Below are 57671 nucleotides of genomic sequence, written 5' to 3'. Positions count from 1 at the left end.
GCGCGCCAAAAAACACCGTGGGCTGGTGGTCCACCCAGCGCTTGAAGGTGGCATCGGGCGTGGGCCGCTCGGCCATCAGCACCACAGTGGCGCCCACGGACAGCGGGAAGGTGAGCGCATTGCCCAGGCCGTAGGCGAAGTACAGCTTTGCGGCTGAGAAACAGACGTCCTGCTGGGTGAGGCCGAGCACCGGCTTGCCATACAGCTCGGCCGTCCACCACAGGTTGCCGTGGGTGTGCACCGTGCCCTTGGGCTTGCCCGTAGAGCCCGACGAATAAAGCCAGAAGCCCGGGTCGTCCGCGCCGGTGGGCGCTGGTGCGGCCAACGGAGACGCACTGTTCAAGGCCGCCTCCAGATCGCGGGCGCCCGCATGCAGCTTGCCCACCGGCAGCGATACCAGCAGCGTGCCCGCTTCATGAGGACCGCGCGCCATGGCCTCGGACAATACCGGCAGCAAGGCCCCCGATACCAGCGCCGCCTGCGCCCGGCTGTGCGCCAGCATGTAGGCATAGTCGTCTGCGGTCAGCAGGGTGTTGACCGCCACCGGCACCACCCCTGCATACAGGCAGCCCAGAAAGCACACGGGCCAGTCGCTGGTGTCGTGCATCAGCAGCAGCACCCGCTCTTCGCGCCGCACCCCCGCCTCAGCCAGCACGCTGGCCAGCCGCCGGGCGCGGTCTTCCAGATCGCCATAGCTCAGGCGCCCCCGGTCGTCGATGTAGGCCGTGCGCTCGGCATGCGCCCGGTTCAGGTCGAACAGATGTTCGGCGAAATTGAATCGCTCTGGCAGGCTGGTCATGGGGATGTCTCCGTATTGTTCTGGGCAATTCACAGGCCTTGGAAGGCCTCATAGACCGAGCGATGCCAACACACCTGGGCTGGCTTGAACCGCACTGCGCTGGTGGTAAAAGTCGAGCGCACGCAAGCCGCCCAGCTCTGCACCACCACCAGCGCGCCCCGGCCCCCCGTGCTGCGACATGGGCATCACATTGCCGTGCCCTGTGTGAGCCTGCGCCACATCGGGTGTGACGACATGCACACGCCCGTGGCTCGCGGCCAGCTGCACGGCCGCAGCGGCCAAGGCTGCCTCGTCAGCACCAAACAGCGAGGTCACCAGCGATCCTTGGCCCCTGTGCGCCAGCGCCAGGGCATGGTCCAGGTCACGGTAGGGCAGTAACGTGGCGACAGGGCCGAATACTTCCATGTCATGCACCGCAGATGCTGCATCGGCATCGCGTGCACCCAGCAGCACCGGCCCCATGCAGGCCGCTACGGCAGGGTCGGCATCCACCAGCGGGCGTGCGCGGCCATCGTGCAGCAGGTCGGTGTGGGCGCTCAAAGCGGCCAGACCTTCGCGCACCGCGTGCAATTGCGCGGCGCTGACCAGGGAACCCATGCGCACGCTCTCGTTGCGCGGGTTGCCCACGCTGATGCCTGCGAGCTTGGCACCGATGGCCTCGGCCGCAGCGTCGTATACCGCAGCGGGCACCAAAATGCGGCGGATCGCCGTGCACTTCTGCCCGGACTTGACCGTCATCTCGCGCACCACTTCACGCACCAGCAGGTTGAAGGCATCGCTGCCCACGGTGGCATCGGGCAGCAGGATGGCAGAGTTCAGGCTGTCGGCCTCGATATTGGCCCGCACCGAGCGGTGCGCCACGGCCGGGTGCGACCGGATGACAGCCGCAGTTTCCGCCGAGCCCGTGAAGGAGACCACATCGAAAGGCTGCAGCTGGTCCATCAAACCCGCAGAGCTGCCCGCGATGACCGACAGCGCGCCCACGGGCAGCACACCCGCATCGATCACATCCTTCACCATGCGCTGCGTGAGCCAGGCCGTGGCGGTGGCGGGCTTGACGATCACCGGGACGCCAGACAGCAGCGCAGGCGCCGCCTTCTCCCACAGCCCCCAGGCGGGAAAGTTGAAGGCGTTGATGAACAGCGCCACACCCCGCGTGGGCACCTGCAGGTGCTGCGACAAAAAGACCGGCTCCTTGCCCAGCTTGACCGCGTCGCCATCGCGCAGCACCCGCACATCACCCAGCGCATCGCCCCACCGCGCATACTGGCCCAGGGTGAAGATGCCGCCGTCGATGTCCACCGCCGAATCGTTCTTCACCGTGCCAGAGTTGGCGGTTGCAATGTCGTAGTAACTCTCACGGTGTGCCTGCAGTACCTTCACCACCGCCGCCAGTAGCGCGGCCCGCTCACGGTAGGTCATGGCGCGCAAGGCGGCGCCGCCGCGATCCCGTGCAAAGGCAAAGGCTTCCGGCAGATCCAGCCCCGTGCAATCGACGCGCACCAGCGCGTCGCCCAACACCGGGTCGCTGAGCACGGTGCCCGGGCCGTTTCCGGTTTGCCAGCGTCCAGCGGCAAAGTTGGCCAGGAGTTCAGTCATGCAGGTCTTTCAAAAAAAGGGATCGGTATGGCGAGAAGCGCCAGAAAGGAGGGACCGCTTTAACGTGTGAACTGGATCTGCCCCTCCGGCAGCAGATAGAGCACCAGCGCACGCCCCTGGGCCACCGTGGGGCGGTGGGCGCTGGCCGGTGGATAGACGCACCACCCAGCGGGGTGCCCGTCGAAGGTGGCACCGGCCGTGAGCGGCAGGATCAAATCGATTTCCCCCAGAGGGTGGCTGTGGTGAGGGCCCGCAATGTCCTGCATGTCCACCACATCGACGGAAAAGCGGTGCAATGCATCGTCAGCCTTGAAGACGCGGCCGTAGCGGATGCCGCCACCTTCGCGGTCGCACAGCCACCCCTCTTCCACGCCCACCAGGCAGGCCGCTTTGAGCCCTGCATAGGCAGCGCTGTCAGGCCCATGGGTCTGGTTGAGCCAGTCCTGCAGTTCGGAATCCAGAGGTCGCCCGGCGATCTGCGCGGTCAGATCCACCAAGGCTTGATGAAATGCGGCTTTGTGGGGCATGGCTTCTCGGGGGCTAGGAAAATGGGGGCCCGCACACCTTTTTGATCTGTATCCTTGTGGATTTTTCAGATGTGCAGTATTTTGCTTGCACATGAACGATAGGTAATGCATGACCGAATGTCAAGCACTATAGTGCATAAATTGTTTTCTCCGACGGGGTGGAAACGCGCCGTGGTGAGGCGTCCCTGAGCGCGCTCGACCTGCCACTACCCACCAATACCCGCCAATGGGCTGTAAGAACCTGTTCCAAGAAAGATGGGCATGACCGAACAAGAAGACGCAGAAACCGCGCTCTCCACGCCTGCCGACAACATGCCGGGGGCTGCGGAAGAGGCCAAGAACCCCCTGCTGGTCGCGCTGGGCGAGCGCGTGCGCAACCTGCGCGCACAGCGCGGCCTCACGCGCAAGGCCGTGGCGGTGGCGGCCGACGTGTCCGAGCGGCATCTGGCCAACCTCGAATACGGCACCGGCAACGCGTCCATCCTGGTGCTTCAGCAAGTGGCAGGCGCCCTGCACTGCTCGCTGGCCGAGCTGGTGGGCGACTTCACCACACGCTCGCCGGAATGGCTGCTGATCCGGGAGCTACTGGAGCACCGCAGCGAGCCCGAGCTGCGCCGTGCGCGGCTGGCGCTGAACGAACTGTTGAGCGGCGGTGGCAGCGACACGGCACGCCACAGGCGCATCGCACTCATTGGCTTGCGGGGCGCGGGCAAATCCACCCTGGGCCCCCTGCTGGCGCGCGACCTGGACGTGCCCTTTATTGAGCTGAGCCGCGAGATCGAAACCCTGGCGGGCTGCAGCGTGCGGGAGATCCACGACCTGTACGGCACCACGGCCTACCGCCGCTACGAACGCCGCGCCCTCGAAGAAACCGTGCAGATCCACAGCGAAGTGGTTATCGCCACGCCCGGTGGCATCGTCTCGGACCCCGCCACCTTCAACGAGCTGCTCGCGCACTGCACCACCGTGTGGCTGCGCGCCGCACCCGAGGAACACATGGGCCGCGTGCTGGCCCAGGGCGATATGCGCCCCATGGCCGCCAGCAAGGAGGCCATGGACGACCTGCGCCGCATCCTGGAAGGGCGCGCGGCCTTCTATTCCAAAGCCGACCTCACCATCGACACCTCCGGGAGCAGCCTGGAAGACAGCCTGCAGCAACTGCGCACCGGAGTGCGCAAGCTGATGACCGCCCGGCCAGGCTGACCTCCTCCCCACCACCAGCCCACAGCCTCGAAGCTCTCTGGGGCTGCCGCCGCGTGGTTTCAGAAAAATCCGCAGAAAACAGCGACATGCATTGACTTGCCTATTGATATGCACGATGATGCACATCAACGATGCATTTAATGCACTATTATTCCTGTTAGCAGATGGATGGAGACCCCATGACCACACCCGCCCCCACCCGCGTGGACTACCGCACCGATCCCACCCAATACCGCCACTGGGCGCTGGCCGTAGACGGCCCGGTGGCGCGCCTGTCGCTCGACATCGCCGAAGACGGTGGCATCCGCCCCGGCTACAAGCTCAAGCTCAACAGCTATGACCTGGGTGTGGACATCGAGCTACACGACGCACTCAACCGCATCCGCTTCGAACACCCCACGGTGCGCACCGTCATCGTCACCAGCGCCAAGGACCGCATCTTTTGCTCGGGCGCCAACATCTTCATGCTGGGTGTCTCCAGCCACGCCTGGAAGGTGAACTTCTGCAAGTTCACGAATGAGACGCGCAACGGCATCGAGGATTCGTCCAAACACTCGGGCCTGAAGTTCGTCGCCGCCGTGAATGGCGCATGCGCGGGCGGTGGCTACGAGCTGGCCCTGGCCTGCGACGAGATCGTGCTGGTGGACGACCGCTCGTCGGCCGTGTCGCTGCCTGAAGTGCCGCTCCTGGGCGTGCTGCCCGGCACCGGCGGCCTGACCCGCGTGACCGACAAGCGCCATGTGCGCCACGACCTCGCCGACATCTTCTGCACCAGCGTGGAAGGTGTGCGCGGCCAACGCGCGGTGGACTGGCGCCTGGTGGATCGCATCGCCAAGCCCGCGCAATTTGCCGCCACCGTCGATGAAACCGCCGCACGCCTGGCCGAAGGCAGCCCCCGCCCCACCAGCGCGCAGGGCGTGGCCCTGACCCGCGTGGAGCGCGAAGAAAGCGCCGACAGCCTGCGCTACGCACACGTCAGCGTGGACATCGACCGCACCCGCCGCACCGCCACGCTCACGCTGAAGGCCCCCACCGGCGCGCAACCCACGGACATCGCTGGCATCGAAGCCGCAGGCGCCGCCTGGTGGCCGCTGGCCCTGGCGCGCCAGCTGGACGACGCCATCCTGAACCTGCGTACCAACGAGCTCGATATCGGCACCTGGCTGCTCAAGACCGAAGGTGATGCCCAGGCCGTGCTGGCCAGCGATGCCACGCTGATCGCGCACCAGGACCACTGGCTCGTGCGCGAAACCATTGGCGCACTGCGCCGCACCTTTGCACGGCTGGATGTGTCGTCGCGCAGCCTGTTTGCGCTGGTCGAATCCGGCTCGGCCTTTGCAGGCTCCTTGGCAGAACTGGCGTTTGCGGCCGACCGCACCTACATGCTCGCCCTGCCCGACGATGCCGAGCGCGCGCCCAAGATCACGCTCAACGAATTCAACTTCGGCCTGCTGCCGATGGTGAACGACCAGAGCCGCCTGCAACGCCGCTTTTACGAAGAAGCCACGCCCATGGAGGCAGCCCGCTCGGCCGCCGGCAAGCCACTGGACGCCGATGCCGCTCTGGCACTCGGCCTGGTCACCGCCGCCCCGGATGACATCGACTGGGACGACGAGATCCGCATCGCCATCGAAGAACGCGCGGCCATGTCGCCCGACTCGCTCACCGGGCTGGAGGCCAATCTGCGCTTTGCCAGCAAGGAGAACATGAACACACGCATCTTCGGCCGCCTGACCGCCTGGCAGAACTGGATCTTCAACCGCCCGAACGCCGTGGGCGACAAAGGCGCGCTCAAGGTCTATGGCACGGGCCAGAAAGCCGGTTTCGACTTGAATCGCGTCTAGCCCCAACCCCGACCGTTCGGTTTTCCATCCAACGAGGAGACATCCATGAGCACCATCAACTACAGCGAGAAGATCCCCAACAACGTCAACCTCGGCGAAGACCGCACGTTGCAGCGCGCGCTCGAAGGCTGGCAGCCCAACTTCATCAACTGGTGGGACGACGTGGGCCCCGAGGGCTCTACCAACCACGAGGTGTACCTGCGCACCGCCGTGAGCGTGGACCCCAACGGCTGGGCGCAGTTCGGCCACGTGAAGATGCGCGACTACCGCTGGGGCATCTTTTTGAACCCCGGTGACGCCAACCGCGAAATCCACTTTGGTGACCACAAGGGCGAAAAGGCCTGGCAGGACGTGCCCGGCGAGCACCGCGCCAACCTGCGCCGCATCATCGTGACGCAGGGCGACACCGAGCCCGCCTCGGTCGAGCAGCAGCGCCACCTGGGCCTGACGGCGCCCAGCATGTACGACCTGCGCAACCTGTTCCAGATCAATGTGGAAGAAGGCCGCCACCTGTGGGCCATGGTCTACCTGCTGCACAAGCACTTTGGCCGCGACGGCCGCGAAGAGGCCGAGGCACTGCTGCAGCGCACCTCGGGCGACGTGGACAACCCACGCATTCTGGGCGCGTTCAACGAGAAGACGCCCGACTGGCTGGCGTTCTTCATGTTCACCTACTTCACCGACCGTGACGGCAAGTTCCAGCTGGCAGCGCTGGCCGAGAGTGCCTTCGACCCGCTGGCGCGCACCACCAAGTTCATGCTGACCGAAGAGGCGCACCACATGTTTGTGGGCGAAAGTGGCATCTCGCGCGTGCTCAGCCGCACCGCGCAGGTAATGAACGACCTCAAGACCGACGACCCCGCCCGGGTGCGCGCGGCCGGTGCCATCGACCTGCCTACCATCCAGCGTTACCTGAACTTCCACTACAGCGTAACCATCGACCTGTTCGGTGCCGACCAGTCCAGCAACGCCGCCACGTTCTATAGCTCCGGCCTCAAGGGCCGCTACGAAGAGGGCAAGCGGAGTGACGACCACATCCTCAAGGGCCAGACCTACAAGGTGCTGGAAGTTGTCAACGGCCAGTTGCAGGAGAAGGAAGTGCCCATGCTCAACGCCTTGAACGAGGTGCTGCGCGACGATTTCATCAAGGACTCGATGGCGGGCGTAGGTCGCTGGAACAAGGTGCTGGAAAAGGCCGGCATCCCCACGCGCCTGGCCGTACCACACAAGGCCTTCAACCGCCAGATCGGGGCGCTGGCGGGCATCAAGATGTCACCCGACGGCCGCGTGGTGAGCGAAGCCGAATGGACAGCCCGCAAGGCCGAGTGGCTGCCCACGCCCGAGGACTTTGCCTTCGTTGCCTCGCTGATGGGGCGCGTGGTGGAGCCCGGCAAGTTTGCGGGCTGGATCGCGCCGCCGGTCATGGGCATCAACCGCCAGCCCGTCGATTTCGAATACGTGCGGTTTGGTTGATCCCCCTGAGCCGCTGCGCGTTTTCCCCCTGAAGGGGACACCTCCAGCGGCCCGGCAAAGCCGGTTCCGCGATGGCACTGGCATCAGGTCGCGCCACTGCTTACCGCTGCGCGCAATGGCGCAGGGACATGGCACCGGAACAACTGTTGGAAGAAGAATATGGGCATGACCACCACCACGCTGATCGACAACGGCATCCTGAAGCAGCACCTGATCGACCCCGAGATCTGCATCCGCTGCAACACCTGCGAGGCCACCTGCCCGGTGGGTGCCATCACACACGACGACAACAACTACGTGGTGCGCGCCGATGTTTGCAACGGCTGCATGGCCTGCATCTCGCCCTGCCCCACCGGCTCCATCGACAACTGGCGCACCATGCCGCTGGCGCGCGCCTACAGCATCGAAGAACAGCTCACCTGGGAAGAACTGCCGTCCGAACTCACGCCCGATGAACTGGCTGCCGAGGGTGTGGCAACGTCGACCGGCGATACAAAGCTGCCGTCCGCACCGGCTGCACCGACCACGCCCATGGAGCCGGGCACGCAGGCGTTCCGCTCGGCGCAGTACGGCGCCACGGTGCCGCCCTGGTCGGCCGCACACCCCTACACCAACCTGTTCCCCCCGAGGAGCCCCACCACCGCCACCGTGGTTGGCAACTTCAACTGCACCGAGGCGGGCTTTGAGAGCGAGACGCACCACGTGGTGCTCGACTTCGGCAGCATGCCGTTCCCGGTGCTGGAGGGGCAGTCCATCGGCATCATCCCGCCCGGCACCGACGCGCTGGGCAAGGCGCACCACGCGCGCCAGTACTCCATCGCCAGCCCGCGCAATGGCGAGCGGCCCGGCTATAACAACCTGGCGCTCACGGTAAAGCGCGTGACCACCGACCACGACGGCAACGCCGTGCGCGGCATCGCTTCCAACTTCGTGTGCGACCTGAAAGTGGGCGATAAGGTCCAGGTGGTGGGGCCGTTTGGAAGCTCCTTCCTGATGCCCAACCACCCGCGCTCGCACATCGTGATGATCTGCACCGGCACCGGCAGCGCCCCCATGCGCGCGATGACCGAATGGCGTCGGCGCCTGCGCAGCAGCGGCAAGTTTGAAGGCGGCAAGCTCATGCTGTTCTTCGGCGCACGCACGCAGCAGGAGCTGCCGTACTTTGGCCCGCTGCAAAACCTCCCCAAGGATTTCATCGACATCAACCTGGCGTTCTCCCGCACCGCCGGGCAGCCCAAGCGCTATGTGCAAGACCTGATGCGCGAGCGCGCCGCTGACCTGGCTGCGCTGCTGCGCGACGGCAACAGCCACTTCTATGTCTGTGGCCTGAAGAGCATGGAAGAAGGCGTGGTGATGGCCCTGCGCGACATCGCCAGCGAAGCCGGCCTGGAGTGGGACGCTGTGGGCGCCGCACTCCAGCGCGAAGGACGGTTGCACCTGGAGACCTACTGAGCTGCATCGCCGCCGGTCCGTAGGCCGGCGGCACGGGAAGCGCGCTGGTGGTGGTGCGCCTCCAGGTTGGTCGGATTGCGCATCAAATTTTGAGTGCAATAGGGCCCTAGCGCTTGATGAACAAGCGCAAACAGCTATTATTTTTATAGCATTTAAGCCATCCACCACGCTCGCAGCAGTTGCGCATAGTCAGGCGAGAAATGAACGGCTCACTTTAGCGCACGCGCCCCGCACTTCCCGCCAGCACAGCCAAAGCGCCACGCTGCACTATCCAGAAGAATCCCACGCACCTTTGCGCGCCTCGAAAGATGCAGAAACCTGGCGTGCGTTTGCTTACGGCAGATGGAAAAAGGACGACCCGCCTATAGGACAGGGACTACAGAAATTGCCCTGGTGCATTTTGAGAATGAATTCACACACGGCCCCCCGTGTGCAATTTTTCTTTTCTTTCACCAGGAGATATCAATGTCCAGCAACAACCCTCAAGGCCAGAACCAGCACACCGACAACAACGACTCCCAGCGCAAGAATCAGGGCAGCCGGCAGGCCGAGCAAAGCAACGATCCATCCGGCAACCGCCAGCAGGGGCAGAACGACCCTTCGGGCTCCAGCGGCAATCAGGGAAGCCGTGAGCAACATGGCGATTCTTCCCGCCGCACACCCCAGAACCAGCGCTGATCCGTCGAGCGGCGCCTTGCCGTGAGACTGATACAGGCCAAACGGGCGCACGCCAAGCCGCAAGCCGGCGGTGGGGCGTCCGCCTTGTGACCTCGGGCCGCGCTGCCTCCACCTCGGAAGCAGCGCGGCCTTACTTTTTGCCTCTGTTGCGGCCTTCATTCAGCGCGCCACACCACTGCGCTTCGTTTTTCTTTCATTCATTGAGCCAGCACCCTCTGCCATGAACACATCCAAAACGCCCCCTTCCGACACAGCGGTCCATGCAACGGTCCAGAAGCAGAGGCGGATCCAGACCGAGCAGGACCGCCACGACACACACCAGCCTCCAAAGAGCAAGGCACAACCCACGCAGGGCAAAGGCAGTCCAGCGGCACCGGGGCCGGGTCATGCGGAACCGGCACCTCCGCTGCCCGACCAGCACCTCACCAAACCGGGCCTGGAGGCGGACATGGAACTCAAGCCCCAGTTCGAGGCAGCCCACTACCGGGGCAGCGACAAACTCAAAGGGTTCTCTACCCTGGTCACTGGCGGTGACTCGGGCATTGGCCGCGCGGTGGCCGTGCTGTTTGCCCGCGAGGGCGCGGACGTTGCCATTGCGTACCTGGCGGAACATGAAGATGCCGAGCAGACTCGCCAGCTGGTGGAAGCCGAAGGCGGCCGGTGCATTCTGATCCCCGGCGACGTCAAAGACGCTGCGTACTGCGCCGATGCCGTGCGGCAGGTGGTCACCGCTTTTGGCAAGCTCAATGTGCTGGTCAACAACGCGGCATTCCAGGAGCATGCGGCATCCCTGGAAGAACTGACGGCCGAGCGTTTTGACGAAACGTTCCAGACCAATATCTACGGCTACTTCCACATGGCCAAGGCAGCCCTGCCCCACCTGCACCGGGGTGACTCGATCATCAACACCGGCTCCGTCACCGGGCTGCGCGGCAGCAAGGAACTGATCGACTACTCGGCCACCAAGGGGGCCATCCATGCGTTCACCAAGGCCCTGGCCCACAACCTTGCCGACCAAGGCATCCGAGTGAACGCTGTCGCCCCCGGGCCGGTATGGACCCCGCTCAACCCAGCGGACAAGGCGCCAGACGACATCGAAAAATTTGGTGCAAAGACCCACCTGGGCCGCCCGGCGCAGCCCGAGGAGATTTCACCCGCCTACGTATTTCTTGCAGCGCCGTGCTGCTCCAGCTACATCACCGGCACCGTGCTGCCGATCACGGGCAACGCCGGCGACGGCGCGTAAAGAGAGCACCGCCTCGCATCACGCCAGATCGCGGGCGACCAGCGGTTCAATCCCAGCCCATTCCTCGTCCGTGAACAGGCGCGAGCGGGTGTGGAAAGCCTTGCCGGTGCTGCCCTCCAGCGAAAACGTGCCGCCGTGCCCGTCAATCACATCCAGAATGAGCTGCGTGTGCTTCCAGTACTCGTACTGCGATTTTCCGATGTAGAACGGCGCGCCGCCCACATGCCCCAGCAAGACATCCCCCGCCCCAATGGTCAGATCGGTGGGCAGGTAGCAGTTGGCCGCACTGTTGTCGCAGCAGCCACCCGACTGGTGAAACATCACACTCCCATGCTGCACCTGCAGCTGCGCAATCAGCGCCAGGGCTGCGTCGGTGGCAATGACTCTCTCGACCATGGTGATCTCCTGATGGGCCAAAAAAATGCTGCTGTGCCCAAAGTGGTTTCACAGCAGCGTCACGGTGGTTCACAGAGCGCCGATGGCTAGGCGCGCCGTCGCAGACAGTAGCAGCGCTACGGCAAGACGGAGCAACGACGCCAGCGGCGTTCTGTGGACCACAACTCCCAATCAGAAAAAGCCCAGCTTGTTTTCAGAGTACGACACCAAGAGGTTCTTGGTTTGTTGGTAGTGGTCCAGCATCATCTTGTGCGTTTCGCGCCCAATGCCCGATTCCTTGTAGCCGCCAAACGCCGCGTGCGCCGGGTAGGCGTGGTAGCAGTTGGTCCACACACGCCCAGCCTTGATGGCGCGGCCCATGCGGTAGGCCACATTGCCGTTGCGGCTCCACACACCGGCGCCCAGGCCGTACAGCGTGTCGTTGGCAATGGCCAGCGCTTCGGCTTCGTCCTTGAAGGTGGTCACGGCCAGCACGGGACCGAAGATTTCTTCCTGGAAGATGCGCATCTTGTTGTGGCCCTTGAACAGCGTGGGCTGCACGTAGTAGCCGCCTTCCAGGTCGCCACCCAGGTGGGCTTGGCCACCACCGGCCAGGACTTCGGCGCCTTCGGCCTTGCCCAGTTCCAGGTACGACAGGATCTTGGTGAGCTGCTCCTTGGAAGCCTGCGCGCCCATCATGCTGTCGGAGTCCAGCGGGTTGGCATGTTTGATGGCCGTCACGCGCTTCAAGACACGCTCCATGAATTTGTCGTAGATGCTTTCCTGGATCAGCGCTCGGCTGGGGCAGGTGCAGACCTCGCCCTGGTTGAACGCGAACAGCACCAGGCCTTCCACACACTTGTCGAGGAAGGCATCGTCCTTGTCCATGATGTCGGCGAAGAACACGTTAGGGCTCTTGCCGCCCAGCTCCAGCGTGGCGGGAATCAGGTTGTTGGCGGCGGCCTGCGCAATCACGCGGCCTGTGCTGGTGGAACCGGTGAAGGCGATCTTGGCAATGCGCTTGCTGGTGGCCAGCGGCATGCCCGCCTCACGGCCATAGCCGTTGACGATGTTGAGCACGCCGGGCGGCAGCAGGTCGGCAATCAGCTCGGCCAGGATGAGTATGGAAATGGGGGTGGACTCTGCCGGCTTGAGCACCACGCAGTTGCCCGCGCCCAGGGCAGGCGCCAGTTTCCACGCCGCCATCAGGATGGGGAAGTTCCACGGAATGATCTGGCCCACCACGCCCAGTGGTTCCTGGATGTGGTACGCCACGGTGTTCTCGTCGATGTTGGAGAGGGCGCCTTCCTGCGCACGCACGCAACCCGCAAAGTAGCGGAAGTGGTCCACGGTGAGTGGGATGTCGGCGTTCAGCGTTTCGCGGATGGCCTTGCCGTTGTCCACGGTTTCCGCATAGGCCAGCAGCTCCAGGTTCTGCTCGATGCGGTCGGCAATCTTCAGCAGGATGTTGCTGCGCGTGGCGGCGTCGGTCTTGCCCCAGGCGTCGGCAGCGGCGTGGGCGGCGTCCAGCGCCAGCTCGATGTCTTCGGCGGTGGAGCGGGCGGCCTGGGTGTAGATCTTGCCGTTGACGGGCGAGATCACATCGAAGTATTGGCCCTTGACCGGGGGCACAAATTGGCCGCCGATGAAGTTGTTGTACTGGGGCTTGTAGGCGATCTTGGCGCCAGCGGCGCCGGGGGCTGCGTAAACGGTCATGTTGTCTGTCTCCGGTGGATTTGTGGACATCTGGTCGGCACACCGCGCCGCCAGATAGAGGACATGACTCAAAACCCGTGCCAACCTGTCCCACCTGCTAAGTGTTTGATTTTTATGGCTTTGTTTGCGCGTCCGCAAGAATGCACAACCCATCGGCCGTTAAGGTGTCCGCTCCAGAACGCGACACCTGTCACGAAATGGAACAGTTGAAGCGGCCCCTCAGCGCTTGCTATTGCCCTGGCCTCTGGCCGCCGCCATACTGGCTTTCAAACAGGGCGCATTGCATTGATGACGCCCGGGCAGGAGACAAACACCATGCGATCCACTTCCACATCTGTGGCACTGCGGCAAGCCCGCCAGCACCTGCTGGAATCAGGCCAATGCCCCATCGGCCTCGTGGACGAGCGCCTGGCACGGTCGTGGCAGCGCAGCCTGGACAGCGGCCTGCTGCCCACCGGGCGGCTGGGCAACCCCGACAACCTGGAGCACCAGGCCTTGCGGCAGTTGCGCGGCCACCACCAGGAGTTGCTGGCGCATTCGCGCCCCGTGATGGAGTACCTGTTTGAGCAGGTGCGCGACAGCCAGAGCGTGGTGGTGCTGGCCAGCCCCTGCGGCACGCTGGTGGACACCTGTGGTGACGCCTACTTTCTGGGCAAGGCCGAACGGGTGGCCCTGACCAGCGGCGCCTCGTGGCACGAAAAGCAGCGCGGCACCAACGCCATCGGCACCGCGCTGGCCGAAATGGCGCCCGTGGAAGTGCACGGCGCAGAACATTTTCTGGAGCGCAACGGCTTTCTGACCTGTGCCGCCGCCCCCATCCTGTCTGCCACCGGGCAGATACTGGGCATTCTGGACATCTCCAGCGAACACAGCCGGGGCAACCCCCACACGCTGGGGCTGGTAAGCACCGCCGCCCACATGATCGAAAACCGGCTGCTGGTGTCGGGCAGCCAGCGCCATGTCCGCCTGCACCTGCACACGCACCCTGAGGGCATTGGCACCGTGGCCGAAGGCATCGCGCTGGTCTCGGAAGACGGCTGGCTGGTGGGCGGCAACCGCAGTGCGCTGGCGCTGCTGCGCATTTCGGTGGCGCAGCTGGGCAGCATCTCGCTGGACCAGATCCTGAACGTGGACCTGCAAGAGCTTCTGGCGCGCCATCACCGCCGGCCCGACGCGCCGCTGTTCTTGCGGCGGCACGATGGCGCCCCGCTTTTTGGGCTGCCAGTGCCCGACAAGCGCACGGTGCGGACCCTGCCCCCATCTGCGCCCGCCCGCCCGCCAGAGGATGCGCTGGCCCAGCTGGACACCGGCGATGCCCGCTGGCGCGCAGCGGCCGCCAAAACACGGCGCATTCTGGGCAAGCCCATCGCCCTGCTCATTCAGGGCGAATCCGGGGTGGGCAAGGAGTGGTTTGCGCGCAGTGCACACCAAAGTGGCCCGCGCCGCGACGGCCCCTTCATTGCCATCAACTGCGCCGCAATGCCCGAGTCGCTCATCGAGTCCGAGCTGTTCGGCTACAGCCCCGGGGCGTTTACCGGCGGCCGTCGGGAGGGGCGCCTGGGCCTGCTGCGCGAAGCCCATGGCGGCACGCTGTTTCTGGATGAGATTGGCGACATGCCGCTGGCCCTCCAGACGCGGCTGCTGCGCGTGCTGCAGGAGCGGCAGGTGGTGCCGCTGGGCAGCGCGCAGCCGGTGGCCGTGGACTTTGCCCTCATCTGCGCCTCCAACCGCAAGCTGCGCGAAGAGGCGGAGCAGGGACGGTTTCGCACCGACCTGTACTACCGGATCAACGGTCTGGCGGTCGAGCTGCCCCCCCTGCGCGAGCGCACCGACTTCGAAGCGCTAAGCCATCGCATGCTCCAGGACATTGAACCCGCCCGCCCCCTGCGCCTGGACCCTTCGTTGACGGCAGCGCTGGAAAAATACCGTTGGCCGGGCAATCTGCGCCAATGCGCCAGCGTGCTGCGCACCGCCTGCGCCATGCTGGACGCGCACGAGGAGATGGTGGAATGGCACCACCTGTCGGATGACTTTCTGGAAGAACTGCAAAACGTGGATCGTTTTGCCACGCCAACCACCCCGGAGCGCCCTCCGCAAAACCTGGATGAACTGTCCCAATCGGCCATCCAGCAGGCGCTGGAGAGCTGCCGGGGCAACATGAGCCACGCAGCGCGCACCCTGGGCATCAGCCGCCAGACGCTGTACCGCAAGCTGGCCCTGCGCAAGGAGCGGCTCGCCGCCCCTGATGTGCAGCACTCCGCCCGAGGCTTGTTGTCAGGGCGCTGACGTTCAGGCCAGCATCAGGCGCTGGCCCGCATGCTGCCCCGATTCCAGTGGCTGGGCAACGCCGGAGAGCTTGAACGTTGCGACCGTTTCCACCAACTTCCTCGACTGGGTGCTCAGGCTGGAGGCTGCTGCTGCCATCTCCTCCACCAGCGCTGCGTTTTGCTGGGTGGCCTGGTCCATCTGGTTCACCGCCACATTGACCTGATTCACCCCTTCGCTTTGCTCGGTTCCGGCCGCGCTGATTTGCGCCACCGTCTCCGTCACCCGCTCAATGGACGAGACCACCTCTTTCATGGTCTGCCCGGCGGTGCCGACCAGCACGGTGCCAGCCTCAACCCGCTCGACACTCGTGGCAATGAGCGTTTTGATCTCCTTGGCGGCCTCCGCAGAGCGTGCCGCGAGGCTGCGCACCTCCGAGGCCACCACGGCAAAACCCCGTCCCTGCTCACCCGCCCTGGCAGCCTCCACGGCCGCATTCAGGGCCAGGATGTTGGTCTGGAACGCGATCCCGTCAATGACACCGATGATTTCGGAAATCTTCTTGGAGCTTTCGTTGATGCCGCTCATGGTGTCCACCACTTTCGACACCACATCGCCCCCTTGCTTGGCCACCGTGGATGCACTCTGGGCGAGGGCATTGGCCTGGCGTGCATTCTGCGCATTGTTTTGCACCGTGGAATTGAGTTCCTCCATGGCGGCAGCGGTCTGCTCCAGCGCACTGGCCTGGTTCTCCGTCCGGGTGGAAAGGTCGCTGTTGCCGATGGATATCTGCGCGCTGGCCGCCGCCACGGTTTCCGAACCACTGCGCACCTGGCTGACGATGCGGGTCAGCGAGTCCTGCATCACGGCCAGCGCTGCCAGCAGGGGGCTGAATTCATCCTGCGACGCATCCACCACCGCCGTGGTGAGGTCGCCATTGCGCACGCGGTCGGCCACGGCTTGTGACTCGGCAACCCGGCGCAGGAGGGTAGCGCCGATGTGCCACGAAAACAGCAGCAGCCCGATAGCCACCACCACGACGGAGCTCACCAGCGCACGCAAGGTCAGCTTGACGTCCCGCCCAATCTCGGCAAGGCTGGCATCGAGCAGCTTGGACTGGTGTTCCTTCTCCTTGGCAAGAACGGCCAGCACCACATTGCGCGTAGGTATCGTGGACGCGACCAGGAAGTCAAACGCTGGCTCCTTCTTTCCTTCCTTGATCAACTGCAGGTTCTGTTCGGCAACCCGCCAGAAAGCTTCCAGTCCTTGGGTCAATTCGGCACTCAGTGCCTTTTCCGATGCCGAATTTACTGCTTGCTGGAAGCCCGCAAGGTCTTTGTCAATCAGGCGCCTTTTCTCGCCGATATCTGCGAGCGTGGCGGCCAGGTCTTCGGGTGTGCGGACCAGGATGGCATGGCGAACCTGCAAGGAAACCCGCGTGACGTTCAACTCCATGGCACTGGCCTGAAGCTGGCGCGGCACCTCTTCCCGAGCCACCAGTTCGGTCTGGTGATTGACCTCACCCAGATAGATCCAGGCCAGTACGGCGATCCCGGCCAGTCCTGCAATCAGCAGGAAGGAAATGGCATGAAGACGTCTGGCAATGCTCATGGTGTCACCTCTGCAAGGAAGAAATCTGCGTTGCGGCGGCGCTCTAGCACTGCCCCCTGGGCTTCGTGCCGATTGCGACAATTTGCAACCAACCGGGCATCTTGGCGGATTGAACGCGCTTCTCGAATGCGGGTCAATGGGGCCGCCCCTGCATGGCGGCAAGCGGGTCTTCAGGGGTCACAGGGCGAGGGGCTATGCTTTACCCATGAGCCCCCGCAAGACCTTGTTGATCGTTTACCACTCGATGACGGATGGCACGCGCCAGATGGCAGATGCAGCACGGGCAGGCGCTTGCTCCGACAAGGATGGGGCCGTTCAAGTGCGACTGCTGCATGCCTCACAGGCTGGCGCCGCAGACGTGCTGGGCGCGGATGGGTTCATTTTTGCCACCCCGGAAAACCTTGCAGCCATCAGCGGACAACTCAAGGATTTTTTTGACCGCAGCTACTACGCCGTGCTCGACCACGTCAATGGCCGCCCCTATGCATGCCTGGTCTGCGCGGGCAGCGATGGGCACAACGCGGCCCGGCAGATGGAACGCATTGCGACCGGCTGGCGCCTGCGGGCCATCGCAGAGCCCCTCATTGTCTGCACCCACGCGCAGACGCCAGAAGCGATTCTGGCCAGGAAGAGCATCTGCAGCGATGAACTGGAACGCTGCCGATCCTTGGGCGAAGCGATGGCGCAGGGTTTGGCGCTGGGCGTTTTTTAGGGCGGGCCACTGCGCCCAGAAATCTGGTGGGTTAGTCCACTGAAACGGCTCAGCGCACCACCTGAAACGCAGCACGCGCCGCCGAGTCCCGCTCCAGCTGGCGTGCAATATTGCCGCAGACCAGATCACACAAGGCATCGACCGACTCATCGGTCAGCCGGTAGTACACGCTGGTCCCGCGCCCCTCCCGGGCCACAAGGCCGTGTTTGGTCATCAACGACAGATGCCTGGAGACATTGGCCGCCGTGTAGCCACATTGCTGCGCCAGGTCTCCCACGTTTTTCTCTCCGTCCCGCAGCAAATTGAGGATGCGCAGCCGCGTGGGTTCGGCAAGAACCTGGAAGTAGGCAGCGACCTGCTCAAGGGCTTCGGGGGGCATTTCTTTCATCGCGGGATCTCCGTGCATTGGGAACACATGATACATTATTGACTAATTAGCTGATTAGTTAAATAATCAATCTCACAAAGATTCCCTGGAGCCGCCATGAAGTCCCTGACCCTGTTGACCGCAGCGCTTTCCCTGGCCGTGTCCGGCGCCTGGGCGGCTGGCGACACCGCTGCGCAGCCGGTCGCCACCTTTACCGTCAAGCCCGCTGCCGCCCAGCTGGCGAGCAGTGTGGACGCCCAGGTCGAGGCCGTGCGGGACGCCACCCTCTCCGCCCAGGTACAGGGTGCGGTGATCAGCCTCTCTGCCAAGGCGGGCGACCGCGTTACGGCGGGCCAGGAGCTGGCACGCATTGATGCGCGCGCAGCGCAACAGAACGCCGCTGCCAGCGCGGCCCAGGTGGACGCCGCGCGCGCCGCCCAAAACGTCGCGACCAAGGAATACGAGCGCCAAAAGCAGCTGTTCCAGAAGCAGTACATCAGCCAGGCCGCGCTGGACCGGGCAGAGGCCCAGTGGCGCGCCAGCCAGTCGCAGGTGCAGGCCCTGCTGGCGCAGGCAGGTGCGGCCACCACGCAATCGGGCTTCTACGTCATCAAGGCGCCTTTTGCGGGCGTGGTGGGCCATGTGCCCGCCACCCTGGGCGACATGGCCATGCCGGGCAAACCCCTGCTGACCGTGTACGACTCGTCGCTGATGCGCGTTACAGCCCATGTCGGGCAGCAACAGGCCGCCATGCTGCGCGATGGAGGCACTGGCGAGCTGCAGGTCGAAATTCCGGGGGTCTCCGCTTCGCGCATCGCAGTCCCGGCATCCAAAGTGCAGGTGCTGCCCACCGTGGATGCACAAAGCCACACCGTGCAAGTGCGCGCAGAGCTGCCAACCAGTGTGGTGGGCGTGGCACCCGGCATGTTCGCCCGCTTGTGGCTGGACGCTGGCAAGGGCACTACCTCGCCGACAGCCGCTGCCGTGGGCCCGCTGCTGGTACCCGCCAGTGTGGTGGTGCGGCGGGCGGAAATGACGGGCGTCTACGTGCTGGACGGCCAGGGCCGGCCGCTGCTGCGGCAGGTGCGCCTGGGGCGGCCCGCTGGCGACATGGTGGAGGTGTTGAGCGGCGTGCGCGCAGGCGACCGCATTGCACTCAAGCCCCAAGCTGCTGCCAAGGTGCGCTGACATGAGCACCCCCAAAAATCCTTCTCCGCTCGGAATCTCCGGGCGCATCGCCGCCTTGTTTCAGGGCGCGCAAATCACACCCTTGCTGGCTGTGGTGGCGTTTTTGCTCGGCGTGTTTGCCGTGCTGGTCACCCCCCGCGAGGAAGAGCCCCAAATCGACGTCACCATGGCCAATGTCATCGTGCCGTTCCCCGGTGCCTCCGTGGCAGATGTGGAGCAAATGATTGCGACGCCCGCCGAACAGGTGCTGTCGCAGATGCAAGGCACGGAGCACGTGACCTCGGTGTCCCGGCCCGGCGTGGCGGTGATGACGGTGCAGTTCAAGGTGGGCGTGCCACGCACCGAGGCGCTGGTGCGCCTGCACGACACCTTGCGCAGCAATGCCGACTGGCTGCCCAAAGGGCTGGGGGCCATGGACCCGATCATCAAGCCCAAGGGCATCGACGACGTGCCCGTGGTAACGCTCACCCTGCACAGCCGCGACGAAACCTCCGGTGCCTTTGCGCTGGAGCGAGTGGCCCACAGCCTGGAGGCCGAGATCAAGCGCGTGCCCGGCACCCGCGAAGTGCAGACTCTGGGCGGCCCGGGCCGCGCCGTGCTGGTGCGCATGGACACCAACCGCATGGCAGCCACCGGCACCACAGTGGACGACCTGCGCCGCGCCTTGCAGTCGGCCAACATGGGGCTACCCGTAGGCGAGCTGCTGGGCGGCGACCGAACCATTCAGCTGGACAGCGGCCCCGTTCTGGCGCGCGCCGATGAGGTGGCCGACCTCATGGTGGGCGTGCGCTCGGGCAAGCCGGTGTTCCTGAAAGATGTGGCCGATGTTCAGGACGGTGCCTTGCCCGCCAGCCGCTACGTCTGGCATGGGGTTCCACGGCGCACCGCCAGCACCGCCAGTACCAGCGGCGAAGCCCCGCAGAGCGCCGTGGACGAATACCCGGCCGTGACCCTCACGGTGACCAAGAAGGCGGGAGAGAACGCCATCGACGTCGCCAATGCGGTGATGCAGCGGGTCGAACAACTGCACAACACCGTGATTCCCGACGGCGTGGAGGTGACGGAAACCCGCAACTACGGCGCCACCGCCAACGACAAGGCCCAAAAGCTCATCCAGAAGCTGCTGTTCGCAACAGCGTCGGTGGTGGCACTCGTCTTCCTGGCCCTGGGCCGCCGCGAGGCCGCCATCGTGGGCGTGGCCGTGGTGCTGACGCTCACGGTGACGTTGTTTGCGTCCTGGGCTTGGGGCTTCACCCTCAACCGGGTATCGCTGTTTGCGCTGATTTTCTCGATCGGCATCCTGGTGGACGACGCCATTGTGGTGGTGGAGAACATCCACCGCCACCAGCTGCTGCACCCCGGCCGCAGCCTCAAGGACATCATCCCGCACGCGGTGGACGAGGTGGGTGGCCCCACCATTTTGGCCACATTCACCGTGATTGCCGCCCTGCTGCCCATGGCGTTTGTGAGCGGCCTCATGGGCCCCTACATGAGCCCCATCCCCATCAACGCCAGCATGGGCATGCTGCTGTCGCTGGCCGTGGCGTTCGTCATCACCCCCTGGCTGGCCCGGCTGTGGATGAAGGAGCACACTGGCCATCCATCAGGGCATTCCAGCCCGGTGCACAGTGGGCTCAGCGCTCGCATCGCGCCCACCTTCGAGCGGGTTTTCAGCCCCTTGCTGGATGACACCCAAGGCCGGCGCAATCGCCGCTGGCTGGGGCTGGGCGTGGCGGCACTCATTGCCTTGTCGGTCGCTTTGCCGGTGCTCGGATGGGTGCAGCTCAAGATGCTGCCGTTCGACAACAAGTCCGAGTTCCAGGTGGTGGTGGACATGCCTGCGAGCACCCCGGTAGAGCGCACGGCCGCCGTGCTGCATGAGCTGGGCGCACACCTTGCGACCGTGCCCGAGGTGACCGACTACCAGGCCTACGCAGGCCTGTCTGGCCCCATCAACTTCAACGGCCTAGTGCGCCAGTACTACCTGCGCTCGGGGGGCGAGGTCGGTGACATCCAGGTCAATCTGGTGGACAAGCAACACCGCAAGGACCAAAGCCACGCCATTGCCATGCGGGTGCGCCCCGCCTTGCAAGAGATCGGCAAGCGCCATGGCGCCAATGTGAAGGTGGTGGAAGTGCCTCCCGGCCCGCCTGTGCTGTCGCCCATCGTGGCCGAGGTGTATGGCCCCGAGGCCGATGGCAGGCGCGAAGTGGCGCGTGCTGTGCGCGCCGCGCTGGCCGCTACCGAAGGCATTGTGGACGCCGACGACAGCAGCATTGCCGACGCCCCTCGCAAGCTGCTCATCGTGGACCGGCGCAAGGCGTCCCTGCTGGGCATTCCCCAGCAGGCCATCGTGAGCGCGCTGCATGCGGGGCTGAGCGGCGAAGCCACCACCTGGCTGCGCGACACCAGCAAATACCCGGCGCCCGTGCTTTTGCAATTGCCCGCAGAAAGCCACGGCGACCTGGAGGCACTGTTGCGCCTGACGGTCCGGGGTTCTCAAGGCCAGTTGGTCCCCATCCGCGAGCTGGTCACGGTGAGCGACACCCTGCGCGAACAGCCCGTGTATCACAAGGACCTGTTGCCGGTGAATTTTGTGGTGGCCGACATGGCGGGCCGTGTCGACAGCCCGCTGTACGGCATGTTCCAGGCGCGCAGCGCGATTGCCCGCATCGTGGCGCCCGATGGCGGATCGGTGCAGGAATACTTTGTGCGCCAGCCTGCGGATGCCCTGCGGGGCTACGCCATCAAATGGGATGGCGAATGGCAGATCACGTTTGAGACCTTCCGCGACATGGGCGCTGCCTACGCGGTGGGCCTGATCCTGATCTACCTGCTGGTGGTGGCGCAGTTTGGCTCCTACCTCACGCCACTCATCATCATGGCGCCCATCCCGCTGACCATCATCGGCGTGATGCCCGGCCATGCCTTGCTGGGCGCGCAGTACACGGCCACCAGCATGATCGGAATGATTGCCCTGGCGGGCATCATCGTGCGCAACTCCATCCTGCTGGTGGACTTCATCAACCTGCAGGTGCGCGAGGGCGTACCCCTGAAGACGGCCATCGTCCACTCGGCCATCACCCGTGCACAGCCCATTGTGCTGACGGGGCTGGCGGCCATGATCGGCGCGTTCTTCATCCTGGACGACCCGATTTTCAATGGCCTGGCCATTTCACTGATCTTCGGCATCTTTGTTTCCACCGTGCTCACGCTCGTGGTGATTCCCACCCTGTACTACGCAGCGTACCGGGACCGCAGCGCGGGCAGCAGCACCAACGGTGCCGGTCCCGCCAACCCACCTGACAACAGCCCCTCAGAGGCTTCCGTTCACCACGGAACGCAGTGAACAGCGCACCGAACGCACTGAACGAACGATCGGGCAACCATCCTTCAACCACAGGAGACAACCATGGCACATGTAGTGATTATTGGAGCGGGTATCGGGGGCATGCCGGCTGCGTACGAAATGCGCAGCAAGCTGCCACGCGAAGATCGGATCACAGTGATCAGCGCGGTGGACTACTTCCAGTTCGTGCCCTCCAACCCCTGGATCGCCGTGGGCTGGCGAAAGCGCGATGACATCGTCCTGCAGATCCGCCCCTTGCTGGAACGCAAGGGCATTGATTTCATCGCCCAACCGGTGAAATCCATCGATGCTCCGGGCAAAACCGTCATGCTGGAAGACGGAAGCACCGTGGCCTACGACTACCTCGTGATCACCACCGGCCCCCGGCTGGCCTTTGAGGAAGTGCCGGGCTCAGGCCCCGTCAACGGGCACACACATTCGGTGTGCTCCGTGGACCACGCGGAACACTTCTGGCGCGACTACCAGAAGTTTCTGGAAACCCCCGGCCCCATCGTCATTGGCGCCATGCCAGGCGCGAGCTGTTTTGGCCCGGCCTACGAGTTCGCATTCATCGTTGCAGCGGACCTGCGCAAGCGCAAGCTGCGCCACAAGGTGCCGATCACCTTTGTCACCAGCGAGCCCTACATCGGCCACCTGGGCCTGGGCGGCGTGGGCGACAGCAAGAGCATGCTGGAGAGCGAGCTGCGCAGCCAGGACATCAAGTGGATTCACAACGCGCGCACCACACGGGTTGAGGCGGGCAAGATGTTTGTCGAGCAGCTGGACGACAAGGGCCAGGTGCACCAGCAGCACGAGCTGGGCTTCAAGCTGTCAATGATGCTGCCTGCCTTCAAAGGGGTCGATGCCGTGGCGTCCGTACCCGGGCTGTGCAACCCGCGCGGGTTCGTGTTGATCGACGAGCACCAGCGCAGCAAGGCCTACCCCCACATCTTCTCGGCCGGGGTCTGCGTTGCGATTCCGCCCGTCGAGGTGACACCCGTGCCCACCGGCGCACCCAAGACGGGCTACATGATCGAGACCATGATCTCGGCCATCGTGCACAACATTGCCGCCGACATTGCGGGCCAGCCCGCCACTGCCACCGCCACATGGAACGCCATCTGCCTGGCCGACATGGGGGACACCGGCGCGGCGTTTGTCGCGCTGCCACAGATGCCGCCGCGCAACGTCAACTGGTTCAAGAAGGGCAAATGGGTGCACCTGGGCAAGATTGCTTTCGAGAAGTACTTCCTGAACAAGATGAAGTCGGGCAATTCCGAGCCCATCTACGAGAAGTACGTGCTCAAGCTCCTGGGCATCACCCGCTTGCACGAGCAAAAGCCCCATTGACCGGCGCGTGACCAAGCCCCCCCCAGTTTCTATCTTTTCTTAACAAGGAGTTCATCATGACAACCTGGCAAATCGTTCGTTTGGTCGCAGGCACCTTCATCCTGCTTTCTCTGGCGTTGGGCATTCCCGGCAGCCCTGTTTTTGCCAGCCAGTGGTGGCTGGCCTTCACGGCGTTTGTGGGCGCGAACCTGCTGCAGAGCGGGCTCACCAAGTGGTGCCTGATGGAGACCATCTTGCGCAAGCTGGGCGTGCGCCCAGGCTGCTGAGGAGGACCACGCCATGCGCAAACTCCTCCTGAGCGCTGCCTTGCTGGCCTGCGGCATGGGTGCAGCCCAGGCGGCAGATTTGCACGAGGCTTGGCTGGCCGCACGGCAGCAACACCCGGACATGGCAGCAGCAACGGCCACACGCGCCGCAGGCGAGGCCCGCCGCGTGCAGGCTAGCCGCTTGTGGAACCCCTCTGTGACGGCCCAGGCTGCGGCAGGCGCGATGGGCTCACAGACCTCCGCCCAGGGGGCCGCGTTTTCCATGCCAGGGACACCACAGACCTCTGGGGTGGGTTTTGACACCTCGGTCCGCAGCGGCCCGGGTACACGCTGGGGTGTGGAGGCGCGCATGCCGCTGTACAACCCCGAGCGCAGCGCACAGGGGCGCCAGCTGCTGCTGTCCGCCGATCTGGCAGAACTGCAGGCCGCCTCGGTGCAGCAACAGCTGATGCTGCGAACGGCCCAGCAATACTTCTCGGCCGTGCTGGCGCAGCAGCAGCGCGCGTTGCTACTGCGCCAGCAGGAGGCAACCGATCAGGCTCTCAAAGAGGCGCAGGACCGCTTTGCATTGGGGGACTCGCCGATCACGGATGTGCGCGAAGCCGAGGCGCGCGCGCAGGCCAACGCTGCACTGGTGCAAGCAGCCGATGTTGAGATGCAGATTGCGCGCCAGGCTCTGGCCCAGACCACAGGCTGGAGTCCTGCGCAACTGCCCCCCCTACACCTGCCAGCCTCGTCGGGCAACGAAACCACCGCCTTGCGCGATGGCAAACCCCTCGCGCCCCTGCCTCACTGGCTGAATCTCGCCGCGCAGGACAACCTTCAGGTGCGCACCCAGGCGCAGGCCCTCGCACTGGCCGAGCAAGAGGCAACCAAGGCGGCGCGTTTTGCCAGCACCAAGGTGGACCTGGTGGCCCAGGCCGGTGGCGACCACCTGTCAGGATCAGGCCGGTGGGGCTCGGCCAGCAACTCCGCACGCCAGTACATGGTGGGTGTGCAAATCCAGGTGCCGCTGTACACCGGTGGCCAACTTGATGCGCGCCAGCAGGAACTGCTGCGCCTTCAGGACAAGGCCCAGGCCGACCTCGACAGCGCCCGGCTTGCCGTCGCCCAGCAGGTACGCACCAGCTGGCTGCACCTGCAGGCTGGGGCCGCCCGGACCCAGGCCCTGGAGTCAGCGCTCAGGTCGGCCCAGGTTCGGCTGCAGGCGACCCAACTGGGTCGCCAGGTGGGCGACCGCACCACACTGGATTTGCTGCAGGCACACAATGACGCGATGCAGTCGCAATCCAACCTGCTGGGGCACCAGACCCGCATGGCGCAAGAGCGCCTGCAGTTGATGGCTTTGGCGGGCCAGCTCGACGAGGCCGCGTTGCAAGCGGCCACCGACACAGCGCACATGCTGGCCCCGCCCACACCGTGAACGCCTCCAACCATGCCCTCATCCCACACCCTCACCCCGCCAGCGCCATGAACCCCCACCCCGCCCCCACGCTTCCCCTGGTCGTCGATGTCCGTTCGCCCGGCGAATTCGCAGCAGGCCATGTGGCTGGCTCTATCAACCTGCCGCTGGACAGCCTGGCCCAGCAGGCCGCAGTAGCGCTGCCGCACCGCGACCAACCGATGGTGCTTTGCTGCCTTTCGGGCGCACGCTCGGGCATGGCAGTCCAGTGGTTGCGCACGCAAGGCTATAACCAAGTGTCCAATGGAGGCGGTGTGAGCAGCGTGGCCCTGCAGCTGGGCCGCCCCATCGAACGCGACTGATGGGATCACGCGCTTGCCACCGCCACACTCGGAGCATTGTGTCCATCGACGCCTGCAACAGGAGACCCCCGTGAAGCCCCAAATAGAAGCCTTCTTTGACGACGCGACCTGGACCGTGAGCTACGTGGTGTTTGACGAACCCGGGGGTCACTGCGCACTGGTGGATTCGGTACTGGACTACGACGCAAAATCAGGCCGCACCCGCACGCATTCGGCAGATCGTCTGGTAGCGTTCGTCCAGAGCAAGGGTTTGACCGTGCAATGGATTCTGGAAACCCATGCCCATGCCGACCACCTGTCCGCCGCGCACTACCTTCGCAGCAAGCTGGGAGGGAAAATAGCCATCGGAGCCGCCATCACCCAGGTGCAAGAGGTGTTCAAAGCCATCTTCCACCTGGAGCCAGAGTTCCACCCGGATGGCCGTCAGTTCGACCACCTGCTGCACGACGAAGAAGTGTTTTCTATTGGCCAGCTCGAAGCCAAGGCGCTGGCCGTGCCGGGCCACACCCCTGCGTGCATGGCGTACCAGATCGCAGACGCCGTGTTGGTGGGCGACACCCTGTTCATGCCCGACGTCGGCACCGCGCGCTGCGACTTCCCGGGTGGCAATGCGCACACGCTGTACCGGTCGGTGCGCAAGCTGCTCAGCCTGCCCGCACAGACCCGCCTTTTCATGTGCCACGACTACCCCCCCGCAGAGCGCGCCCCGGCCTGGCAGACCACGGTCGCCGATCAGCGCACCCACAACATCCATGTGCACGACGGCATGACCGAAGCGGCATTCGTCAAACTGCGCACCCGGCGCGATGCAACGCTGGACATGCCCGTTCTCATCCTGCCGTCGGTGCAGGTCAACATCAGGGCCGGGGCGATGCCCCCGGCAGAAGACAACGGCATGACCTATCTCAAGATTCCCGTGAACGCGCTGTGACACGCTATCCACGAGCCCCCTCAGAAGATCCCGGAGATTTCCATGAGCAACGAACAAGTCACCGTTGAGCTGGTCCAGCAAGAGGACTACCGCTTTGACATCCATTTTGGCGGCACCGTCCCCCACCTGATCGGCGATGAACCCGTCCCGTTGGGCTCGGGCAAGGGCCCATCGCCGGTGCAGCTGCTTTGCGCAGCGGTGGGCAACTGCCTGAGTGACTCCCTGTTGTTTGCGCTGCGCAAATTCAAACAGTCACCGGAGCCCTTGCGCGCCACCGTGGTGGCCCAGGTGGGCCGTAACCCAGAGGGACGCCAGCGTGTGCTGCGCATGGACGCCACCTTGCAACTGGGCGTACCCGCCGCACAACTGGAACACCTGGACCGCGTGCTGGGCCAGTTTGAAAGCTATTGCACGGTAACCCAGAGCGTGGGGCAGGGCATTCCCATCGTGCTGAAAGTGCTGGACGCCAACAACGCCGTCCTCAAATGACACCACGGCATATCCACCGTCACACTACTTGAGGAAACATCCGATGAAAACAGCCCACGATCTCGTGGCTGCGGCGAAAGCCCAGGTCCATGAAGTCCCCATCGACCAAGCCGATGAAGCCATCCGACTGGCCGATGTGCTCATCGACGTGCGTGAGGCCGATGAGTACCAGGCCGGACACATACCCGGTGCCATCCACGCCTCGCGCGGCGTTCTGGAGTTCAAGCTCAGCAGCACGCCTGCACTCACCTCGCGCGATCTGAAGGTGGTGGTGTACTGCAAGACCAGCGGGAGGGCCGCCTTGGCAGCCTGCGCCATGCGCGAGATGGGCTACCTGCAGGTGCAGTCCATCGCAGGCGGCTTTGACGCCTGGGCTGCGGCGGGCAAACCCGTGGCGTCTCCCGAGCCACCGTCTTTCGACTGATTCGGTGGTGCATCAGCCATGCGCCACCTCCTGTGCAAGAAAGGTCCCGCCCCCGGGGCCCATGCGTAACCCAAAGGAATTGTCATGAACGTCAACGTTGGAACCATCGATCGCGTGCTGCGCATCGTGGCAGGCTTGGTGCTGATTGCCTTGGCTGCCACCAACACTGTGGGATGGTGGGGCTGGTTGGGCGTCGTCCCCTTGGCCACCGGCCTGTTCCGCTTCTGCCCCGCCTACACACTGCTGGGCATCAACACCTGCCCCTTGAAAAAGTAGCCAGACGCGGCAAACGCTGCGCGTGCGGTGCAGGCATTTCCCGTACGTGCAGCACTGAACACGTGTCTACGATCTAGCCGGAGATCGTGAACAGACGCTTCGACAATTTGGCCCCACACATCTCAAGCCGGACCACCACCTGCGCACAACAGGCTGCCGAAGGGCTGACGCCCCGTGCAAGGTCACCTGCACCACCACCGGCGGGTGGTCTGCATCGCCCAGGCTCTGACTGACGCGGAGCAGTTCGACAGCTCCACGCTTTCCCGGCGTCGCAGGCCCGGGCACCAGAGTTTCTCCCCGTGAAACCTAGTGGGTGAAATACGCCCATGGGCCTCCAATCCCTGCATACCCCCTCCCTGCGAAGCGCTTCTTGGCGCAGCAGATCAATTGTTTCCAATACTGGAACAGTTAGTTTGCGACTGGATAGTTTTTCTCTGAACAGCACCGGCGTACAGTTCAATCCATCGATGAGCCGAACCCGCAAGGCGACTCACCGAACCCGGTTTGAAGTAGTTTTCAGCATCCGCTTTTGGCGCTTTGTTCCGGCTTTTTTTGAGACGCTTTTATCCAAGGATTTGCACCATGAACACGACTGCCCGTTTCCTCTCTATAGCCGCTATTGCTGCTTTCGCCTCTTTCGGCGCCCACGCAGATGAAGCCGATGGCTCGCAATTTGCGCTCCAATTCGACACCAACCGCACCCGTGCTGAAGTGCAAGCGGAAGCCGCCACGGTGGCCCAGACCCGCAGCCAAGAACCCGCTGGCTCGCGCGTGGTGACATACACCTCCACGGCTGACCGCGCTGCAGTACATGCCCAGGCAGCCGAAGCCCTGCGCACCGGCAAGATTCCCCACGGCGAATTCAGCGCCATGTAATTGACGCAGTTGCGGGCCTTCCCATGGCGGTGGCACTTCGCGGGTGCTGCTGCCATGGGGAGTGTTTTCCTCACTGTCAGGCAAGCAAACTGGGCTCCCACTGGGAGCCCTTTTTGTTGCTACACCTATGCCTCGGCAAGCAGCTGTCTATCCCTGCGCGTTTTGCGCATCCGGCGCGGGGACCGAGGATGAAGGCGGTTCCCACGGGGCTTCCTTCTTTGCTCTTGCCAGCATCTCCGAATCGCAACGCAATTATTCTGGGCAACTAAAGTCGTAACCCACTGCCAAGCATCCTTGCAGCCTAGCGCCCTGCTCAACCAAGTGGCTGTCAACCTAAAGTCGCAAGCCCTTCCAAGAGCGCTGCAGCAATCACTCAAATACGGGTTCGAGAAGTCAGCGCTTTCCGTTCGACAGTCTCAATTGTGGCCCACAGTGGCAGCTACCCCTGCGGCGCTCCTGATCCATCTCACTGCACGCTCACGCACCTCAGGCGAGAACTTGTGCGTCTTCTTCATGGCTCAATCCTCTCAGAGTGTTGAGTCTCCTCAGAACCAGGGACGATTCACGTAGAGTCAATGCGCCCTTCTAAGTCGTGGTCTGCACATGCAGGCGACTGGACTTACAGCGGTGCAAGGCGTTGTAGTACTCCAGGCGCCGGCCGTTGGCGCCATAGGCGATGGATTCGATGCGCAAGAGCGGCTCTGGGGTCTCCAGCTGCAGCAGCCCGCAGGTCTCAGCATCGGGCAGCACGGCGTCAATCCAGCGCTCGGCGCGCACCAGACGCACACCGTACTGGCGGCGCAGCACGTCGTACAGCGAGCGGTCGTCCAGGCGCATGCGGTGCAGGCCGGGTGCCAGGTCGGCGGGCACCACCGTCTCGACCAGCAGGCGCAGCTCGCCGTCCACGCTGCGCAGCCGCTTCAATGCCACCACCTGGGTGTCGTCGGTGAGGCCCAGCGCGCTGATCTCCTGCGGCGTGGGGTCGCGCAGCTGCTGCAGGAGGACTTGGGTGCGCACCGAGCGGCCCTTGCGCTCCATCTCATCGGAGAAGCCGAGAACGGTGGAGACGAAATCCTCGTCGCGTTCGCGCGCCGCGACGAAGGCTCCGCGGCCCTTGATCTTGTAGATCAGGTTGTTGCGCACCAGGTCGGCCAGTGCCTCGCGCACAACGATGCGCGAGATGCCGAATTGCTCGCCGAGCTCGGCCTCGGAGGGCAGCTTGGCGCCGATGGCCAGTTCGCCCTGCAGTATCTGCAGGCGCAGGGCATCGCGGAACTGCGCCCACAGGGGCGATTCGGAGTTGCGGTCGAGCAGGGGCTGGAGTTCGGTCGGTGCATTCACGTCAGGACGGGCTCAGGGCCGGATGGATGGTCAATGGTGCATGGAAGGCCGGCGCTGCCGCATCGGTATCGGGCGCTGCCGTGGCCAGGCGCACGCCATGGCGTTCGCGCAGCGCGCTGGCGCAATTGTGCAACTCCTGCCGTTCGCGCCCGGCATCCCAGCCCAATGCCTGCCCGGCAATGCCGGCCATTTCGGCCAGCGCCGCGTCCGTGACGAGGCCACGGATGGCCAGCAGCGTGCGGCGGATCACCAGGTCGTCGAGGTGGATCACACCGGTTTCGGTGCACAGCCAGGCCACTTCCGCCACCGAGTAATCGGGGGCATGCTGCAGCGGCTCGTCACCCGCCACCTTGAAATGCTGGGCCATGCGCAAGGCCTGGGAGCCGTAGCGGCGCAGCAGCGCCTGGGCGCGGGCACGCGCCAGGCCAGCATCCTTGGCAATGCGGTCGATGAAGCGCTCGGTCGCCTGCGCGCCCTGTGGCATGTCGGTGCCGCCGCCAATGGGCAACTGCCGGGTCGAGGCGGTGCGCGCTCGCCCCAGCAGGCGCAGCACCTCGTCGGTGGCCTCCTCGGCCAGCGCGCGGAAGGTGGTCCATTTGCCACCCACCAACCCCACCACCGGGATGTCGCGCGATGGCGAGGGTGCGTCGATCACCACCGAATGGTCGCGCGAGATCTGCCCTGGTTTGTCGGCGTCCGAGCGTGCCAGCGGCCGCACGCCCACATAGGTGTAGACCACGTCGCGGCGGCCGAAGGCCAGGTTGGGGAACACCTCGCCCAGCACGTCCAGCAGGTAGTCCACCTCGGCCGGCTCGGTGGCGATCTGGTCGGGGTCGTCCACCGGGATGTCGGTGGAGCCCACCAGCACCCGATCCAGAAACGGGTAGACGATGCATACGCGCCCGTCCAGCGCCTCAAAGTAAGCCATGCGCCCGCCCAGCGCGTCGCGCAGCAGGGGGTGGTCGAGCACCAGGTGCGAGCCCTTGGTGCCCATCACGCGCGGCCCCGCGCCGCCCAGCAACTCGGTGCTGCGGTCGAGCCAGGCGCCGCTGGCATTGACCACGGCATCGGCCGTCACCTGCACCACTTCGCCCGTGACTTCGTCGCGCAGCGTGAGGGTCTTGCCCGCACAACCCATCACACGGCAGTGGTTGCTGGCCGCCGAACGCGGCTGGTCGCGGCAGGCGTCGCGCACCAGCTCCAGCACCAGCCATTCGGGGTGGCTGATCCAGGCGTCGAAGAAGGTCGCCGTCCACCGCACGGCCGCGCGAAATAGCAGGCGGTCCGCCGGCTGCACACGGCTGATGTGGTGGTTGGGCATCACGCGCTGGCGACGGCCCAGCAGGTCGTACAGGCGCAGCCCAGCGGCCACGGCGAGCAGGCCGCGCGTGCGCTGGGGCGGCGTGCGGCCCAGGAACTTGAGCGCGCTGCTCATCAGCCCGCCGAAGAAGCTTGACAGCGGCACCACGGTCTTGAGCGGCTGCACCAGGTGCGGCGCGTTGCGCAAGAGCAGGTTGCGCTCGCGCGTGGCCTCGGCCACCAGCGAGAAGCTGCCGCTTTCCAGGTAGCGCAGGCCGCCGTGGATCATGCGCGAAGGCGCGCTGCTGGCCCCGGCGCTGAAGTCGCCCTTGTCGACGATGAGGCAGTCCACGCCCTGCAGCGAGAGGTCGCGGAACACGCCCACGCCGTTGATACCGGCGCCCACGATCACGGTGGAGAAATGGCGACCCGCCACGGCGGCCGGGCGCACGAATGGCAGGGGGGTGGAGGCGCTCATGGCAAGGCCTCCACGCGCTGCGGCGGGACGGGGGCCGCCGTCGCCGCAGGGGGCTGTGGCGCGCGCTCGGGCGCGTGGCCGGCCAGATGGCCGAAGACAGGGGACATGGTGGCGATCAGTTCGTTGAAGGAGGCGTTGAAATCCGCGTGGGCACGCGCCTGGCTGGCATCGGGCTCGACCGTGTCGCAGTTCGCGTGCAAGGGATGGGGGTCGATGCCCTGGGACCGGGCGGCATAGATCGCCGCGCCACGGGCACCGGTTTCGTCGTCTGCACAGCGCTCCACCGGGTGCCCCAGCAGGCCCGCCAGCAGGCGCACCAGGCGGGTATCGCTGGCGCCGCCGCCCAGCACGGTGGAAGCCGAGACCGGCAAGTCCCCCGCCGCCAGCCGCGCCGTGTGGCGTGCATGCAGGGCCGCCACCGCATCGACCACGGCACGCGCCATATCGCCGCGCGTGTGGTGGCTCTTGAGGCCCACGAAGCCCGCCGTGACGCCGCCTCCGCCGTTCACGAAGGGCAAAAAGCGCAGTCCGCCGGCCCCCAGGGGCACGGACATCGCCAGGTCGACCACCGCACGCGCATCGGGCAAGCCCAGCACGCCGGCCAGCCAGGCGATGTTGGCCATCGACGAGGGGCTGTTCTCCATGTACAGGCGCCGGTCGCGGGAACCGTAGTTCACGGTGGACGCCACGTCTGGCAAGGGTTCGAGAACCGGCCCGATCACGGCATTCACGCACCAGGTGCCCAGCACCGACACAGCACGGCCCCGCTCTTCGGCTCGCACGGCCGTCATCGCGGCCAGCAGGTCGATGGCGCCCATGGCCACGGGAATGCCTGCGGGCAGGCCATGCGCGGATGCCGCCGATGACTGCAGCGTGCCGATAACCTCGCCACTGCGCACCAGTGGCCCGAAGGCCTGCGGCCCCAGGCCGGCGATGCCAGGGGCGGAAAAGGCCAGCGGCGACCAGTCACCACTGGCCACGGACAGCAGGCCTGCCGTGCTCGCGTCGCTGGCATCGGTGGCGATCTGGCCCGTGAGCAGAAAGCCCACGTAGTCCTTGGCGAACATCAGGCGCTGCAGCGCGCCGCTGCGCACGGCATCGCTGCCCAGCAGCTCGGCGGCAATCACGGTGGGCTGGCCGGGCCAGGGCTGGCAGCCGACGTCTGCCAGCAGCTGCGGCCCGTGGCTCGCGGCCAGGGACTGGGCGCGTGCGCCGGCGCGCTGGTCGGTCGAGGCCACGGCGCGCCCGCCTGCGAGTTCACCGCGCGCATCCAGCGCGTACAGGCCTGCGCCATGCCCCGTGCAGCCGATGGCGCGCACATCGGCCACGCGGCGGCCCAGTTGGTGGGCCACATCGCGCAGCACGGCGGACAGGGCCGAACGGAGCATGGGCTCGCCCACTTCGCAACCACCGCCTGGCAGGCGGTCGTGCTGCAGGGGCATGCGGGACAGGGCGACGGTGCGGCCGCTCGCGGCCTCCAGGGCCAGGGCTTTGAGGCTGCTCGACCCGAGGTCGATGCCGATCAGTAGTTGGGGCTTCATGTCATAACAGCTTCCGCCGAACCAGCGGGTATATCCAGTAGTGTTTCCCCTAACTATCTGGAGATTCGATCCACGCTTACATTCTACCTGTCATAACAACTGTCGTGACACCAAGCACCCCATCGCAGCCCTGGATAAAGCAGCATCCCATGCTGCACCGTTCAACAAGAGGAGACAAAAAATGAGGCGTAATTTCCTGAAGTCCGCAGCCGCCGCCGGTATCGGCTTGGCCGGCACCAGCGCATTCGCACAGCAGCCTGCAGCGGCCCCCGCCGCAGCGGGCGGCCTGCGCGGCAACCCCAGCGACGTCTACGTGATGAACGTTATGGTCTCGGGCGTGGAGTACTGGTTTCCGGTCTACGAAATGATGAAGCAGCTGGGCCGCACCCTGGGCGTGCGCACCCGCTACACCGGCACGCCGGAATACGACGTGAACAAGCAGCTGGCGTCGTTCGAGCAGGAGCTGGCCCGCAAGCCCGCCGGCATCCTGCTGCACCCCATGAACCCGGACCCGTTCATCGAACCCATCAACCGCGCCGCGGCGATGGGGATCCCGGTGGTCACCTTCGCAGCCGACTCGCCCAACTCCAAGCGCACGTCGTTCATCACCTCGGACAACGAGCGCGAAGGTGCGCAGGCGGCCGATGCGATCGCGGCATCGCTGAACGGCAAGGGCGAGTTCGCCGTGCTGGAGAACCCCGGCCAGGACAACCACGACCGCCGCATCGCCGCCTTCATCAACCGCATGAAGACCAAGCACCCCGGCATGAAGCTGGTGGGCCGCGCCGCGAGCAACCAGGACCCGAACAAGGCCTACCAGGCCGTGCAGAGCCTGGCGCAAGCCAACCCCAACCTGGGCGCGCTGTTCATGCCCGAAGCCAACTCGGCCCTGGGTGCGGCACAGGCCAAGGTGGAGACCAAGAAGAACATCAAGGTGATGTGCTGCGACGTGAACGCCAAGATCCTGGACATGATCAAGTCCGGCGACGTGTTCGGCGCCATCAACCCCAACCAGGGCATGCAGGGCTACATGGGCATGATGATGCTGTTCCTGGCCAAGAACCCCGGCCTCATCGACCCGATGAACGACGCCAAGCGCAACGGCACCAACCCCATGGCCGTGCCCTTCCTGGACAACGGCCTGGCCGTGGTCAGCAAGGCCAACGCCGACGATTTCTACTGGGACAAGTACCTCGCCCGCCGCGGCACCAAGGGCATCAGCGAGTGAGCACCACCACCATGGGCGCTCCCCTGCTCGCGCTGCGTGGCATCTGCAAGCGCTTCGGCGCTTCGCATGCGCTCTCGGGCGTGGACTTCTCGCTGCAGGCGGGCGAGATCCACGCTCTGTGCGGCGAGAACGGCGCGGGCAAGTCCACGCTGATGAACATCATCGATGGCATCCACCAGCCGGACGCGGGCGAGATCCTGCTCGACGGCCGCGTGGTGGCCATCGATGGTCCGGCCCAGGCCATGCGCCTGGGTATCGGCCTGGTGCACCAGGAAATCGCCCTGTGTGCCGATGCCACCGTGGCCGAGAACATTTTCATGCCCGAGATCAATGCCGGCCGGCAGGCCTGGATGGACTACGCCGGCCTGAACGCGCGCGCCGCCCAGGTGCTCAGGCGCCTGGGCCAGGACATCGACCCCGCCGCCTGCGTGGGGGACCTGCCGATCTCCAGCCAGCAGCTGATCGAGATCGCCAAGGCGCTCACGCTCGACTGCAAGGTGCTGATCCTCGACGAGCCGACCGCCGCCCTCACCGACAACGAGTCGGCCGCCCTCTTCCGGGTGCTGCACGACCTCAAGGACCAGGGCATAGCCATCATCTACATCAGCCACCGCATGGCCGAGATCTTTGCGCACTGCACGCGCGTGACCGTGCTGCGCGATGGCCGCAACGTGCATTCGGGGCCGCTGGCCGAGCTCGATGCCGATGGCCTGGTGCGCCGCATGGTCGGGCGCGACCTGGGCAACTACTACCCGCCCAAGCAGAAGGACGCAGACCGCGGCGAGCATGTGCTCGAAGTGGGCGACCTGGCCGACGGCGAGCGCGTGCACGGCGTCTCGTTCACCGTGCAGCGCGGCGAGATCCTGGGCATCGCCGGGCTCATGGGCGCCGGGCGCAGCGAGCTGGCGCAGACGCTGTGCGGCCTGCGCCCCGCCACCGGCGGCAGCGTGCGCCTCAACGGCAAGCAGCTCGCCATCCGCAAATACAGCGATGCGCTGCGCGAAGGCATTGCCTACCTCAGCGAGGACCGCAAGGCCGCAGGCGTGTACCTGGACCTGCCGATCGCGCAGAACATCGCCTCCATGGCGCTGGCGCGCGTGAGCTCGCGCTTCGGCCTGCTACAGCGTGCGGCCGAGCACCGGCTGGCGCAGGAGCTGGGCGCGCGCCTGAAGCTCAAGTCCGACGGCGTGCAGATTGAGGTGGCCAGCCTCTCGGGCGGCAACCAGCAGAAGGTGGCCATCGCCAAGCTGCTGGCCACCAACCCCGCGGTGCTGCTGATGGACGAGCCCACGCGCGGCGTGGACGTGGGTGCCAAGTCGGAGATCCACCACATCCTGCGCGACCTGGCCGGCCAGGGCGTGGGCGTGGTGGTGATCTCCTCGGAGCTGCCCGAGATCATCGGGCTGTGCGACCGGGCCCTGGTGATCCGCGATGGCCGCGTCGCGGGCGAGGTGCAAGGCGAGGACATGACGGAAGAGGCCCTGCTGCGGCTGGCCTCGGGACTGGAACGACAACAAGAGGAGATGGTATGAATCACCCCGCACAACTGGATGCCGGCAGCGTGGCCGGCCTGCAGCCCCTGCGCGAGAAACCCCAGGGAGGGCCCGGCAAGCCGGGCGGAACCAGGCTGACCAGCATGCGCGAGATGGGCCTTCTGGTCATCATCCTGGTGCTGTGCATCGGCATGAGCTTCGCCTCGCCCTACTTCCTGACCTGGGACAACATCCGCGCCATGCTGCTCTCGTTTTCCATCGAGGGCATCGTGGTGGTGGGGATGACCATCCTGCTCATCGTGGGCGGCATCGACCTGTCGGTGGGTTCGGTGGTGTGCTTTGCGATGGTGGTCACGGGCAAGCTGTTCCTGATGGGGTTCGACCCCTGGACGGCCGGGCTCATCGCGATCGCTGCCAGCGCCCTCATCGGGGCCATGATCGGCGGCTGCGTGGTGCGCATCGGGCTCAACCACTTCATCGCCTCGCTGGCTTTCATGGTCATCGTGCGCGGCCTGTGCCTGGCGCTCACCCAGGGCACGCCGCAGTCGCTGTTCTCGCTGCCGGCCTCGTTCAAGTTCATCGGCCAGGGCACGCTGTTAGGCATTCCGGCGGTGATCCTGATCTTCCTTTTCATCGTGGTGGTCAGCGACTTCGTGCTGCGCCGAGCCAGCCTGCTGCGCCGCGTGTTCTACACCGGCAGCAACGAGAAGGCGGCGCTGTACTCGGGCATCCGCGTGGGCCACGTGAAGTTCTGGGTCACGGTGCTGTGCGCGGCCTCGGCCGGCCTGGCCGGGGTGATCTACACCGCGCGCTTCGGCGCAGCCACGCCGACCTTCGGCGTGGGCATGGAACTCAACGTGATTGCCGCAGCCGTGATCGGCGGCGCTAGCCTTAAGGGGGGCTCGGGCACGGTGCTCGGTGCCGTGCTGGGCCTGGCCCTGCTCTCGGTGGTGACCAGCTCGCTGATCCTGCTGGACGTGTCGCCGTACTGGCAGGACGTTATCAAGGGCCTGATCCTGCTGGCCGCCGTGACCATCGACCACCTCATGAACACCCGAAAGACCAAGCGATGAATGCCGTGATGATGAACGCAGCGATGAAGACCACCACCCTGGGCCCTTCGAGCATCCAGTGCTCGGCCATCGGCCTCGGTACCTGGGCCATGGGCGGCTGGATGTGGGGCGGCCAGGACAGTGCCGCCGCCACCGAAGCCATTGCCGCCTCGCTCGATGCCGGGGTCACGCTGATCGACACCGCGCCGGCTTATGGCCTGGGCGCCTCCGAGCAGCTCGTCGGCGCGGCGCTCAAGGGCCGCCGCCACGAGGCGGTGATCGCCACCAAGTGCGGCCTGGTCTGGCATACGCAGCAGGGCACGCACTTCTTCGACGAGGATGGCCACCCCGTGCACCGGCACCTGGGCCGCGCATCGATCTTCCACGAGGCCGAGGAGAGCCTGAAACGCCTGCAGACGGACTACATCGACCTGTACATCACCCATTGGCAGGACAGCACCACGCCGGTCGAAGAGACTATGGACGCCCTGCTCGACCTCAAGAAGCAGGGCAAGATCCGCGCCATCGGCGTGAGCAACGTGGATGCGCCGACCCTGGCCGAGTACCTGCGCCATGGCCCCGTGGATGCCGCGCAGGAGCGCTACAGCCTGATCGACCGCGAGATCGAGCAGACCCTGCTGCCGCTGTGCGGCCGCAACAATGTCGCCATCCTGGGGTATTCCTCGCTGGCGCTGGGCCTGCTGGCCGGCCCCATCGACCCGGCTCGCCAGTTCACGGGCGATGACCAGCGCGCCAGCAATCCGCGCTTCAGCGCGGCCAACCGCGCCCGGCTCAAGGCCTTCTTCGACGAGCTGGAGCCCCTGCGCCGGCAGTTCGGCTGCTCGTTTGGCCAGTTGATGATTGCCTGGACGCTGGCCAATGGCAGCGTGTCGGTGGCGCTGTGCGGTGCGCGCACGCGGGCGCAGGCCACCGAGAACGCGACCGCCGGTGCACTGGAGCTGCCCGAGGAGGCCGTGCAGCGCATCGACGACGCCGTAAGCGCCCACCTGAAGGCCCTGGCCTGACCCGTATCCATCCCCCAACCCAAGGACTTCTTCGTATGTCGAAAGACAAGACCGCACGCCTGAACCGCCTGCTCACCAACGGCCGCTGCTTGGACATCGCGCTCGACCATGGCGTGTGCAACGAGCCCAGCTTCCTCAACGGCCTGGAAGACATGCCCCAGGTGATGGACAAGCTCGTGGCCGCCGCGCCCGATGCCATCCAGCTCAACTACGGACAGGCCGACCTGCTGCAGGACCGCCCGGGCCGCAACAAGCCGGCGCTGGTGATGCGCATCGACATGGGCAACCCCTACAACGCCACTGCCCACCGCGTGATGTGGGCCCTGCTGCAGAACGAGCACGACCCGGTGCTGCCGGCCGTGCAGCGCGATGCGGCCTGCGTGGTGGTCAACCTGTTCATGCTGCCCAATGAGCCCGACCTGTTCCGCCAGTGCGTGCAGAACATCGCGCGCGTGCGCGCGGACTGCGACCGCTACGGCATGCCGCTGATGATCGAGCCGCTGGTGATGCGCCCGCACAGCGACCAGGGCGGCTACATGGTCGACGGCGACGCCGAGAAGATCGTCACCCTGGTGCGACTGGCGCGCGAGATGGGGGCCGACATCGTGAAGGCCGACCCCACCACCGACCCGGCCGAATTCCACCGCGTGGTGCAGGCCGCGCGCTGCCCGGTGCTGGTGCGCGGCGGCGGCCGCGAGGACCTGCAGCAGGTGTTCGCCCGCTCGCGCGTGCTGCTGGACCAGGGCGCCGTGGGCATGGTCTATGGCCGCAACGTCTACCAGCATGCCAAGCCCTCGGCGGTGGTCGATGCTCTGATGGCCATGATCCACCGCGGTGCGAGCGCTGCGGCTGCCTGGGACATCTACAGCACGGGGACGCACGCGTCCTGAGGCCACAAGCGCATTGCGCGCAGAAGACTGCGCACCGACGAGAGCAGAAAAAGAAGAGAGGGCCCTAGGAGAAAGCCCGGCGGCCGGTGGCGAGGGAGCCACCGGCCTGGAGCACCTGTGCGCGCCTGCGGCGGGCGATCAAGAGGATCGAGGAAAAAGGTTCACACAGAACCACACGAACAGGAGACGACGATGAAAATCCGGTATTACCTGATGGCACTGCTGCTGCCGTTCGCCACCTTGCTCACGCATGCGGCGATCACGGGGGTCAGCCCCATGACCACCCTCACCACCATGGCGGCAGCGGTCACGCGGGCCGGCGAGGCTCCTCTCCCACTGCAAGGGCCAGGCCTGGGCAATCTCACCTACACCTCGGCCGAACTGTTCAAACCGGTCTCCATGATCACCCGCGCCTCGGGCGACGTGCCGGCCACCTACCCCGGCCGCAAGGACTACGGGCTGAACGTGGGCATCATGCTCAACGGCTATTTCCTGACCTCCTTCGCACCCGACAGCGGCCTGGGCCCCGGCGGCTTTTTGCTCTACGACGTGTCCAACCCGCGCGCCATCGTGCTCGTCAAGAAGATCTACGAGCCCGAGGGGCGCACCAAGGAATTCCGCGAGGCGCACGCCTTCGGCACGGCCAAAATCAATGGCCGCCAGTACGTGGTGGTGCCCGGCATCAAGGGCATCGAGTTCTGGGACTTCACCGACATCAACAACATCCAGCAGGTCAAGAAGCTGGCCCTGCCCACCGTCAACGGCGGCGACTATGCCAACGTGGCCTGGCAGCTGTGGTGGCAGGCGCCCTACGTGTACGTGGCCTCGGCCAACGACGGCGTCTACATCGTCGATGCCAGCGACCCGGCCAACGCCGTGATCGCCAACCGCGGCGCGGGCAAACCCAACCCCGTGCCCACCGGCGAGCTCGGCGGCTTTCGCGTCGGCCCCATCTTCACCATTGGCAACCACATGGTGCTGACCTCGATGGACAACACCGATGGTTTTGCCAGCCTCGATATCTCCGACCCGCTCAACCCAAAGGTGCTGGACACCGTGGGCTCCAACCCCAACTACTACGCCACCTGCTTCGACGGCCGCAACCTGCACGCCTCGGCGCGCGGTGGCGGCGCCAAGATGTACAGCTACGACCTGTCCGACCGCACGCAGTTCGTGGTGGAGGACAACCGCCTCGTCATCGACGAGCAGCTGTACTGCGGCATGCAGGACCACTACGTGTTCCAGGGCGCGCAGTTCAAGGTGCACAAGGTGGACGTGAGCAACCCGCTCAACCATGTCGAGGTGGGCCAGGGCAGCCTGTTCGCCACCAACGACCCCGAGTACTCGCACTCCGACCACGGCCAGGTGGCGCCCATGGGCAACCTGCTGTTCATCGGCAACGACCACGGCTCGGGCAGCGGCTTCATCGTGCACCAGACAACACGCGACACCACACCGCCTGCGGTCAAGCAAACATCGCCCACCCAAGGCGCCAAGCAGCAGGCGCTGACCTCGCGCATCGGCGTAGGTCTGACTGACAGCATCCTGCCCGAGAGCGTGAACGCCAGCACCTTCATCGTGCGCCCTGTCAATGGCAACACCCTGCAAGGTACCTACAGCGTGCAACTGGGCATCATCAATTTCCACCCCGCACAACCCCTGGCAGCAGGCACCTCCTATGAAATCCTGCTCCCCGCAGGCGGCGTGAAAGACTATGCAGGCAATGCCATCGCCAGTCAGTACCGTTCCGTGTTCCACACCGGCAACGCCACCGACATCAGCCTGATGAACCACTGGCCTCTGACCAGCGGGCTTGCCGATGAGATCAGCGCCAACAATGGCACGGCCTCGGCAGCGGACCAGTTCGGCAGCATCGGCCTGAACTTTGCGCAGCGCACCGGCGGCGTGCCGCTCAAGAACGATGGTGTGGCCACCGCCCTGGGTGGCACGGCCTCGCTGGCGTTCTACATGAAGACCACGCAGAACGGTTCGGCCAACGCCTGGACTGCGCCCGGCATCTTCGGGCGCGACCAGTCCGGCGGCGCGGACGACGTGTTCTGGGGCTGGATCGACAACACCGGCCGCATGAACCTCTCGGTGGGCAACGCGGCAGGCAACAACCCCGGCACCCGCTCCACTGCTGCGGTGAACGATGGCAACTGGCACCACGTGGTGATGACGCGCGACGCGGCCTCAGGCGCACAGACGCTGTACATCGACGGCGCCAAGACCAGCTCGACAGGCCTCACCGGCACCAAGGGCCTGTCCAACAAGTTCGCGCTGCTCGGGCAGATCCAGGGCAACGCCGACTTCTTCCGCGGAAGCCTGGCCGATGTGCGCATCTACGGGCGTGTTCTCAGCGATGCTGATGTCGCGCAGCTGCGCTCGCAGGCCATCATAGGCGATGCGGGCGTGAGCGGCGGGCCGCAGCTGGTGAACGGGCAGATGAACTTCGCCCCCACCCGGCTGGGCGGTGGCACGGGCGTCACCTACCGCTGGAACTTCGGCAACGGCACGCAGACCGCCTTCTCGTCCCAGGCCAACACCACCTACAGCTACAACCGCCCCGGCCACTACACCGTGACCCTGACGGTGCGCGACGCAGCGGGCCTGGAGACCTTCTACACCTACAACGTGACGGTGACCTTCCCGACCACGGCCACGGCACCCACGCATTCAAGCAACATCGTCGGCGACGCCAACAGCATCTACACGGTGAACCCGGACAGCGGCACGGTCGCGGCCATCGACGCCACGGCCCTGACCAAGCGCTGGGAAACCCGCGTGGGCGACGAGCCCAAGACCTTGGCACGCGGGCCGGACGGCCGCCTCTGGGTCACCGTGCAGGGCGAGGACAAGCTCGTAGCCTTGAACCCAACCGATGGCAGCATCTCCGCAACCTTTGCACTGGCCTACGGCAGCGGCCCTTATGGCGTGGCGTTCACCCCCAACGGCAGCAAGGGACTGCTCTCGCTGGAAAGCAAATCTACCCTGCTCACCTTCGATCCGGCCAACGGCAGCATCACGGGAACACTGGCGCTCGAAGGCGACCTGCGCGGCATTGCAGTGGCGGCAGACTCTCAAACTGCCTACATCACACGCTTCAAGTCGACGATGACGGGCGGCCAGTTGCACAAGGTGAATCTCAATGGCATGCAACTGCTGTCCACCATCGCTCTGCCTGTGGACACGACTACAGTGGACACCGAGAACAGCGCGCGCGGCGTGGCCAACTACCTGAGCCAGGTGGTGATCTCGCCCGATGGCTCGCGCGCAGTGCTGCCGGGCAAGAAGGACAACATTGTGCGCGGGCGCTTCCGCGACGGCAACGACCTGCTGCACGACCAGACGGTGCGCTCCATCCTCTCGCAGGTGGATCTGACCCAGGCCACGCACCTGCTGCCAGAGCAGATCGACTTCGACGACCGGGCCCCCGCGCGCGCCGCCCTCTTCTCCCCGGCGGGTGACTACCTGTTCGTCGCGCAGATGGAGGGTAACAACATCGCCATCGTCGATGCCTACACCCGCGCTGTGCGCGGCGAGATAAAGGCCAGCAGCGCGCCGCACGGTTTGTACCTGGACGCCACACGCAAGCGATTGTTCGTGAACAACTTCCTCGCGCGCTCGGTCACCGTGCACGATGTGGCTGACGTGCTGGCCTCGCGCAGCGCGGCAGCCGTGTTCCTGCAGAACATCGCCACGGTGGCGCAGGAGCCCATGGCAGCGGCCGCTCTGCGCGGCAAGCTGGTGTTTTACAACGCCGCCGACCGGCGCATGAGCAAGGACAACTACATGTCTTGCGCGAGCTGCCACGCCGACGGTGGCGACGACGGCATGGTCTGGGATTTCACCCAACGCGGCGAGGGCCTGCGCCGCACCATAAGCCTGCAAGGCCGGCGCGGCACCGGCCACGGCAAGCTGCACTGGAGCGCCAACTTCGACGAGGTGCAGGACTTCGAGAACGACATGCGCAGCGCCTTCGGCGGCACCGGCTTCTTGAGCGACGCGGACTTTTCCGCGACCAGCGACCCACTGGGCACACCCAAGGCCGGCCGCAATGCGCAGCTTGATGACCTGGCCGCCTACCTGGCATCGCTCAACAAGTACCTGCGCAGCCCGGCGCGCGCCGCCGATGGCAGCCTCACGGTGGAGGCTGCGCGCGGGCAGACCCTGTTCGCAAACGCCAACTGCGCCAGTTGCCATGCGGGCGGGACTTTCCAGGATGGACTTCGGCACGATGTGGGCAGCATCCAGCCCTCGTCAGGCAAAGGGGCTAACCAGCCACTGGCCGGTGTGGGCTTTGACACGCCCACCCTGCTGGGCAGCTGGACGGCCAAGTCCTACCTCCACAACGGGCAGAAGGCCAGCGTGCTGGATGTGATCACCGATGGGCACGGCAACGCCGCCGGCTTGCCCGCCGCCGACCAGCAGGCACTGGCTGCCTACGTGCGTTCGCTGGACGCCACGGCCGAGTACACCACCCGCCTGCGCTCCAACCACAGCAACCTGTGCGTCAACATCCGTGGGGCCTCGGCCAATGCTGGTGCAGTGGCCATCCAATGGCCCTGCGGCACGGCCGACAACGAAACCTTCACGGTGCGCAGCGGGGCAGGCGGCTATGTGCAGTTGGTGGCGCGGCACAGCAACCTGTGTCTGGCGCAGGACAGCGCCGCAGCGAGCGGCGCCAGCGTGGTGCAGCTGGCCTGCAGCGCGGGCAACGCGGCGCAGTGGTCGCTAGTGAGCTCTACTCTACGCAACCGCGCCTCAGGCGCTTGCCTGGACGTGCCCAACAATGCGACGGCGCAGGACACTCCCCTTCTGACCTGGACCTGCAACGGCGGCAACAACCAGAACTGGGTTCAATTGCCCTAACCAATCATTGCGCCAGGGACCATGCAACAGCTGTGGAGAGGCAAATAGCAACGCTGCGTGGAACCCGGGCGCTCGTGACGGGCTGTTTTCAGCATCTTGATCGTGAGAATCAACTCTGTACCCTGAAAATCAAAACAGCAAAGATGCCGAGTTCAGGTGCGTATGGTTTCCAAATGGCAAAGGTTGCTTGGGAGTTGGGGAGTTGCTTCAGGCGGATGGTGACCGACGTGATTCAGGTCTGGCTGGGTGTGTTGAATCACCCGACACAGGGGCAGGAGCAGACGGAGCCCATTTTTAGGAGGGTGCTACGGCCCCTGTTTAGAAGCGACTTTCACGCACATCGCGAAACACATGATGGACCCAACGATCGTTTTGCAGCGGCTGCGGTCATACGCTCATTGTCTTTGAACGCGGACTGTCGGCTGTGTCCTGTCTCTCGCCAGAGACAGGCTCCGGGCATCTCCGAACTGTGCGGAGCATGGACTCGCGCCGCGCCAGAGAGACTGCGCAGCCTTTCTTCTCCCTCAGGGGAGCGATCCAGCAAGGTGATGCATGCGCCCCGGTCTCGATGCCGCCCCGACGCTGGCATGCCAGCGGCCATTTCAGCTGACGTTTCGGGGCCCACCTGGCCCTGTCCGTATGCTTGCTTTGTTCTGCAGAAAGCCTAAACTGCAAGGACGGAGCCCCACCCCCCCACTGGCCGGCAGTCGACCGAGGCGCGGTGTCAACACCATGCCGAGTAGCCCGATTGCCGTCTCCACCAGGTACGAACTCCTGGCCCGAGAAATCGAGCGGCAGATTGCCCGTGGAGTGCTCCGTGCAGGAGACCGGTTGCCTTCCGTGCGTCAGACCTGCGCCAGCCGCGACTTGAGTCCGAGCACGGTCTTCCAGGCCTATTACCTCCTCGAATCGCGCGGGCTGATCCGGGCGGTGCCGCGGTCGGGCTACTTTGTCGCCGCCCGCGCCAGCGGTACCTTGCTACCGGAGCCAAAAACTTCACAGCCGCAGTCCGGATCTAGGCCTATCGAGATCAACGAATTGATCTACGCATGCCTGGGCACCGCGCGCGCGCGGGACGTCGTGCCTTTCGGTTCCGCCTTCCTGAGCCCGACGCTGTTTCCGCTCGATCAACTGCGCCGTGCGCTCATCTCCAGCATGCGGCGGCTCGACCCCTGGCGCATGGCCGAAGACCTGCCTCCAGGCAATCTCCAGCTCAAACGCGAGATTGCCAAGCGATATCTGGGCCAAGGATTCACCGTGGCCACCGACGAGATCGTGCTCACCCACGGTGCCATGGAGGCATTGAACCTGTGCCTCAACGCGGTTGCGCGGCCCGGCGATGCAGTGGTGGTCGAGTCCCCCACCTTCTACGTGGCGTTGCAGGCGCTTCAGCGGCTGGGCCTGCGGGCCATTGAGGTGCCGACCCATGTGCGTGAAGGCATTGATCTCGGCCGCCTGGCGCAGGTGATCGAGCTCTACCGCCCCAAAGCCTGCTGGTTGATGACGACCTTTCAGAACCCGCTCGGCGCGCTGATGCCGGAGGCGAAGAAGCGCGACCTCGTCGCATTGCTTGCCCAGCACGATGTGCCGTTGATCGAAGACGACGTCTACTCGGAGCTCTACGAAGGCAAGACAGCGCCACTGCCTGCCAAGGCCTTCGACCGCCGCGGACTGGTGCTGCACTGTTCGTCGTTCTCCAAATGCCTGGCGCCTGGCTACCGCGTCGGCTGGGCCACGCCCGGCAGGTTCACACGCGAAGTCGAACGGCTGAAGCTGACGACGAGCCTGTCGGGGTCTATTCCAATCCAGGCGGCGCTGGCAGCGTACCTGCAGGAAGGTGGTTATGACCGCCACCTGCGAAGCCTCCGTCAGTCGCTGCAAGCACAGCGCGACAGCGTGTTCGATGCTGTGACCCGGTCCTTTCCGGACGGAACCCGGGTCGTGCGGCCGGCCGGCGGTTACTTCGTGTGGGTCGAGTTGCCCACCGGCGTTGACGCGATGGCCCTGCACCAGGCTGCGCTGGCACAGCAGATCAGCCTTGCCCCGGGGCCGATGTTCTCGGCGCGAGCGGAGTTTCAGCACCACATCCGGTTGACCTGCGGGCAACCCTGGAACGAAACGCTGGAGCGCGCCATGCGCACGCTGGCACGGCTGGTCGATGATGCTCCACGCGTCGACGCCACTGTGCTTGCGTCGCTCTGATCCGGTCGTCGGCGCACCCAACTGATCACACCACCGGCGCAGGCTGGCGGGCAGACTGAGGGCATGTCAAATCCCTCTTCCTGTCCCATGCCGCACCGTGACGCCGCGCTGACGTTGGGGGCGACCAACCAGCAGCCGCGCGGCCCTGAACTTTCGCTGCACGAAGTGCTGGACCGATTGGGCCCCTCGGTCTTTGCCGGCCTGCTCGATGCCGATGGCACGGTGCGCTATGCCAACCAGGCTGCATTGCGGGCCATCGACAGCGCCCCAGAGCAGGTGCTTGGCCGACGCTTTGATGCTACCCCCTGGTGGTCGGGCTGCGAGGTATCGCAAAGGCGGCTGCAGCAGGCGCTGGCCCGTGCAGCGCGCGGCGAAGCATCGCGCTTCGATGTGCGGGTGGCCACCAGCAGCGGCGCCATGCTGGTGATGGATTTTTCATTGTTGCCGCTGTATGGGCCCGACGGACGCGTGGTGTGGCTGATTCCTTCTGCACGGGACGTGAGCGAGCGAGAGCATGCTCAGCACCAGTTGCTGTTGACCCGCCACGCCGTTGAACAGGCCAACGACGCGCTGCTGCAGATTGGGTCCGACGGTGCCTTTCAGGATGCCAATGCGGCCGCCTGCCGGCTGCTGGGCCTGGAGCGTGCGGAACTGCTGCGGCTGCGGGTTCCCGACATTGACCCGGAGGTCGACGAGGCACAGTGGGTGCAGAGCTGGCGTGAACTGTGCGAGCGTGGCTCCTTGCGGTTCGAGACCCGCTTGCGCCACCACGAAGGCCACGAGATCCCGGTCGACGTCTCCGTCAGCCTGGTGACGAGCGGCGACAGGTCCTTCGGCCATGTCTGCATCGACGACCTGCGCGAGCGCCGCGCCGCCGAACGCCGTATCCGGCAACTGCTGCAGTTCGATGAACTGACTGGTTTGCCGAGCCGCCAGCTGCTCCTGGAGCGCCTGGACGCGACCTTGCAGGCCGGTAGCCAGACAGCGGTGCTGGTGCTGGAGCTTGATCGCTTCAAGCGCATCAACGACGGCCTTGGGTTGAACGTCGGCGACGCGGCACTGCGCGAGGTGGCGCAGCGCATCGTCGCTGGTGTGCGCAGCGTCGATCTGGTGGCGCGCCGCGGCGGCGATGAGTTTGTGATCGTGATGGTGGCCACCTCGGCGGAGGCCTTGCACACGGCGCAAGCGCTGCTCGACGGTATCGCCAGACCGATGGCAATCGAGGGGCATGAGGTACACCTGACCTGCAGCATCGGCATCGCAGCGGCGCCTGCCGACGGCGACCGCGCTGAGACCTTGTTGCGGCGTGCCAATGCAGCGCTGCACCAGGCCAAGGTGCTGGGCCGCAACCAGATCAGCGTCTATGCCGGTGCGCCGCAGGACGACGATCCCGAGCGGCTGGCGCTGGAGACCGCGCTGCGCCAGGCATTGCACGACGAGCAGCTGGAGCTGCACTACCAGCCTCAGGTCGACCTGGTGCAGGGCCGCATCGTCGGCGTCGAGGCCTTGCTGCGCTGGCGACACCCCACACTGGGCCTCATCGCGCCGGATCGCTTCATCCCTGTCGCCGAAGAGACCGGCCTGATCGTCGCCATCGGTGATTGGGTGCTGCGCCGCGCCATCGAGCAGGCTGCGGCCTGGCAGCGTACCGGGTTGCCGCCGTTGCGCATGGCGGTCAATCTGTCGGCGCGCCAGCTGGTACAGCCGGATCTGGCACGGCGCATCGAAAGCCTGCTCGCTGCCAGCGGCCTGGACCCGCGGCTGTTCGGCGCTGAGGTCACCGAGAGCATGCTGATCAACAACTTCGAGCAGGCGGTGCAGCACCTGCAGGCACTGCGCGCGCTGGGCGTCGAGGTCTCGCTCGACGACTTCGGCACCGGCTACTCCAGCCTGAGCTACCTGCGCCGTCTGCCAGTCGATGTGGTCAAGATCGACCGCTCGCTGGTGCCAGACGTCACCGCTCCGTCAGAAGATGTGTCGATCACGCGCGCCATCATCACCATGGCGCACCAGCTGCAGATGAAAGTGCTCGCCGAAGGTGTCGAAAGCGAGGGCCAGGCAGCGCTGCTCGCGGCCAATCAGTGCGATCAGATGCAGGGCTACTGGTTCAGCGCCGCACTGCCGGCGGCAGAGGTCGAAGCCATGCTGCGCGAAGGCCGGCAGATCGACCCGACACTTCTTGACCGACGTTCGCGACAGCGCACCTTGCTACTGGTCGACGACGAAGAGAACGTGATCGCGGCGCTACGTCGGCTGTTGCGCACTGAAGGCTGGCTGATTCTCAGCGCAACCAGTGCCGAGCAGGCGCTGCAGCTGATGGCGCGGAACGAGATCGACGTGATCCTGTCCGACCAGCGCATGCCTGGCATGACCGGCGTTGAGCTGCTACGCCGGGCCAAGCAGCTGTACCCGGAGACGATTCGGCTGGTGCTGTCGGGCTACACCGAGCTTCAGTCGATCACCGACGCCATCAACGAGGGGGCGATCTACAAGTTTCTCGCCAAGCCCTGGGATGACGCAGAGCTGCGCGCCCACCTGCGAGAGGCCTTTACGTTGAAGGAGATGGCAGACCAGAACCGCCGTCTCGACCGGGAGGTGCAGACCGCCAACCAAGACCTTGCTGAGGTGAACCAGCGGCTGGAGACGCTGCTGAGTGCACAGCGCGAGCAGAATCAGCGTGAGGTCGGCAGTCGGGAGGCCGCGCAGGAGCTGCTCGATGCCGTACCGGTGCCTGTGCTTGGAGTCGACGACGAAGGCCTGCTGGTCTTCGCCAACGCGCCAGCCCAGGCGCTGTGCAGGCTGCGTGGCGAGTTCCTCGGTGCGGTCGCGACCGGGCACCTGCCCCCCAACCTGATGCGGGCCCTGGACGGTGAATCCATTCTGTTCACGCTGGCCGGCCGCCGCTGGTGGGCCATGAGCCGGTCTTTGATCGGCAATGCGCGCGGCCGCCTGTTGGTGCTGCTGCCGCAATTCGGAGCCTCGAAATGACCCTTCCAGCGACCACCGATACCCCACCTGTGGTGCCAAACCACCTGTTTCGCCACAGCCTGCGTGACGGGCGCGTGCATCCGCTGCTGCACCTCGTGCAGCGCTATCGCCAGGAGTCCAAGCAATGAACACGCCCATTCGACCGATCTCCCGTGACGAACTGCTCGCCGCGCTGCGCGATCTTCCGCCGCTGCCATCGGTCGTGCTTGAACTGGTCGAGTCGCTCGGCCACGAGGAGCTCAGCGCCGCGCAGTATGCAGCCAAGATTTCGCGCGACCAGGCGCTGGCCGCAAAGATACTGCGCTTGGCCAACTCGTCGTTCTACGGTCGCGGCCGGCAGGTTCGCTCGGTGCCTGAGGCCATCACCATACTGGGCCTGCGTACGGTACGCGGCGCGGTCACGGCCGCAGGTCTGGCCGGCAGCTTCCGGCGCCACCCCGGCTTTGACCAGACCACCTTCTGGCGCCATGCGCTCGGCAGTGCCCTGTGTGCCCAGGCATTGGCCGGTGAACTGCAGCGCGACGATGCGGACGTGGCGTTCACGGTAGGGCTGCTGCACGACATCGGCCGGCTGGCGCTGGCCAACGCGTTTGCAGCGGCCTATGCCGAGGTCGAGCGCTGGCGGTGTGAGAGGGATTGCACCATGGGTGATGCCGAGTCCGCTGTGCTCGGCATCGATCACGCCGAGATCGGCGGGCTGATCGCACGGCAGTGGAATTTCGCGCCCGCCATCGTCGATGCCATCAGCCAGCACCATGTACCACCAGCCACCGCCGATCTCACATTGACGGGCATCGCGCATGTTGGCGATGCCATCGCTCACGCCCTTGGCTTGGCCGGCGACGCCGACGAGGCGGTGCCTGCGTTGGTGCTGCCAGTCTGGGCTACCTGTGGCCTGGACGACGCGGCCTGCATGCGGGTGTTTGCGCGCGCGGAGACCCAGTTCGAAACCGTCTGCCAAGCGCTGCTCCATTGAAGGAAAACCATGTCTGATTCCGAAATCATCTCGCTGCAGCGCGCGAACCAGGAGCTGCGCTCTCTGAACGAAAGCCTGCGCCGCGCGCAGCACCAGTTGCTGCAGTCCGAACGACTGGCGTCAATCGGACAGCTGGCAGCCGGCGTGGCACACGAAATCAACAACCCGATCGGCTATGTGTTCTCGAACTTCGGCACACTCGAAGTCTATCTACAGCGGCTATTCGAGATGCTCGACGCTTACGAGCAGGCTGAGTCGGCGCTGGCCAACCGCGACATCGCGACGGGGCTCGCGGCCTTGCGTGGGCAGGTCGAACTCGACTATCTGAAGCAGGACATCCCGATGCTGATGGGCGAGTCGAGGGAAGGCCTGTCGCGCGTGCGCAAGATCGTCCAGGATCTGAAAGACTTCTCGCGTGTCGATACCCACCAGGAGTGGGTCTGGGCTTCATTGCACCAAGGCATTGACTCGACGCTGAACATTGTCGCCAACGAAATCAAGTACCGGGCGGACGTCCGCCGCGAGTACGGCACCTTGCCCGACATCGAATGCCTGCCGTCGGAATTGAACCAGGTGTTCCTGAACCTGCTTGTGAATGCAGCCCATGCGTTCGGCCCGGAACGCGGCCTCATCGTCGTGCGCGGCGGCGACGCCGGGGACGAAGTATGGGTCGAGGTCGAAGACAACGGCAGCGGCATCGCACCCGAACACCTGGCGCGTGTCTTCGACCCCTTCTTCACCACCAAGCCGGTGGGCCGAGGCACCGGGCTAGGCCTGTCGCTGGCCTACGGCATCGTGCAAAAGCACCATGGCCGCATTGACGTGCGCAGCGAACCGGGCCGCGGCTCGTGCTTTCGCGTCACGCTGCCGGTGCGCCGCCCGGGCGGCGAAGGAGGTGCAGAGTGACCACTGCCACCCCGAACTGGACGTTGCTTGCCGTCGACGACGAGCCCAACATCCTGGCTGCGCTACGGCGGTTGTTCCGCGAGACTGGCTGGCGCATCCTGACAGCAGGAAGTGCCGAAGAGGCGCTGGCCTTGCTCTCCCTTGAGCCCGTCAACGCCGTGCTGTCCGACATGAGGATGCCTGGCATGGACGGCGTGCAGTTGCTCGAAAAGGTCCGCCTGGGATGGCCGTATGTCGCACGGTTGCTGCTGACGGGCCAGGCCGATCTGGGTTCGACCATCGCCGCCATCAACCGCGGCTGGCTGCACCGCTACATCACCAAACCCTGGAACGATGACGAACTGGTGCTCACCCTTCGCCAGGTTGCGCAGATTCAGCAACTGGACGCCGAGAAGCAGGCGCTAGAGCGGCTGACGCAACAGCAGAACGACGAGCTGAAGGCGCTGAACGAAGGGCTGGAGGCCCGCGTCGCCGTACGGACTGGGGAGCTGGCCACCGCCAACGACAAAGTCAAGCGCAACTACCTGACGTCCATCAAGGCTTTTACCGCGCTGATCGAGCTGCGTGGCAGCGCCCAGGTTGGACATGCGCGACAAGTGGCCGACCTGGCGCGGCGCATCGGGCGCGCGATGGCGCTGGATGCCGACACCGCACACAATCTGGCGATTGCCGCGCTGTTGCACGATATCGGCAATATCGGCCTCAGCGACACCGTGCTGGCGCGTCCGGTGGGGCGGCTCGACCGGGATGAACTGCGGCGCTACCAACTGCATTCGGTACTCGGCGAGCAGGCCTTGCTGGCCAGCGACGACATGCAGGGCGTCGCACCGCTGATTCGCGCCCACCACGAGCGCTGGGATGGGCAGGGTTTTCCCGACGGCCTGCGCGGTGCGGCGATTCCACTGGGAGCCCGCATCCTGGCAGTGGCCGACACCTTCGAGGACCTGTGCAGCGGCCGCATCGACGGTCAGGCCCTGAGCCCACTGGAGGCCCGCCGCGCGGTGCTCGCCGGGCGCGGCAGCCGGTTCGACCCGGATGTGGTCGATGCCTTCGCGGGCCTGTTCGCGACTGCGCCGCCAAAGCCGAGCGTGCAGACGCTGCGCCTGCCTACTGCAGATCTGCGCCCTGGCCATACGCTGACGCAGGATTTTGTGTCGCCCGAGGGTGTTTTGCTGCTGTCGGTCGGCCAGCGGCTGACCGAGGATCTCATTGGCCGCATCCGTGCCTTCGAACTCAAGCATGGCCTGGCGCTGACACTGGCCGTGCAACTGCCCCAGGAGGTGACCCCATGAAGCGCTTGCTGATCATCGATGACGAAGTGCCGGTGCTGTACGCCTTGCGCCGATTGCTGCTGCGGCATTTCACGCCGCAGCAGCTCAACGTGGAAATCTGCCCGGATCCGTTGATTGCACTGGAGCGTCTGCAACAGGAGCGTTTCGACGTGTTGATCAGCGACTACCGCATGCCGCAGCTGGACGGCGTGGCACTGCTCGCCCGCGCCAGGGACCTGGACCCTCGCACCGTGCGCATGATGCTCAGCGCCGCGGCCGACTTCACCACCGTGCTGGCTGCGGTGAACCGTGCGGGGGTCTTCCGCTACATCCCCAAGCCGTGGAGCGAAGAGCAGTTGCTGGCCGACCTGCATGCAGCTTTGGCGTTCGACCCCTGCGCCACACCGAGTGCATACGAACTGGAGCGACGGCGACTTGAAGCGCTGGAGCCAGGCATCACGCATGTCGAGTGGGGGCCGCACGGCGAGGTGCTGATGCCTGGCGACTTGCTGACACGACCGAGCGCGTTGTAAGTCCGCGGCGGAGTCGCCGCAGCCACTCCATTGCCGAGCTGGTTCGCAACAGTGTCGACGCTTGGACGAGGTCGACGTTCCTAGCCCTGGCGCAGAACAATCCCATGGCTGGTCTCGTCAAGGAATTCATCGCTCTGCACAGCAAGAGCACCAAAGCGACGACCATTTCTGCACCTGCGCCCACCATGCTTGTCTTGGGCTTCATCTAACGACCGCGACGACAGCCTGCAGAAGTCCCGTCGCACCGACCTTTGAGTTGGTCTGGGAGGCGAGCGAATGGGTTCGGTGCGGCCCCACAACATATTCGGCAGCTCCCAGCTTCCGCACCTGGACCACGTCTGGGAGCTCATCTCCAAGCCCACCAACGTGAAAACGCGGATCTGGGGCATCTAGCCTCGAGTTGGAGGGCCGCTTTGGGCGCACTCCCGCCGCCAGTGTTGTTCCGCTGAACGGCTCCAATCAGCCTAGAGCAGTCCAGTGCAACACGTCTCATTCGGTGCGGTTTACGATAGCCGAGAAACACTGAATTTGCAGAACCCAGAGTTTTGCAGATGCTGTATTTTCACAACCGGGTGCAGCAAATTGCTCAGGGAATCCGTGGTTCGATCCAACTGGTGGCATGGTCCGCAATTGTGGTCGAGCCACTTAGTACCGCCGACTGCAGCGATTCAATCGTTTCACTCGCGCCCCGGAGATCAAACGGGACGCGACAGCTATCTACAGGGAAAAACTCTCCAGCTTTCACGAGCCATTGCACCTCAAGACTTGGTCAACACGGGAGTCGGGTCGCCCATTACTCGACTCAATGCTGCTGACGGATCTTGCAAGCTCGCGGCTGCGGCGCTGCTGTACTCCACCAACTCTGCATTTCGCTGTGCAAGCCCTTCCAGTTGCAGGACGGCCTGCCCCATTTCGACGATGCTAGCGCCCTGATAGGTGGTCGACGCATGAATTTCTCCGATCACCCCGACCATCTGCCGCACTGCAGAAACCATCTCTCGAATAGCGGCTCCAGCACTGTGGACCAAGCGAGCGCCGTCGTCCACCAAGTCAACAGAGGACGAAATGAGGCCTCTGATTTCTCGGGCGGCCTGAGCGCTGCGCTGCGCCAGTTGACGCACCTCTGCAGCTACAACGGCGAAGCCGCGTCCCTGTTCGCCCGCACGAGCTGCCTCCACCGCAGCGTTGAGTGCCAGGATGTTGGTCTGAAATGCAATGCCGTCAATGACGCCGATGATGTCCGCAATCTTCTTCGAGGCTGCGCTGATCTGGTCCATGGTCTGCACCGCCTGACCCACCACTGAGCCTCCATGGCCGGCAATATCGGATGCCTGGGTGACAAGCAGCTTGGCTTTGTGTGTGGCATCGGTGTTAGCCCGCACAGCCCCGGTAAGCTGTTGCATCGAAGCAGATATCCCCTCCAGACCGGACACCGTGAGCACGGTGCGATGGCTGAGGTCCTGGTTGCCAAGCGCAATCTCTTCGGCCGCGACCCGCACGGATGAGCTGGCGTCGCGAATGCGGGACAGCACCACAGCCTGTTGGTGAGCAAACGCATTGAAGCTGGCCGCGATGTCTGCCAGCTCGTCAGAGCCGCGCGCATCCATGTGGCGTGGGCGATGGGCATCGCCTTCGCCCGAAGCCACTACACGCATGGCGTCGCGCAATTGCACCAACCGGGCCAGGCGGTGTGCAATAAAGCCGCCGAGCAAGGCGGCGGTGGCCAGCAGCACCAGCGCGCTCACGATGACGGAGGCGGTCAGCATGGCAGTGATCGGCTCCAGCGCCTGGGCTTCATGCAACAGCACAGCCAGCCGCCAGTCGGTGCCCTCCACGGGCACCAACACAAGCAGGAATTTTGTTCCCCCCCGTTTCACCGGGACTAACGTGCCGCCAGTGGCGGCCATGCTCAGCGTTTGCGGCGTAAGGTCGGCCGAGATATCGGTAGAAGGCGCGAGAAACATGCGCCCCTCCGAGTGGGCAATGATCACACCATCCGCGTTGATCAAAAACGCCTCGCTGTCGGGTGTAGGGCGTATGGAGGCCACATTGGCCACCACCGCGTCCATGGAGGCATCCGCCGTACCCACGCTGGTGACCGCAGACTTCGGCCCCACCGGTGCCGCGAATGTGATGACCAATGGTCCGTCAGAACCTGCAGCACGGTAAGGCGAAGTCACCACAGGCTGGGCCGTTTGCAGCGCCTGCTCATAGCCCGGCTTGGACGAGGCCGGACCGGACTGGGCAGAAGACGATTCTGCGGCGGTTACGTAATCGAAAGACGCGCCCACAAACTGCCCTGCATCGCGCAGCATGAGCAACGATTTGGAGGGCTCAGGGTCCTGTGTCGCGGCTTGCACCAGGCTGAGCTTGGACTGGATCCAGTCAGAGATGCCTTTGGCGTGGCTCTTGGCTAGCGCCAGATTCTGCTCGGCCAAGCCCTGGTAAGCACGCTCCCGTGCGGTGAAGTAGTTGGTTAACGTGATGGCAAATACCCCCAAGGCCAAGCACAGCAATGACGTAAGGACGATCTGCGTCTTGAGCGATTTCAGCATGTCGGCACACCTTGAGGGGTTTGAGGCGGAGCGCGCGTTGACGCACCTCCCAACCAGAACGGGACAACTCAAATGAGAGAGGAAAACTGGGGCACGCCCCCGCGCCGCAATGCGGCGGCGTGAAAAAGCTGGTCAGTCCAGTTGCCCCTGGCACACATACTTGGTGTGCAGGTAGTCGTCGAGCCCGTGCGTGGAGCCTTCGCGGCCGTAGCCGGATTCCTTCACGCCGCCAAACGGCGCGGCCTCTGCCGCGAGGGCGCCTTCATTGATTCCGACAATGCCGGTCTCCAGCAAATCGGCCACGCGCCAGATACGGCGCACATTCTGGCTGTAGAAGTAGGCAGCCAGACCAAACGGCGTGTCATTGGCGGCAGCGATGACCTCAGCCTCGTCGTCAAACACCGTCAGCGGTGCCACGGGGCCAAAAGTCTCTTCGCAGGCACAGGCCATGGTGGCGTCGGCGCCGGTGAGCACTGTCGGCGCGTAGTAGGTGGCGCCCAGCTCAAGCAAGCGCTTGCCACCCGTGAGCACCTTGGCACCTCGGGCTACAGCGTCGTTGACGTGGCGCTCTATTTTTTCCACCGCTCGGTCGTTGATCATGGGACCGATCTGCGAGGCCGGGTTGCTTGCGGGGCCAACCTGCAGTGCCGAGACCTTGGTGGCCAGCCTGTCGGCAAATGCTTCGAACACCTCACGGTGCACGAACACGCGGTTTGGACTCACGCAGGTCTGACCACCATTGCGGAACTTGGCGGCCATGAAGCCCTGCACGGCTGCATCGATATCGGCATCTTCAAACACGATGAAGGGAGCATTCCCACCCAGTTCCAGCGAAAGCTTCTTGAGTGTGTCGGCACCACGGCGTGCCAGATGCTTGCCCACGGGTGTGGAGCCGGTGAAGGTAATCTTGCGCACGCGCGGGTCATCAAGCCACACATCCACGACTTCGGGAGTCTTCTCGCGCGAGGCGGTCACGATGTTGAGCACACCCGCCGGCACCCCCGCCTCATGGGCCAACTGCACCAGGGCCAACGAGGTCAGCGGCGTATCCTCAGCTGGCTTGCATACCACGGTGCAGCCTGCGGCCAGCGCCGGGGCGATCTTGCGCGCGATCATCGCAGCGGGGAAGTTCCACGGCGTGATAGCGGCCACCACGCCCACAGGCTCTTTGAGTGCGAACATGCGGCGCCCCGACACGGGTGCTGGGATGACCTCGCCGTTCATGCGCGTGGCCTCTTCGCCAAACCATTCGATGTAGCTGGCGGCATAGGCTACCTCGCCCCGGCCTTCGGCCAGAGGTTTGCCTTGCTCCAGCGAAATCAGTGCTCCCAGGTCATCGCTGTGGGCCACAACCAGGTCGTGCCAGCGCTTGATGATGGCCGCACGCTGCTTGGCGGGCACCTTGCGCCAGGTGGGAAAAGCGGCATGTGCAGCATCCAAGGCGGCGCGGGCTTCTTCAGCACCCGAGTCGGGTACCGAGGTGATGACGGCGCCGGTGGCGGGGTTGGTCACGTCGAGACGGGCTTGCGTGTCTGCGGTCCATTCGCCAGCGATGAAGTTGGCGCTGCGGATCAGGTCGGAGCGGGTGAGGGAGAGGGACATGGCATGAAGGAAAATATTTGAATGAAACTGGCCGCTAGCGCTTTATTAGCAAGCGCTAAAAGCTATCGAATCAGGAGCGTTGCGCAAGATCGATCAAGCACTAGCCACCCGCGCGGCAATCGCCTCGCCCACCTGCGTGGTGCTGGCCGTGCCCCCCAGGTCCGGCGTGCGCGGGCCGCTCTTGATGACTTCTTCGATGGCCGCCACGATGGCATCGTGCGCCGCCCGTCCTGCACCCACGCCCTGGGTGAGGAAGTCCAGCATCAGCGCGCCCGACCAGATCATGGCGATCGGGTTGGCAATGTTCTTGCCATAGATGTCGGGTGCCGAGCCGTGCACGGGCTCGAACAGGCTGGGGAAGTTGCGTTCGGGGTTCAGGTTGGCCGAAGGCGCCAGGCCAATGGTGCCAGTGGTGGCCGGGCCCAAGTCACTGAGGATGTCGCCAAACAGGTTGGTGGCCGCCACCACGTCAAAGCGGCCCGGCTGCAGCACAAAGCGGGCGGTGAGGATGTCGATGTGCTGCTTGTCCAGCGTGACCTCGGGGTAGCCCTTGGCCACGTCGTCGGCACGCTGATCCCACCAGGGCATGCTGATGGCAATGCCGTTGCTTTTGGTGGCCAGGGTGACGTGCTTCTTAGG

45 protein-coding genes (1 of these 45 running past the window's edge) are annotated in these 57671 nt (G+C 65.1%); 32 read left to right on the top strand and 13 right to left on the bottom strand.

What is annotated here, in order from left to right; genetic code table 11:
- The 3 genes in view from AC2YJX_RS22645 to AC2YJX_RS22635 are tightly spaced (at most 59 nt apart) and all read right to left on the bottom strand, a layout consistent with a single transcriptional unit that may run on beyond the window.
- On the bottom strand, positions 1–799 hold the 5' portion of the coding sequence (locus tag AC2YJX_RS22645; protein WP_487257345.1) for a benzoate-CoA ligase family protein. Its footprint begins 752 nt before the window's first position; only the first 799 of its 1551 coding nucleotides appear in the window; it begins with the start codon at positions 797–799; the stop codon falls past the left edge of the window.
- 48 nt (positions 800–847) lie between these two features.
- The gene (locus tag AC2YJX_RS22640) at positions 848–2398 is read right to left on the bottom strand and encodes a 3,4-dehydroadipyl-CoA semialdehyde dehydrogenase (RefSeq protein ID WP_431150724.1); all 1551 of its coding nucleotides are present in this window, start codon (positions 2396–2398) and stop codon (positions 848–850) included.
- A gap of 59 nt (positions 2399–2457) precedes the next feature.
- A complete protein-coding gene (locus AC2YJX_RS22635; protein WP_431150726.1) occupies positions 2458–2925 on the bottom strand; it encodes a 4-hydroxylaminobenzoate lyase in 468 nt (155 codons plus the stop codon).
- A gap of 261 nt (positions 2926–3186) precedes the next feature.
- Between AC2YJX_RS22635 and AC2YJX_RS22630 the strand changes: the two genes are divergently transcribed.
- The 6 genes from AC2YJX_RS22630 to AC2YJX_RS22605 all read left to right on the top strand — a co-directional run bounded on the left by AC2YJX_RS22630 (position 3187) and on the right by AC2YJX_RS22605 (position 10821).
- Positions 3187–4128 carry a helix-turn-helix transcriptional regulator gene (locus AC2YJX_RS22630; protein WP_218301674.1) on the top strand — a complete coding sequence of 314 codons (942 nt, stop codon included), beginning with the start codon at positions 3187–3189 and terminating at the stop codon, positions 4126–4128.
- Between the two features lie 179 nt (positions 4129–4307).
- Positions 4308–5972, top strand: coding sequence for a 2,3-epoxybenzoyl-CoA dihydrolase (boxC, locus tag AC2YJX_RS22625; protein WP_487257344.1), 1665 nt, complete (start codon positions 4308–4310; stop codon positions 5970–5972).
- A gap of 45 nt (positions 5973–6017) precedes the next feature.
- A complete protein-coding gene (gene boxB / locus AC2YJX_RS22620) occupies positions 6018–7445 on the top strand; it encodes a benzoyl-CoA 2,3-epoxidase subunit BoxB (RefSeq protein ID WP_431150729.1) in 1428 nt (475 codons plus the stop codon).
- Positions 7446–7610: 165 nt separating this feature from the next.
- The gene (gene boxA, locus AC2YJX_RS22615; protein ID WP_121422866.1) at positions 7611–8897 is read left to right on the top strand and encodes a benzoyl-CoA 2,3-epoxidase subunit BoxA; all 1287 of its coding nucleotides are present in this window, start codon (positions 7611–7613) and stop codon (positions 8895–8897) included.
- A gap of 465 nt (positions 8898–9362) precedes the next feature.
- Entirely contained in the window at positions 9363–9575 is a 213-nt protein-coding gene (locus AC2YJX_RS22610; RefSeq protein ID WP_055395311.1) for a hypothetical protein, read from the top strand.
- 220 nt (positions 9576–9795) lie between these two features.
- On the top strand, positions 9796–10821 hold the full coding sequence (locus tag AC2YJX_RS22605; protein ID WP_487257343.1) for an SDR family oxidoreductase: 1026 nt from the start codon (positions 9796–9798) through the stop codon (positions 10819–10821).
- Between the two features lie 18 nt (positions 10822–10839).
- On the opposite strand, the gene AC2YJX_RS22600 is transcribed toward AC2YJX_RS22605, so the two are convergent.
- Both AC2YJX_RS22600 and exaC read right to left on the bottom strand, forming a co-directional pair.
- Positions 10840–11217, bottom strand: coding sequence for a DUF779 domain-containing protein (locus tag AC2YJX_RS22600; protein ID WP_487257342.1), 378 nt, complete (start codon positions 11215–11217; stop codon positions 10840–10842).
- 171 nt (positions 11218–11388) lie between these two features.
- On the bottom strand, positions 11389–12912 hold the full coding sequence (gene exaC / locus AC2YJX_RS22595) for an acetaldehyde dehydrogenase ExaC (protein ID WP_218301670.1): 1524 nt from the start codon (positions 12910–12912) through the stop codon (positions 11389–11391).
- A gap of 315 nt (positions 12913–13227) precedes the next feature.
- On the opposite strand from exaC, the gene AC2YJX_RS22590 reads away from it, so the two are divergent.
- A complete protein-coding gene (locus AC2YJX_RS22590) occupies positions 13228–15198 on the top strand; it encodes a sigma-54-dependent Fis family transcriptional regulator (RefSeq protein ID WP_487257341.1) in 1971 nt (656 codons plus the stop codon).
- 3 nt (positions 15199–15201) lie between these two features.
- Here AC2YJX_RS22590 and AC2YJX_RS22585 read toward each other — a convergent pair whose 3' ends face one another.
- Positions 15202–16788, bottom strand: a complete 1587-nt coding sequence (locus AC2YJX_RS22585; RefSeq protein ID WP_121508553.1) for a methyl-accepting chemotaxis protein — start codon at positions 16786–16788, stop codon at positions 15202–15204.
- 205 nt (positions 16789–16993) lie between these two features.
- On the opposite strand from AC2YJX_RS22585, the gene AC2YJX_RS22580 reads away from it, so the two are divergent.
- Positions 16994–17500: a flavodoxin family protein gene (locus AC2YJX_RS22580; RefSeq protein ID WP_487257340.1), complete on the top strand. Its 507-nt coding sequence runs from the start codon at positions 16994–16996 to the stop codon at positions 17498–17500.
- A gap of 49 nt (positions 17501–17549) precedes the next feature.
- Here AC2YJX_RS22580 and AC2YJX_RS22575 read toward each other — a convergent pair whose 3' ends face one another.
- Complete coding sequence (locus AC2YJX_RS22575; protein ID WP_055395322.1) at positions 17550–17888, bottom strand: ArsR/SmtB family transcription factor; 339 nt, start codon at positions 17886–17888, stop codon at positions 17550–17552.
- Between the two features lie 96 nt (positions 17889–17984).
- Between AC2YJX_RS22575 and AC2YJX_RS22570 the strand changes: the two genes are divergently transcribed.
- The 11 genes from AC2YJX_RS22570 (at position 17985) to AC2YJX_RS22520 (ending at position 28780) form a co-directional block, all read left to right on the top strand.
- Positions 17985–19055, top strand: coding sequence for an efflux RND transporter periplasmic adaptor subunit (locus AC2YJX_RS22570; RefSeq protein ID WP_487257339.1), 1071 nt, complete (start codon positions 17985–17987; stop codon positions 19053–19055).
- 1 nt (position 19056) lies between these two features.
- Positions 19057–22404 (top strand): efflux RND transporter permease subunit, encoded by a 3348-nt coding sequence (locus AC2YJX_RS22565; protein ID WP_487257338.1) that lies wholly within the window; start codon positions 19057–19059, stop codon positions 22402–22404.
- Between the two features lie 63 nt (positions 22405–22467).
- Positions 22468–23754 (top strand): NAD(P)/FAD-dependent oxidoreductase, encoded by a 1287-nt coding sequence (locus tag AC2YJX_RS22560; protein WP_487257337.1) that lies wholly within the window; start codon positions 22468–22470, stop codon positions 23752–23754.
- 56 nt (positions 23755–23810) lie between these two features.
- Positions 23811–24020 (top strand): YgaP family membrane protein, encoded by a 210-nt coding sequence (locus AC2YJX_RS22555; protein WP_487257336.1) that lies wholly within the window; start codon positions 23811–23813, stop codon positions 24018–24020.
- 13 nt (positions 24021–24033) lie between these two features.
- Entirely contained in the window at positions 24034–25443 is a 1410-nt protein-coding gene (locus AC2YJX_RS22550; RefSeq protein ID WP_487257335.1) for a TolC family protein, read from the top strand.
- The gene (locus AC2YJX_RS22545) at positions 25440–25784 is read left to right on the top strand and encodes a rhodanese-like domain-containing protein (RefSeq protein ID WP_487257334.1); all 345 of its coding nucleotides are present in this window, start codon (positions 25440–25442) and stop codon (positions 25782–25784) included. The genes AC2YJX_RS22550 and AC2YJX_RS22545 overlap by 4 nt, the downstream gene beginning before the upstream one ends.
- 70 nt (positions 25785–25854) lie before the next feature.
- Positions 25855–26715 carry an MBL fold metallo-hydrolase gene (locus AC2YJX_RS22540; protein ID WP_487257333.1) on the top strand — a complete coding sequence of 287 codons (861 nt, stop codon included), beginning with the start codon at positions 25855–25857 and terminating at the stop codon, positions 26713–26715.
- Positions 26716–26757: 42 nt separating this feature from the next.
- Positions 26758–27204, top strand: coding sequence for an OsmC family protein (locus AC2YJX_RS22535; protein WP_487257332.1), 447 nt, complete (start codon positions 26758–26760; stop codon positions 27202–27204).
- A 43-nt stretch (positions 27205–27247) separates the two neighbouring features.
- Complete coding sequence (locus AC2YJX_RS22530; RefSeq protein WP_055403022.1) at positions 27248–27628, top strand: rhodanese-like domain-containing protein; 381 nt, start codon at positions 27248–27250, stop codon at positions 27626–27628.
- Between the two features lie 84 nt (positions 27629–27712).
- On the top strand, positions 27713–27904 hold the full coding sequence (locus AC2YJX_RS22525) for a YgaP family membrane protein (RefSeq protein ID WP_121421177.1): 192 nt from the start codon (positions 27713–27715) through the stop codon (positions 27902–27904).
- 582 nt (positions 27905–28486) lie between these two features.
- On the top strand, positions 28487–28780 hold the full coding sequence (locus tag AC2YJX_RS22520) for a DUF4148 domain-containing protein (RefSeq protein ID WP_487257331.1): 294 nt from the start codon (positions 28487–28489) through the stop codon (positions 28778–28780).
- A 585-nt stretch (positions 28781–29365) separates the two neighbouring features.
- On the opposite strand, the gene AC2YJX_RS22515 is transcribed toward AC2YJX_RS22520, so the two are convergent.
- From AC2YJX_RS22515 to AC2YJX_RS22505, 3 genes are read right to left on the bottom strand one after another with little or no spacing between them, the layout of a single operon-like run.
- Positions 29366–30121, bottom strand: coding sequence for a GntR family transcriptional regulator (locus tag AC2YJX_RS22515; protein WP_431150755.1), 756 nt, complete (start codon positions 30119–30121; stop codon positions 29366–29368).
- Between the two features lies 1 nt (position 30122).
- A complete protein-coding gene (locus AC2YJX_RS22510; RefSeq protein WP_487257330.1) occupies positions 30123–31898 on the bottom strand; it encodes a glycerol-3-phosphate dehydrogenase/oxidase in 1776 nt (591 codons plus the stop codon).
- The gene (locus AC2YJX_RS22505) at positions 31895–33439 is read right to left on the bottom strand and encodes an FGGY family carbohydrate kinase (protein WP_487257329.1); all 1545 of its coding nucleotides are present in this window, start codon (positions 33437–33439) and stop codon (positions 31895–31897) included. Before AC2YJX_RS22505 ends, AC2YJX_RS22510 begins: the two co-directional genes overlap by 4 nt.
- 181 nt (positions 33440–33620) lie before the next feature.
- Here AC2YJX_RS22505 and AC2YJX_RS22500 point away from each other — a divergent pair, with 181 nt between their 5' ends.
- From AC2YJX_RS22500 to AC2YJX_RS22440, 13 genes are all read left to right on the top strand, one after another.
- Positions 33621–34667, top strand: coding sequence for a substrate-binding domain-containing protein (locus AC2YJX_RS22500; protein ID WP_007854385.1), 1047 nt, complete (start codon positions 33621–33623; stop codon positions 34665–34667).
- An 11-nt stretch (positions 34668–34678) separates the two neighbouring features.
- Entirely contained in the window at positions 34679–36199 is a 1521-nt protein-coding gene (locus tag AC2YJX_RS22495; protein WP_487257449.1) for a sugar ABC transporter ATP-binding protein, read from the top strand.
- A complete protein-coding gene (locus AC2YJX_RS22490; RefSeq protein ID WP_145697279.1) occupies positions 36196–37233 on the top strand; it encodes an ABC transporter permease in 1038 nt (345 codons plus the stop codon). The genes AC2YJX_RS22495 and AC2YJX_RS22490 overlap by 4 nt, the downstream gene beginning before the upstream one ends.
- Positions 37230–38237 carry an aldo/keto reductase gene (locus AC2YJX_RS22485; protein ID WP_431150759.1) on the top strand — a complete coding sequence of 336 codons (1008 nt, stop codon included), beginning with the start codon at positions 37230–37232 and terminating at the stop codon, positions 38235–38237. The genes AC2YJX_RS22490 and AC2YJX_RS22485 overlap by 4 nt, the downstream gene beginning before the upstream one ends.
- Positions 38238–38272: 35 nt before the next feature.
- Positions 38273–39127, top strand: coding sequence for a class I fructose-bisphosphate aldolase (locus AC2YJX_RS22480; RefSeq protein WP_007854399.1), 855 nt, complete (start codon positions 38273–38275; stop codon positions 39125–39127).
- A gap of 192 nt (positions 39128–39319) precedes the next feature.
- A complete protein-coding gene (locus AC2YJX_RS22475; RefSeq protein ID WP_487257328.1) occupies positions 39320–43999 on the top strand; it encodes a LamG-like jellyroll fold domain-containing protein in 4680 nt (1559 codons plus the stop codon).
- Positions 44000–44731: 732 nt separating this feature from the next.
- Positions 44732–46201 (top strand): aminotransferase-like domain-containing protein, encoded by a 1470-nt coding sequence (locus AC2YJX_RS22470; protein WP_487257327.1) that lies wholly within the window; start codon positions 44732–44734, stop codon positions 46199–46201.
- 87 nt (positions 46202–46288) lie between these two features.
- On the top strand, positions 46289–49189 hold the full coding sequence (locus tag AC2YJX_RS22465) for an EAL domain-containing protein (protein WP_487257326.1): 2901 nt from the start codon (positions 46289–46291) through the stop codon (positions 49187–49189).
- Complete coding sequence (locus AC2YJX_RS22460; protein ID WP_487257325.1) at positions 49186–49317, top strand: hypothetical protein; 132 nt, start codon at positions 49186–49188, stop codon at positions 49315–49317. Before AC2YJX_RS22465 ends, AC2YJX_RS22460 begins: the two co-directional genes overlap by 4 nt.
- The gene (locus AC2YJX_RS22455; RefSeq protein WP_487257324.1) at positions 49314–50165 is read left to right on the top strand and encodes an HDOD domain-containing protein; all 852 of its coding nucleotides are present in this window, start codon (positions 49314–49316) and stop codon (positions 50163–50165) included. The genes AC2YJX_RS22460 and AC2YJX_RS22455 overlap by 4 nt, the downstream gene beginning before the upstream one ends.
- 9 nt (positions 50166–50174) lie before the next feature.
- Positions 50175–51071, top strand: a complete 897-nt coding sequence (locus tag AC2YJX_RS22450) for an ATP-binding protein (protein ID WP_487257323.1) — start codon at positions 50175–50177, stop codon at positions 51069–51071.
- On the top strand, positions 51068–52363 hold the full coding sequence (nosR, locus tag AC2YJX_RS22445) for a response regulator c-di-GMP phosphodiesterase, NosR family (protein WP_487257322.1): 1296 nt from the start codon (positions 51068–51070) through the stop codon (positions 52361–52363). Before AC2YJX_RS22450 ends, nosR begins: the two co-directional genes overlap by 4 nt.
- A complete protein-coding gene (locus AC2YJX_RS22440) occupies positions 52360–52875 on the top strand; it encodes a response regulator (RefSeq protein WP_487257321.1) in 516 nt (171 codons plus the stop codon). The genes nosR and AC2YJX_RS22440 overlap by 4 nt, the downstream gene beginning before the upstream one ends.
- Positions 52876–53633: 758 nt before the next feature.
- On the opposite strand, the gene AC2YJX_RS22435 is transcribed toward AC2YJX_RS22440, so the two are convergent.
- From AC2YJX_RS22435 to AC2YJX_RS22425, 3 genes are all read right to left on the bottom strand, one after another.
- On the bottom strand, positions 53634–55430 hold the full coding sequence (locus AC2YJX_RS22435) for a methyl-accepting chemotaxis protein (RefSeq protein WP_487257320.1): 1797 nt from the start codon (positions 55428–55430) through the stop codon (positions 53634–53636).
- A 132-nt stretch (positions 55431–55562) separates the two neighbouring features.
- Positions 55563–57032 carry an NAD-dependent succinate-semialdehyde dehydrogenase gene (locus AC2YJX_RS22430; RefSeq protein ID WP_487257319.1) on the bottom strand — a complete coding sequence of 490 codons (1470 nt, stop codon included), beginning with the start codon at positions 57030–57032 and terminating at the stop codon, positions 55563–55565.
- Between the two features lie 93 nt (positions 57033–57125).
- On the bottom strand, positions 57126–57671 hold a 546-nt coding region (locus tag AC2YJX_RS22425; protein WP_487257318.1), incomplete at its 5' end, for an isocitrate/isopropylmalate family dehydrogenase.

It is taken from the genome of Acidovorax sp. SRI_002 (assembly GCF_057586455.1).
The sequence above is the reverse complement of the archived record's forward strand: the minus strand, read 5'-3'. Positions and strand labels throughout refer to the sequence as shown.

What these genes read in the sequence shown, in the direction of transcription:
- AC2YJX_RS22640 (WP_431150724.1), bottom strand. Translation starts at nt 2,398, where the DNA reads ATGACTGAACTCCTGGCCAACTTTGCCGCTGGACGCTGGCAAACCGGA.
- AC2YJX_RS22635 (WP_431150726.1), bottom strand. Translation starts at nt 2,925, where the DNA reads ATGCCCCACAAAGCCGCATTTCATCAAGCCTTGGTGGATCTGACCGCG.
- AC2YJX_RS22630 (WP_218301674.1), top strand. Translation starts at nt 3,187, where the DNA reads ATGACCGAACAAGAAGACGCAGAAACCGCGCTCTCCACGCCTGCCGAC.
- boxC (WP_487257344.1), top strand. Translation starts at nt 4,308, where the DNA reads ATGACCACACCCGCCCCCACCCGCGTGGACTACCGCACCGATCCCACC.
- boxB (WP_431150729.1), top strand. Translation starts at nt 6,018, where the DNA reads ATGAGCACCATCAACTACAGCGAGAAGATCCCCAACAACGTCAACCTC.
- boxA (WP_121422866.1), top strand. Translation starts at nt 7,611, where the DNA reads ATGACCACCACCACGCTGATCGACAACGGCATCCTGAAGCAGCACCTG.
- AC2YJX_RS22610 (WP_055395311.1), top strand. Translation starts at nt 9,363, where the DNA reads ATGTCCAGCAACAACCCTCAAGGCCAGAACCAGCACACCGACAACAAC.
- AC2YJX_RS22605 (WP_487257343.1), top strand. Translation starts at nt 9,796, where the DNA reads ATGAACACATCCAAAACGCCCCCTTCCGACACAGCGGTCCATGCAACG.
- AC2YJX_RS22600 (WP_487257342.1), bottom strand. Translation starts at nt 11,217, where the DNA reads ATGGTCGAGAGAGTCATTGCCACCGACGCAGCCCTGGCGCTGATTGCG.
- exaC (WP_218301670.1), bottom strand. Translation starts at nt 12,912, where the DNA reads ATGACCGTTTACGCAGCCCCCGGCGCCGCTGGCGCCAAGATCGCCTAC.
- AC2YJX_RS22590 (WP_487257341.1), top strand. Translation starts at nt 13,228, where the DNA reads ATGCGATCCACTTCCACATCTGTGGCACTGCGGCAAGCCCGCCAGCAC.
- AC2YJX_RS22585 (WP_121508553.1), bottom strand. Translation starts at nt 16,788, where the DNA reads ATGAGCATTGCCAGACGTCTTCATGCCATTTCCTTCCTGCTGATTGCA.
- AC2YJX_RS22580 (WP_487257340.1), top strand. Translation starts at nt 16,994, where the DNA reads ATGAGCCCCCGCAAGACCTTGTTGATCGTTTACCACTCGATGACGGAT.
- AC2YJX_RS22575 (WP_055395322.1), bottom strand. Translation starts at nt 17,888, where the DNA reads ATGAAAGAAATGCCCCCCGAAGCCCTTGAGCAGGTCGCTGCCTACTTC.
- AC2YJX_RS22570 (WP_487257339.1), top strand. Translation starts at nt 17,985, where the DNA reads ATGAAGTCCCTGACCCTGTTGACCGCAGCGCTTTCCCTGGCCGTGTCC.
- AC2YJX_RS22565 (WP_487257338.1), top strand. Translation starts at nt 19,057, where the DNA reads ATGAGCACCCCCAAAAATCCTTCTCCGCTCGGAATCTCCGGGCGCATC.
- AC2YJX_RS22560 (WP_487257337.1), top strand. Translation starts at nt 22,468, where the DNA reads ATGGCACATGTAGTGATTATTGGAGCGGGTATCGGGGGCATGCCGGCT.
- AC2YJX_RS22555 (WP_487257336.1), top strand. Translation starts at nt 23,811, where the DNA reads ATGACAACCTGGCAAATCGTTCGTTTGGTCGCAGGCACCTTCATCCTG.
- AC2YJX_RS22550 (WP_487257335.1), top strand. Translation starts at nt 24,034, where the DNA reads ATGCGCAAACTCCTCCTGAGCGCTGCCTTGCTGGCCTGCGGCATGGGT.
- AC2YJX_RS22535 (WP_487257332.1), top strand. Translation starts at nt 26,758, where the DNA reads ATGAGCAACGAACAAGTCACCGTTGAGCTGGTCCAGCAAGAGGACTAC.
- AC2YJX_RS22530 (WP_055403022.1), top strand. Translation starts at nt 27,248, where the DNA reads ATGAAAACAGCCCACGATCTCGTGGCTGCGGCGAAAGCCCAGGTCCAT.
- AC2YJX_RS22525 (WP_121421177.1), top strand. Translation starts at nt 27,713, where the DNA reads ATGAACGTCAACGTTGGAACCATCGATCGCGTGCTGCGCATCGTGGCA.
- AC2YJX_RS22520 (WP_487257331.1), top strand. Translation starts at nt 28,487, where the DNA reads ATGAACACGACTGCCCGTTTCCTCTCTATAGCCGCTATTGCTGCTTTC.
- AC2YJX_RS22510 (WP_487257330.1), bottom strand. Translation starts at nt 31,898, where the DNA reads ATGAGCGCCTCCACCCCCCTGCCATTCGTGCGCCCGGCCGCCGTGGCG.
- AC2YJX_RS22505 (WP_487257329.1), bottom strand. Translation starts at nt 33,439, where the DNA reads ATGAAGCCCCAACTACTGATCGGCATCGACCTCGGGTCGAGCAGCCTC.
- AC2YJX_RS22500 (WP_007854385.1), top strand. Translation starts at nt 33,621, where the DNA reads ATGAGGCGTAATTTCCTGAAGTCCGCAGCCGCCGCCGGTATCGGCTTG.
- AC2YJX_RS22495 (WP_487257449.1), top strand. Translation starts at nt 34,679, where the DNA reads ATGGGCGCTCCCCTGCTCGCGCTGCGTGGCATCTGCAAGCGCTTCGGC.
- AC2YJX_RS22490 (WP_145697279.1), top strand. Translation starts at nt 36,196, where the DNA reads ATGAATCACCCCGCACAACTGGATGCCGGCAGCGTGGCCGGCCTGCAG.
- AC2YJX_RS22485 (WP_431150759.1), top strand. Translation starts at nt 37,230, where the DNA reads ATGAATGCCGTGATGATGAACGCAGCGATGAAGACCACCACCCTGGGC.
- AC2YJX_RS22480 (WP_007854399.1), top strand. Translation starts at nt 38,273, where the DNA reads ATGTCGAAAGACAAGACCGCACGCCTGAACCGCCTGCTCACCAACGGC.
- AC2YJX_RS22475 (WP_487257328.1), top strand. Translation starts at nt 39,320, where the DNA reads ATGAAAATCCGGTATTACCTGATGGCACTGCTGCTGCCGTTCGCCACC.
- AC2YJX_RS22470 (WP_487257327.1), top strand. Translation starts at nt 44,732, where the DNA reads ATGCCGAGTAGCCCGATTGCCGTCTCCACCAGGTACGAACTCCTGGCC.
- AC2YJX_RS22465 (WP_487257326.1), top strand. Translation starts at nt 46,289, where the DNA reads ATGCCGCACCGTGACGCCGCGCTGACGTTGGGGGCGACCAACCAGCAG.
- AC2YJX_RS22460 (WP_487257325.1), top strand. Translation starts at nt 49,186, where the DNA reads ATGACCCTTCCAGCGACCACCGATACCCCACCTGTGGTGCCAAACCAC.
- AC2YJX_RS22455 (WP_487257324.1), top strand. Translation starts at nt 49,314, where the DNA reads ATGAACACGCCCATTCGACCGATCTCCCGTGACGAACTGCTCGCCGCG.
- AC2YJX_RS22450 (WP_487257323.1), top strand. Translation starts at nt 50,175, where the DNA reads ATGTCTGATTCCGAAATCATCTCGCTGCAGCGCGCGAACCAGGAGCTG.
- AC2YJX_RS22440 (WP_487257321.1), top strand. Translation starts at nt 52,360, where the DNA reads ATGAAGCGCTTGCTGATCATCGATGACGAAGTGCCGGTGCTGTACGCC.
- AC2YJX_RS22435 (WP_487257320.1), bottom strand. Translation starts at nt 55,430, where the DNA reads ATGCTGAAATCGCTCAAGACGCAGATCGTCCTTACGTCATTGCTGTGC.
- AC2YJX_RS22430 (WP_487257319.1), bottom strand. Translation starts at nt 57,032, where the DNA reads ATGTCCCTCTCCCTCACCCGCTCCGACCTGATCCGCAGCGCCAACTTC.